Below are 57671 nucleotides of genomic sequence, written 5' to 3' on the forward strand. Positions count from 1 at the left end.
TTTCCTTGTTGTCCGACGGGTTGACCAGGGGAATCAGGAATGTTTACAGGATTGCCAGGATTGCCAGCAGGAGGATTCATCGGTTCAGGTTCAGGTTCAGGGGTGACAACATCGACTGAAACTGCATCGAATTCTAGTTTTAAAGCTTCCTGTCCGCTATCATCTACGATCAGAATGGGCTTGATGGATTGTCCTGAGGTTAAATTGACCTGATCGTTTTGTCCATTGATACTGTAGTTTCCATTGCCGTTATCAATTAGGTCGACACCGTATGCTGTTTGAATGCTGTAGGGTAAGTTGAAGTCTAGCTGCCAGTCGTTAGCGTCTGATTTTGCGGAGAGATCTAATTCTAGTTTATAGCCACCATTCCAATCTTCAGTAATTAGAGAATCAGTGTTAAAAATTTTGTTTGAATTAGCCATAATAAGTAACTTGTTAAATGTAATTGTTCTTGCAATCAGCCAAGGACTGCGTTTATGTTTGCGTTTTCTGTAACTTGATTACATTTATAAAAGCTTTACAATAGCTTTACAGTGACTTCATACTCTCTCAAAATCAGATTGTGATCACCAAGATTTGTGATCTCAAATCCATACAGGTCTTGCCTAATTAAGTGAATGAATGATGGTTGGCTGCCGTAAGCTGCTAGACGATGGGTTTAACAATGCTTCTACGAGCGATCGCTCTAGTTTCCAAGTGATGATACTGTTCTGCTTGAGTCATTTTGAACTGAAGTAATTCTGTCGGAACTAAATGAAACTGCTGTTGAGGCTTAATCGGCACTACCTCTAAAGCTTTAATAATTTCTTGAGCGATCGCCTGAGCTAGTAAAGGAGGAACAGAATTACCGATCTGACGAAAGCCATGCCATTTGGTAGCGTGAAACATAAACCAGTCAGGATAAGAATGAAGTCGTGCTGCCTCTCTAACAGTGATACAGCGAGGGGTAACGGGATGAATTGGGCGAGGAGAAGTAAAAGCACCACGATTACTGGCTGTTCCCGCTCTCAGGGTGGTACATATACCAGCAAGATCTAAACGATGAAAGTGACTAATGCGATCGCTTTTTCCAGGAACTGTCTGGGCAAATCTCATAATAGTTTGGGCTGTATGGTTAGTGCGGCGACTACAGGTTAGAAGTTCTGCTGGGTATTCGCGCTTATAAGCATAATTATCTGTAACCAGAGCAGGAGTACGCAGTTTACTGGCATACTCGCTCGGTTGTCCATAGTTCGCAACAACCCAGTCACGTAACTTTAATTCGGGATAATGATTAACCTCTGGCAAATCGCCAATCGCTTCGGCTACTGTGGGTACATTGGGTAGGTAGAGATCTCTTTTTAGCTGAGTTTGGGGAGGAGATTTTTGAGCAGAACTTTGAGCAAAACTAGTTTTCGCTTCAGGATACTCTGGTAAAGTGAAACTCCGGCGACAGCCTATGAGAAATAACCGTTGGCGATTTTGGGGGACTCCATAGTTAGCTGCATTTAGAACTTGAGGATTTTTCACCTGATAGCCATGCTGCTCAAACTCTTTCATGACTGTTTCCAACACTTGTCTTTGCCTGCCGATGGTCATACCTCGCACATTTTCCAGCACAAAATATTTAGGTTGCAAATCTAAAACAAGACGCAGAAAATCAAATACCAAAGAATTACGAGCGTCGCTTAAATCTCTTTTTCCCATCAGAGAGAAACCTTGACAGGGAGGGCCACCAAAGACTACATCCAGATCGCGATCGCCGATTGCCGATTGTTCCCTAATTTCTTGAGCGCTTGTTTGGCTGACGCTGCGACAAATGGTTTTCCAGAAAGGAAAATTATACTCATGAACGCTGGCGTGAATCGGATCTAGCTCTACCGCTGCTAGAACATCAAATCCTGCTTGCTCAAAACCAAGGGTCATTCCTCCCGCGCCAGCAAAAAGATCGACGGCGATGGGTCTCTGGTGCTGAAGGTTGTTGTTTTTACAGTAGTTCGCAGTAGGGGCAAACGGCTGTTCACCTCTACTATTTTGGTAACTAGTCGCCATCACTAACCTCAACTGGAATTCTACCAAATGTTTTGATAATCGGTTTTTGGGTAAAAGAGCAAAAATGAACTACTGCATTTACATTCAAGGTAAAATTCTAATCTGATTGGTTAACAATTGCCTAACGTTTAGGTTAATTAAAAAATTGAGTAGCAAGTATTTAGTTATTCTAATTTCATCACCAAATTTTTACGCAGAAATTAAACATTACTTTTGCCAAGTGGATTTACTGTCAGCTACGCTGGAAAATTTTCACGAGAATTGTCTAAACTCCTTATGCTAGTTCTTAATCTGTGAGATGATTAAGAGTTATTAATAGATTTTTAATTTAAATAAGGAGTTAAAGAACGTGGCAGAAATTCAATTTGCAAAAGGTATAGCAGAAGACACGATTCCTGATGTCAAAGTTACTCGTTCTAAGACAGGTAACAGCGGGACAGCAACTTTTTACTTTGAAGATCCACAAATCTTGAGTAAAGAAAGCAGTGATGAGATTACAGGAATGTATCTGATTGACGATGAGGGTGAAATTGTCAGTCGAGAAGTGAAGGGCAAGTTTATTAATGGCGAAGCCAGAGCGATTGAAGCGGTGTTAGTGATGAAATCAAGTGAAGAATTCGACCGTTTTGTCCGCTTTATGAATAAATATGCTGACGAACACGGCTTAGGTAAATCCTAGTTGAGGCACAAAATGTGGCTCAAAAAGTTAGGATAACCAGTAAACTTAGGGAAATCTTGGGATTTTTAACTGGACTTTGCCATAAGATTTCCCAATAATCTGATTTTTGTCTCATGATACTAAATCCGCATCCAGATAACTACGATTTTGCGGTTAACTGTGCTGTCATTACTGTTAGTGACACTCGTACTCTAGAAAGCGATCTCAGTGGTCAAATAATTCAGCAGCTATTGCAAAATGCAGGGCATCAAATATCAATCTACACTATTGTTAAAGATGAACCTGTGGCAATTCAGGAATTGCTAGAGTATCTAGAGCATCAGTTTGAATTAGAAGCAATTATTTTTACTGGTGGTACGGGAATTGCGCCGAGAGATACCACTTATGATGTAGTTAGTAACTGGTTAACTAAAACTATTCCTGGTTTCGGTGAAATATTTCGCTACTTGAGCTATCAAGAAATTGGCTCTAGAGCCATCGCCTCCCGCGCCGTAGCAGGGGTTAAAAATCAAACTGTAGTCTTCTCTCTACCTGGCTCTGCCAACGCCGTAGAATTGGCAGTAAGCAAACTAATTTTGCCAGAGTTAAATCACTTAATTAAGCAGGTTCAAGACAGAAAATAATTGATTGAGCGAATTTTAGTATGAAATCTAGTTAACCTTAGACATTACCAAAGATTGTGTTTAATATGTGTGAGAAATTCGATTTTGAACAAATATCAGTTTCTCGACTATGATTACTCTAAATTTGGTGAATTATGGTTTATCAACTATTTAATATTTGCAAAAACTCTGGCGCGATTGGGCGCAGCCCACGCTTTGCGATCGCCATTTTTATTCTCTTAACCACAAATGCTTTAGCAAGCTCACCGACAGAATATGTGTTTACTGCACCACCAGAAGTAGATCGCCAAATAGTCAAAAAAAATTATGCTCGCGATACTGAATATCCTCTACATGAATGCGAAGCTGAAACAGTAGAATCAGATGACGTAATAGATTCTCATAATTGTGACTGTACAGATTGTGAAAAAAAACCAGCAGAATCTCAACGCGATCGCCATCCGCCCAGAAGCTAAAATTAAGCAACCATACAACCATAAATGACAACGCAATTAATTAACTGGATGCAAATATCTGGTAATTTATTCAATCAAAGTACATCTCGGATTATTTGGAACTTATTTTTAGCTTTTATTCCTCTAGTACTAAGCTTTTATTTATTTCGTCTTCCAGCTGTTCGAAATCTATGGTGGTGGGCATTACTACTGATTTTTATGGCTTTTTTGCCCAACGCACCTTATATCTTGACTGATTCGATTCACATTATTGAACTAAGCCAGTTAGGCTATCCCCACTGGGCAATTATTTTTATTTTAATTCCTCAATATATTCTGTTTATTTGCTTAGGATTTGAAGCTTATGTCATCTCTCTAGTCAACTTAGAGCAATACTTAACAAATTTCATTGCCCCAAAGTACCTAACTATCGTCAATGCGATCGCCCATGGTTTATGTATAGTTGGAGTCTATCTAGGTAGATTGGAAAGATTTAATAGCTGGGATTTTGTGACTAAACCAGGAACAGTATTGGCAACCACGCTTCAAGATCTATTTGATGGTTGGAAACTGCTGAGTATGGCGATCGCTTTTATAGCTATTTGGCTGCTGTCCGAGTTGATTAAGCTGGTTAATCAAAAAGGTGGATTGAGTTAAATAATCAGCAATAAGCGTGAGATATTTCCAGCAAACTAATTTGATTAGAGAAAGCTTAAGAAATTTAGGACTATTTTTCGTTGAAATTTAGCGCAAAGCTTAATTTTTCGTTAAAACTTGAGAGGCAATCCCCCCCCCCAGGATGTTTTTACCCGTAAAACTACTTAAGATTGTGATGGCAGTAATTAAAAATAGAAAATACTGTCAAAATTCTGAGAGAAAAAGCAACAATTATTGTGATATCGAATATGTCTTTTAGTAGCTCCTTATTCTGGAACTGGCAGCCATCCTTGGCACTGCACATTCCAGATGGGTTTTTGAGCCTACCCATTAGTTTAATTACTTGGGTTATTGCGATCGCCCTAATTATAGTGTCTTTAAAACAAGTAGAAGCTAAATATCAAGAGCGGACAGTACCAATTATGGGAGTTTGTGCAGCTTTTATCTTTGCAGCTCAGATGATCAATTTTCCTATACCTGGAGGGACTTCTGGTCACCTACTTGGAGGGACATTAGCGGGAATTTTACTCGGTCCTTGGGCGGCTGCTTTAGTGGTAAGTGTCGTGTTTATCGTTCAAGCAGTGATCTTTCAAGACGGGGGGATTACTGTTTTGGGTGCAAATATTGTTAATATGGGACTGATCGGTACTTTTGGCGGATACTACATTTATCGGGCAATTCGCTCAACAATCGGGCGTGATAGTTGGCGAGGGATGGCGATCGCTACTGCCGTGAGTGCTTGGGCAAGCGTCTTTATCGCTTCAATTTTAACTGCTCTACAATTAGCCTTATCAGGAACTGTACCTTTGAATGTAGCCATATCAGCTATGGCATTTTGGCACTTATTAATTGGTATCGGGGAAGCGTTGATCACCCTAGCGGTAGTCAGTTTTATTTGGCGTACTCGACCAGATCTCCTTTATGGTTCTGCCAACAACCGTAAAGTGTCAGATTCTCGTCCTTTAATACAACGTTAATTAGTAATTAGTTAGATTTTAGATTTTATGAGTAACAAACTTCCAAGTCGTAATCTCGCTTTTATCATCTCTGGCTTAGGTGTTGCCTTGTTAATTGCCGTTTTCGTTTCTCCTTTTGCCAGTTCAGATCCAGATGGACTTGATCGCGTTTCCCAAGATTTAAAGTTTGAACATAAGGCCTCCGAAGATGCCCCAGCCCAAAAATTACCTTTTGCTAACATCTTTGATGAATATGCCCTCAAGGGAGTACCTGAAGCTGTAGCAACACCGATGGCAGGCTTAGTTGGTACTTTGGCGACTTTTGGTTTGGCATACGGAATTGGCAAGCTGGCGATTAAAAAATCCTCTTCATCTATCGATCACAACATTTCTTCTCATCAAGAAGAGTGACGAACAAGCAAATTAAATTAATTAAGAAGTAAGTGAATGCTATTGCTACATTTAGGAGCGTTTCATTTAGACATTGATAGCAAACAGGCTACTTTTTGGCATTCTCTTGCTCCCCGTACTCGTCTATTGTGTGCCTTACTGATGGTATTTGCGATCGCTCTTACCCCAAACGGGCGCTGGTGGACTTGGGCAATTTATGGTTTAGGAGTATTAGGAGTAGTTTTTTTTAGTCGCGTTACCAAAAAAGTACTGTTAAAAAGGATTGCCGTTGAGTTTGCCTTTATTGGTACTGTACTACTAGGAACTTTATTTCGAGACGGTGGTGAAGTTCTCTGGTCTTGGGGAATCTTACGAATTACTACCGAAGGTTTGACTGTTTTGGGGAGTGTCACCATTAAAGCTTTATTATCCTTGCTCACGCTCAATATACTCACCCTTACTACTTCAGTTCCCGCCTTGCTTAATGCTTTAACCGCTTTACGAGTTCCTCCCTTGTTAGTTGCTACCTTAGCCTCAATGTACCGCTATATAGGCGTTTTAATTAAAGAGTTTCAGGCAATGCGTAAAGCTGCTGCTTCCCGCAACCTCGCTAGAAACAATGTCTGGCAACGCTTTGTGATTGGCAATATGATGGGTACTTTATTTATTCGCACTTTTGAGCGAGGAGAACGAGTGTATCAAGCAATGTTAGCCCGTGGTTATCAGGGAGTGCCTGTAGTTGAAAAAGTTCCTTCTGGCGGACGACGGGATGTCTTTGTACTAACTTTTACTATAATTTTAGCGCTATTAGGACAGTCTATTTATTTACCCTATTGACAATAGCTAGTATAAACAATAGTTCTAGGTACATTACTATTGTTTTGTTTCCTGCTCAATACCCAATCTGCTCAATTTAATTTCGTAATTGCGATCAAAACTATGCTCTCTAGGCGCTCGTTCATCCTTTGTGGCTTTTTTGCTGGTTAAAACTTCATCGATAATCTTAGATAATCTTCAAATCTTAATGCATCACAATCCAATCATTATTGAAAATCTCACCTATGCCTACCCCGACGGAACTCAAGCTTTAAGCAAGATCAACTTGGCGATTGAAGCAGGGGAAAGAGTAGCTTTGATCGGTGCTAATGGTTCGGGTAAGTCAACTCTACAGTTACATCTCAATGGCATTATTTTGCCCCAATCAGGGAGGATTAAAATAGGAAAATGGTGGGTAGATGCTGATAATTTGCGCGATATTCGCAATTTTGTCGGTTTAGTCTTTCAAAATCCTGATAATCAGCTATTTATGCCGACAGTTTGGGATGATGTCGCTTTTGGACCAAAAAATTGCGGTTGTCAAGATGAAGAATTAGTTCAGCGAGTCCAACAAGCCATGATGATGGTTGATATCGATCCAGAACGTTACGGGGCAAGAAACACTGAAAATTTATCAGGAGGGGAGAAAAAACGAATTGCGATCGCTGGAGTTTTGGCAATGAAACCCCAGGTGTTAGTTTTAGATGAACCTTCCGCCCAGTTAGATCCTCGTTCTCGTCGTCAATTAATTGAGTTGCTCAAAAGCCTATCTCTTACTCAACTAGTGGCAACTCACGATTTAGATATGGCTTTGGAACTTTGCGATCGCACTGTCGTTTTAAGTCAAGGTCAAATTGTTTATGATGGAGCAACTGAGAAGATCATGAGCAATCCCGATTTTTTATTACAGCATTCGTTAGAATCTCCTTTATCTTACAGTCGCCCTTATTGTTTAGTGAAAGACTTTCTGATTAATTAGAGCTATTATGAGCGGAAACTGAAATAAGTATCGAACGCCAATTTTGCTTAGTACAATTAAACAGTCAGGGTAACTACAAGCTTTTACAAAGATTCTAAATCAACTAGCTAGCGAAGGTTTCCCCTGATCTTGAACTCAAATTATAGCCGAAATGATCGTCAGTAATGGAGATCTTTTGATTGTTTTTCTCTTCAAACAAAACAATCAAGTATTTTTCTGCTAAATTTCTTGACTATTGCAATTTTTTATCAATTGTGTTTTGCTCAACTCATAAACTGCGATATATCAGATAAAACGCTCAATTAAAGTCATTGCTTCCTTATTAATCGCTTAATTAAACTTTAATCTAGATTCTATAAAATCACCTTAACTTGTTAACTAGATTGGCTTGTGAATGAACTGTTTTAAGTTTTGCTTAAAGTTCTTGGCTGCTTACTGAAGTATCAACAGATTAAATCATTAATATGTTATCTACACAACAATTGGAAAACCGTAGTAGTTTTTCCAAAGAATTAGAATTAAAGCAACTTATCAAAAGCGATCGAGTTTCAATTATTTATATTCATGGTACTGCTAGAAGTGGTTCAACAATAGCTGAGATTGTTTTGAGTCAATTAGCTGATTTGACTATTCATCAACCTTTTCGTGGAGTCTTACAAAAAGCTGGAGGTCGTTTTCGAGCTACAAAGTTAGATTTTGATGTCGATATTTACGATTCAGCTTGTGGTTTGATTGTTCAACAAATTAATCAATACTTGCAAGCTAAACAAAAAATTATCGTAGTTATTAAAGAATTAGCTGGGTTTTTTAAGCCTTGTATCTGGCAAAGATGGTTAGAGATTCCCGATAAGTTTTTATTTACTATTCGAGAACCGCATATTCAATACATGTCTTGGTTATCAGCTATGACTGATAAAGTTTTTCAAGGGGAGGGGAAGTTCCAAGAAAACCGAGATTTTGTGATTAGCAAGGCACAAATTACTGAAACTTCTATTTTATCGGCTGAATGGGAAGGAACAACTATCAGCTGTAATCAAGTTGCTTGGAATTCATTGGTGAATGATTTTTATCAAATTAAAAAAGAAATATCTAGTATTCGAAATACTACAAAAAAAATAGCTATTTTAGACTTAGTATTATTTAGATATAAACCAAAAATTGTTTTCGAAAATATTCTTGCTAAATTATGTCTAGAGTCAAAAATAAATTTAACTTATTTATCAAAAATAGATTCGAATGTTTGGGATATTAGAGATAAGAATCGTCCGATGGTACGCAAAGCAAATAATAGTAACACCATACATCCTTTGACTACAGAAGAAGTAGTTAACTTAAATGTTTTCCCAATTAAATCTCAGCAACATATTAAAGAACTAATTCCTTTATATTTGGATTTATTATTTGCTCCAGAGCAAGCTTATTTACCAAGTTTGGCAGAATTAGAAACAACAGAATTGATCGCAGCAAATCCTTTTCTTGCTTGTGCGGTCGCTTTATTTCATTTAAAAAATCAAGCGCAAGTTAATAATTGGTTTCAAACCATTGCTAAAAGTAAGCCAATCAAGATTGACAATTTTCAAAGTTCTTTAGAGATCGCCAACAATTATTGGGCATAAGCTCCAAAAAATTAATTCATGAATAATATTTTAATTATTGGTGTCGGATCTATTGGCGCTTTAATGGGAGCGGCTTTAGTTAAAGCTGGTTTGAAAATTACCTTTGCTGCCAAGCCAAATAGTAATTACACTCAAACACTCAAAAGACAAGGTTTGCACCTATATTATGCTAATGGAGAAAGTTTATGGATTTCTTCTCTGCATCCTCAAGTTAGATTTGTCGATACGGCAACGGATCTAAAGCAAAAATTCGACATAATTATTATTGCTCTTAAAAGCAATTATTTAACCGAAGTCATCTCTTATATCCATGCACACTCTACTCCAGAGACAATATTAATTCATGCTCAAAATGGGATACCCTATTGGTGGTTTAATTGCGATCGCTATGTAACTTCTCTGAGCAAAAATATATTTCAAGACATAGATTCTAACCGTTACTTAAATAGTGTCGATCCCGATGGTAGGTTGTATCATAATTTGAATAAATTTAAGTCCATTGGCTGTGTAATTAAAGCACCCTGTCAAAGAACTCTAGAAGGAAAAATAATAGTCAGAAAAATACCTCAATTAATCTTAGGTTCAACCAAAAAAGATAGTAATTATCAACAGCAGGAAATAATCAAATATCTGTGTAATTTATTTTCCCAATCGGGAATTAAAGCTAGCTGCACTAATGAAATTCGCATTGCGGTATGCAATAAATTGGCTATTAATCTAACTACCAATGTTTTTTCGGCGTTGACAGGTAAGGTTATTGCTGAGTTGACTGCTAATTCTTCGATCAATAGTGTAATTAAGACGGTGATTGCTGAGATGCGTCATATTTTTAGTTGTTATGGCATCCCTTTAGCAGATTTACCAACAGAAGCAAAAATTTATGCTTATATTCAAGCTCCAGGTAGCCAGAGTCATCTTCCTTCTCTGGCTCAAGATTTTGCTCAGCATAAACTAGGAGAAGTCAGTTTAATTACTGCCCCAGTCGAAATGGCAGAAATTGCCAACTTGCAAACACCGACTCTTAAGAGTTTGAGTAGGCTATTACAGTTAGCTCAAACCTATAGTTTGAACTCTCAAGGAAAATCCCACATTCTTACTTTAGATAGCAATTCTGGTCGCTGTAGCTTAACTGAAGAAGCTCGTGAAAGTATGATTGTCAAGAATTAGATGCCTAATTTATTGAATCAGCTACTTCAAGTTAATCCATTAGCTGCTTAGTCAAAGATGTCGTGGCCAACAGATTTAAGCATCTAAGTAAATAGAAAGTTGAGAAATTGTAAGTAGTGACAAAAATTGTAACAAGTCTAAAAAACAAAAAAAAGATAAGTAGTCATCAATTGTCTGTTGTCAATTATTCATTTCAACTTAAAAAACATTCTCCAGTTAAATATTTAATCTTTATTTTACCTAGTTTGATATGGTTGACTTGTAGACAAATAGGATTAACGAAGATTGCACACAGAATTAATAGATCTTGGTTTTTGCCGTTGCTGGTGGGCAGTATCATTTGGTATTTGCCATCTCCTACAGGAGTAAATCAACAAGCGTGGCATTTGTTGGCTATTTTTTTGGCTACTGTCATTAGCTTTATCACTAAACCGATGCCTATCGGGGCTGTATCAATGATTGCTTTAACCCTCTGCGTTCTTAGCAATACTCTAACTCTTGAGCAAGGATTAAGTGGCTTTAGTGATAAAACTGTTTGGTTGACTGTTAGTTCTTATCTTGTTGCCAGAGCAATTATTAAAACTGGTTTAGGCACACGCATTGCCTATATATTTATCACTCTATTTGGCAGAAATACTCTGTTAGTGAGTTATGGTCTATTAATGACGGATGTAATCCTATCTACTGCAATGCCTAGTGGGAATTCGCGAGGTGGTGGGGTGATTTTTCCCATTGTCAAATCTTTATCGACATCTTATGGTAGCGATCCTCGGGATGGTACTGAACGTAAAATCGGTGCTTTCTTAATGACAACTTCTTTTCAAGGAACTCAAATTACAACTTCGTTATTTTTAACGGCGATGGTAGCCAACCCTTTAATGGCGGAGCTGGCTGAAAAAATTGCAGGTGTAGAATTAGATTGGCTAACTTGGGCTTTGGCCACTTCAGTACCTGGATTCCTTAGCTTGTTAGTTATGCCTTTGATAGTTTTTTGGTTCTATCCTCCAGAGCTTAAATCTACTCCAGAAGCTCCGAAACTAGCTCAAGCAAAGCTACGTGCCATGGGCAAACTCAATCAGCAAGAATGGTCAATGGTGGGAATATTTTTAGTGGTGCTGTTGCTTTGGGGATGTGGTAAACAACTTTGGGGCATAGAAAGTGTCACTACGGGTTTGCTGGGAATTGTTTTGCTGTTAATTGCTGGAGTATTAACTTGGCAAGATATTATCCAGGAACAGAAAACCTGGGATATATTTATTTGGTTTTCTATTTTGTTGATGATGGCGACTTTTTTAAGCGAGTTTGGTTTGTTTGATTGGGCAACCAATGAAGTTGGCAGTGCCATTAAACACCTATGGTGGCAAGCAGCTTTTGCCTGCTTAATCATAGTTTATTTTTACAGCGGTTACTTTTTTGCCAGTAAAGCAGCCCTTGCCAATACGACTTATCCTGCCTTCTTATCTGTGGCGATTTCTTTAGGGGTGTCACCAACTTATTCTGCCTTGGTTTTGGCTTTTCTCGTTAGCTTATCGGGATGTTTAACTCATTATGGAACTGCGGTTGCGCCAATCTATTTTGGTGCGGGATATATTGACGCTGGTACTTGGTGCAGACTGGGATTTATTCTCAGCCTGGCTTATTTATTTATTTGGACAGTGATTGGGGGATGGTGGTGGCAGTTGACGGGTTTGATTTAGTTGAAACAAGATCATTTTTGCCCAAAGGGACAAAATCATAACCTGTTCCAGACTCGTTTCCTGGCTGAATTTTAATCATAGTTCCTTTCAAATTGCGATCGCCTGAAGGTAAAAAGCTAATACTTGTAGTTGCTCCTGGGGCAGTAAATTCGGGATTAGCTAATACTTGCTGTAATTGCTCTCTTTCTTGACTAGAAGCCATTCCTGTCGAGATCGTTTTGGTAGCATCATAAGCCATCGCTGTGCGCCAATTAACTGCACCACCCCATAGTTTTTGGGCATCTTCGGTAAAGCTATTTTTTGTTTGTGGATACCAAGGTACAGTTAGCACCATACCGTTGACATCATTTTGTCCTTGTTCAAGAGTTATATAGGTATTCAAAGAATGATTCCCGAATAGAGTTAGGCGATCATCATTAACTGCTGCTATTTCTACTGCCTTGTCTACTTTTCGTACCGAAGGTGCAAGCAACAAGGCATCCGCACCACTGCTAATAGCTTGGGAGGGAATATCAGTAGCGTTGAAATCGGCAGCTGAAAGATCGCAGTTAAGAGAATTGACCTTCGCACCGTAATCGTATACGGCCCAGATAAAATTTTCTTTAAACGAAACACTAGCTTGCGCATCAGCATCGATACAAATAGCAATATTGCTCTTACCCGCTGTATTTACTGCATAATTAGCTAGGCTATCAGCCAAATCTCTGGTACTAGGAACAGTACGGAAAATATGACTACCGATTGTCGATAAAGCCTCCGCTGAACTGGTTGGAGTAATCATAACTAACCCCGCTGCTTCGTAGATGGGAGCAGCAGCAATGGAAGCATCACTGCCTACATGTCCAACTACAGCTGAAACTTGTTTGTCCTTGACAAAGACATTGGCAATTTCACGAGCAAGCTCAGGATTATTATCATCATTAGCAATTTCCACCATCAATAGTTTGCCGTTGATCCCACCATTATTGTTAATTTCCGTTTGAGCTTGAGCTACTCCCCGTAAAATCTCCTCTGCTACATCCAAATCTCCTCCAATTGGCACACTTACTCCAATTTGCTCGGGATCTTTGGTTTTGGCTGCTATAGTGTTATTCAAATAAATTCTGGCTTCGGGATCGTTGCGATCGCTTTTCAAAGCTAGGCTAAAATTTTCTTGAGCAACAACGTAATCTCCTTGGTCAAACGCATTAACTCCTTCCTTTTTAGCAATATTATCATGGGCAGTAACTAATATTTTGTCTCCTAGGCTAACTCTTCGCTCAATTGAATTTTTGCCTCCTGCATCAATGGACTTAGGTTCTCGATGAGTAAGCCAATATACTGTTGGGCCAAAAAAACATAGAATAACAACATATAAGATAAGCAACAAGTTTCTTTGAGTAATATTTATTGGCTGATTAAACATTATAAAATAGCAATATAAAGGTGAAAAACGAATGTTTGAGATTTAATTTAGATTCAAAATATTTCTCAACTGCTCAAGTTTTTACATATTACATATATTAAAAATACTTTTTGCATAGATAACATATATGTAGTTTAGCAGCAGTTTATCACTACCAAACTCAACTCAAATATCAACTAAACTTCACTTCTTTTAGCTATAAAACATAGGTAAAATTAATTACGATTCGATTAGCTTTTTAAACTTACTTTAAAATGCCCTCAAGAGACAACTGCAATTTCTCGCAAAAAAGTTTTTAATGAGCTTAATTCTAATTTGGTAATTATACGTAGATATCATTTTCATTAATTGTCAATTCTTGAGCTTAACTGATCTAAATTTTGTTTACCCAATTTTGAGTAACTAGTAATAACTAATTAAACCCACTGACCTAGTTTGAAACTGTAGTAAATCACAAATTTTTTCAGCTCAAAAACGCTATTGCTTAATATGAAAGCTCAATCTAAGCGTTATAATAGCATAGTAATACTAAAATAGTCCAGAGTTTATTATAAAATGCTCGCGCAGCTATCATTAGCTGTAGAGAAGTCCGCGCCTATTCGAAGAGAGGCGATGGGAGTACATAACTTAGTTTATTGGTTCAAAGTTCATGTCGAAGATATTTGCCAAGTAACTGAGCTAACTTTAGCCTCTGTTTTTAGCAGTCTGATAATTTCTTCGGAGTCAGATAAACCTAATTCATTACCCTGAGACAAAAAATCAACTTTGATTTCTATTTCTAGTTCTCCAGGTTCAATTTCACTAAGAACATTTTTGCTTTGCATTTTAATTAGAGTTAAGTCATGTTTTCTAGCAAAATGACTAATTACTTCCAAAACTTGAACTTCGTTTTCCGAAAAGCAAAGCAATTCACAGTAATACTGATAATTACGGGAATTGACTCCAACTGAATCAGCTAAAGGTTTTAGATTAGCTATGCTTGCCGTTATTTCAGCATCGTTAAGTTGTTTGACGTTATCTAAAGCCAACAAGTTTTTATTGCGTTGTTCGTTGCGCTGCTGTTTAAACGCTTCTTCCAAAGGTTTTGAGAGTAGATTAGCGCCGATTACTGCAAAAGTAGATAAATAAGCTGGCACTAAAAAACCCGAACCGACTAAAGCACCTATTGCTGCCGCACACCAAATTGTCGCTGCGGTATTCGTACCCTTTACACTTGCTCCTTCCCGCAAAATTACACCACCACCCAAAAAACCAACTCCAGAAACTATTTGGGCGGCAATTCTGGTGGGACTGGCATCACCAGGAGTCATAATTGAGAGCATAGTAAACATCGCCGACCCTAAGGTAACTAGTACATTTGTTTTTAAGACAGCTCTTTTTTTTAGCCACTGTCTTTCAATTCCGATACCTACCGCCAAGAAAAATCCGATGAGCAGACGAATTGAAAAAGTCGTCCAGGTTATAGTCATGTTGAGCCGCTGCGAGTAATTTTTAATCTAAGATGATGATTATTCATGAAATAAAATAAATAAGCAATTTGAATATAAGCAGTTTTTGACATAAACCAATCAATCAAATCATATTTAGTTTAATAAAAAGTTAAAATTTAGTTAAGATTAAGATAATTAATCAAGGCAATGGTGATCGGCTTAAAATTTGCATGTTATACCAATTCTCAAAAATAACGAGCGACTTAGGACAGGTTAAGCTTTTAGCTCTGACCGAAGGGAATCCTTTAGGATAGCTTTTAGCTTTGACCGAAGGGAATCCTTTAGGATAGCTTTGATGTATATTTGAGATTTTTCATTGACTCTAATAAGATTTTTTATCTTTCCAGCTACTTTTAGGAATTAGTATTACCTGGTTGAGTATAGATTAAAAAATTAGAAAATGATCTAAATTTAAATTGCCATTTAAACATGTTTAAATGACAATTTAAATATTTTCTTTGAGTAATAACAAATGAATAGGTTTTCAACCTAATTAATCAACATGCGCGTGGAATAAGCTCGGGAAACCCGAGCATTTGCGCGCATCAATTGTTCAATGTTAAATAATTGCGCCTTCATTGATAAAGCACTATAGTCATTTCAAATAGCAACCAGTGGATCTTATAACGAAGTAGCAAGTAACAAGTAACCCTTCGGGTTCGACAGTTTGCTCAACGGAGGAAACCTCCGCAACGCAACTGTCTCACAAGTAACAAGTAAAATTCACCATCATCATTAATACAAAGTAACCATAGGGAAATTAATTAAAATGACTATAATTAAATTTTCTTGGTAAGTCCTAGGGATCAACTAATTGCTTAAAGTATTCACTCGATTCATAAGAATTTTTGTTTCCGATGCTCCTGCTTGCTTGAGTTTGCGAGTCATCTGCAAACTTATGACGGTAATAGCTAACCATTGACCTAAAATAGCTACAGCGATCGCAGCAAAAGAAACATATTCAGTAGCAGTAATAGGAACAAAGCTCAACAGCCAGACTTGAGGAATTGTTCTGATGGTAAGTTCGGCCACTCCTAAACAGACTGGAGGTAAGATAATCATTGATGCCACGGCAACAATTGACCAGATGACTCTTTTACGAGTTTTGAGGGTTAAGAGAAACTGAGCAATTACGGCATAAAGTAAGATATTTGTCGTACTAAGGATTAATCCCCAAAAAATATACTGGTAGCTAGGAGGCAGAATCAGAAAAATTGAAGGAGTAATAAAAATAATGGCGATCGCTAAATTAATGGCAATGGCGACTGTTGCAGGGCTATTATCCCCCAACACTAGTTCCTTCCAGAGAGAATTGCCGTGATTTTGATGACGATACCGCGCCCAATCGTAGAGAGTTTGACGATGAGGGCTCAAAGCAAAGATTAGTCCCAAACCAAATAAGCTTAAACAAACCTGTAAGAAAATAAAGTTGTTGCTGATGAGATAGGTATCATCATGAATTGTAGCCAGGTTAGATTCAGTTTGAAGTGTAAAACCAAGAGCAATTGGCGCAAACCAAGCAGTCAGCCAATAACTATTAACTTTACTAAGTATAGTCTTCTCAGGATTATGAAAGCGGCGTTTTAAGATTGCCCAACACCAATATGTCCACAAGCTAAAATTCAAGAAAATTAAGCCGATCCCTATAGTAGTTTTAGTCCATAAAGCTTGTCCGTAAAAAGATAATTCGGCTAAATTGTCTGTAGACAGAAAGTCAATTGTGCCGAAGCGTAAATGACTAGCATCGATTAAGTAGGTTAAAAGTATTGCTGGATTAAACATTAAAGTCCAGGCTAAAAAATGAGCTAATTTCGCATGTCCATCAACCAGGATGGCAGTTGCAAACAGTAGCAAAAATCCGAGCAAACCGCTAGCAAACCACGATTTCAAGCCTGATACGCCAAAATCGAGTAAACTCCACAGCAACGCTAGACAATAAAAAAACGCACAGCTAGCCAAGACTGTCAAATCGAAAGCCAGAATTAGAGTTAAGGGAATATGAGACTGTAATCCTGCCACCAAATGTAAAGGTAATAATAAGGCGATCGCCGTATAAACTAGAATTGGTACACCCAAAATTTTGCCGAGTAAAACACTGCCAGCAGATTGAGGAGTAAGACGGATAAAGTTAAGCGTGCCTCTTTCTTCTTCTCTAACTGTGTCGGCAATCAATAGATAAGTACCGATTACTAGCAAGGCAAAAATACCAATAATACTCAGAATAATAAATAAATCCAGCCACCATAGCTGCCAGTTAATTACCCAATTACCAGCCTCATTTTGAGCATAGCAAACCTGATTACTATACTCTTGATAGATCACAGTCATGCCATAGCGACCACACTGAGTAGCTGCCAGCTTAAGATCTGGTAACTGACCTAGCAAAAAAATAACTGTAATGAACTGAACAATTGCAGCGATCGCCGCGACCATCACCATGTTTCTGGTTTTGAGCTTACCTTGAATCTCTCGAAACAACTGGGGATTACTGTCTAAAAGCTTTGACCAGAGAGAATTGGGAGTGCTAAACAGTCTGATGTTTTGTTTCATAATCTTGATTTACCTACGAAGTCTGTTGATGTCCTAGTTTTAAAAAGATCGATTCGAGATCTTCTTGGCTGTGATGAAATTCGGTTAAAGGAATATCCGCCAGGACAAGGGATCGTAATAGCTCTGCACAGTCTGATGCTCCTCCCCTAAAATCAATCTTAAGACGATTATCAGCGATGATCTCCCAAGTCTTGACCAAGGAATTTTGACTCAGTTGCTGTTGCAATATCTCCATCTTACCCAAAGTAGATAAAGTAAGTTGTTGACTAGATAACCTTTGATAAAGGTCGGTTAAAGAAGTACTTTCGACCAAAAAGCCTAATTCCATTATCCCCACAGAAGTACAAAGTTCAGCTAAATCGCTCAAAACATGGGACGAAATCAAAATGGTCATACCTGCTTCTTGTAAAACCTTAATAATCTGTCGAAACTGCTGTCTGGCGAGGGGATCTAACCCTGATACTGGCTCGTCTAATAACAGTAAGATTGGTTCATGAATAATTGTTCTAGCAAGGCTTAAACGCTGCTTCATCCCCCGTGAGAGGGTGGCAATCAGACTTTTACGCTTATTTTCTAACTGGACTAATTCCAATACCTCGTGGATGCGAAGATGACGTTTTGGCTGTTTTAAGCGATATAGTCGAGCAAAATAATCGAGATAATCCCAAACGGTTAAATCGTCGTAGAGAGGAAAATCGTCAGGAAGATAACCAATGCGTTGCTTCAATAGATGGTTAGAATCATCTCTTAACAAGCGATCGCCATGGAGATAAATTTCGCCTTTGGTGGGTTCTTCTGCCGTTGCCAGCATTCTTATTAATGTGGTTTTGCCTGCACCATTAGGACCAATTAAACCATAAACTTCGCCAGCTTTAACCTGTAGATCGATCTCATTAACTGCAATATAACCTTCAAATCTTTTAGTCAAACCGTAGGTGGCGATCGCGAATTCTTTCATCGTTTAGGTACTGGCTTTGTTTGAGTTGGCTCGCTGTTAGCTGTTAAGCATCAATAATTTCAAACTTGATGTTTTGTCTGGTGGCAAAATTATGGGTAAAGTGATCGACTATGTTGGTATCACTCAGTTCTAGATTATAAAAGTCTACTGCTGGATGGTCGAAATATGGTCCTGCGTGCCAAGTGCCTACCTCTAGTTTAATAAAACAATCTCCTGGAATCCGAAACGCACGCAAGCGATTAAGATCTGGTTCAGCTTCTGATGGTGGACATACTGCCATCAACCAGTTTTTGCCGTTTAACGAACCTAAACACTGAGTACAGCTATGATGACGAGTGATCTGGGTAAAAGTTCTGCCTCGGCGCTCTAAATGCATAAGATAAAAGCGAGGAGTGCCGTTTTGTAGCTGTAAGATTGCATCATTTTGATCGAAAACTTTACCATCAGGAGAAGGGGTAATGATTTGACCGTAAGGTTTAAAGTTAGATTTGGTAATCGGGATCGCAGTTAGCTGTTTGACAGTTAGTAATGGCATAGAGTACTGGAGTAGATAAGATACATCTTTTACTTACTTAACCTTACTCAAAACAGGAACAGAACAGAATAATTTGTAAGTTCAAGCTATCTTAAAATAGCAATTATATTTACCGTTGATTCAATAAACTATGTTTGGAAAGTCCCCTCGTGAACCTCAAAAGCCTAATCTGTCAGATTTAAAAGATATTAAGCTGTCGCCACCGACACCTACTCCAGTTGATTTGACTTCTCCCCAAGATACTCTTTTGCAGACATCAGAGATCGAAGACAAAGAACTTGTTTCTACGGTAGAAAAAATTAGTCGGATTGTCTCACCTTATTTTATTGCGATCGTTGGTTTGGCTTTATATGAAAATAATTTTTTGATCGGGACAATTTTGATCGTCGTTGGGATTCTTTCTTTACTGAAGATTTCGACTAATGATGTGGGCAACTTTTTAGAATGGCTGAAAAACTTTCTCGGCTTGAAATAATCACCACCAGATTAGTTAGATTAGTTAGATTAGTTATCTATTTTTGGGTCGAAAACAAACTAGAGCAGCGATCGCTTCTGCCAAAATACTAATCAGACGATAAAATGCTACAGCAGCAATTTCGCTGGGGAATTGGCTATTATCTAACAGTCCGTAGGCGGTAACTTCAAATATTCCTAATCCTCCTGGTGCGCCAGGGACAATCAGACCCAATAGCCAGGCAAAGCTAAAGGAGGTAAACAGTTGGGGAATCTGCTGCCAGGTTACAGTTTGCAGTGCCACAAAAGTCAACACAAAGCCAATTCCGCGCAAAATGACAAAGCCCATTTCGCCCAAAAAAGGCACTAGCGGATATTTGGTTAATTCAATTGCCTCGGCGGCAGTAGCGTCGGCTTTATTTTTGCTGCGACTTAAACGATGTAAGAGGATATTCAGAATCCGAGGCTGAATACCAATTAAGATTGCCCCCAAGCCAGCAAACTGTAGCCAGCGAAGATCCCAGTTAATTGTCTCGCTCCACATACTGCTAACTAAGCCAATTAATAAAGCTGCTGCTGCCATTAATAAAGGCTCTAACAGCACGCTCAAGGTTGCAGCACCTCTAGAGCCACCTTTTTTGCAGACGGCGCTAATTCTGCCGTAAAAGTGCCAGATATTGCCAGGGGAATACTTGGCAATGTTGGTGACCAGATAAATCCTGATACCTTCTTTAACCCCTAGTGGTTGCTTAAAGATAGCTACAATCCAAATCCAGACCCAACCAGACCATATATGAGCAACGATGGTAATAATCACAGCGATCGCCAAAATCAACCAACTATAGGCATCAACCCGAATTGCTGCAACTTCAATCCAGCGCTCTTTTACTGTTTGAACCAGAAAGAATAAAACTCCTCCCAGAATAAACCAACGTAGATAAGGCTTAATCCGAACCAGTATATCTTTCATGCACCTTTATACGGATAAGGAATTGCCTTGCTCCTAACTTGACTTACTCAAATACCTAACTTAGACTCAATTCTAGCTAAAGAACTATTTGCCGCTTCCCAACCTGGGTTTAAATCTACTGCTTTTTGATAGTATTCTCTAGCATTGTCATACTGCAAGAGATATTCAGCAACAGAACCCTTACCGTACCAAGCTTCGTAGTAGTCGGGATTAATTGTTAGCGCCTGGTCATAGGAATTTACTGCTTGGTCATATAATCTAGTCGCTTTTTGCGTATTACCCAAGCCAATCAAGGCAGGAAGATAGTCGGGTTTAATTGCCAGGGCTTCATTGTAAGCCTCGATCGCCAGTTGATATTTTTTTTGCCGATAGTATACTTTACCTAAATTGTTCCAGGGTACAAAACTACGATTGGGATCGAGACTGATCGCTTTTTTAAAATCAGCAATGGCGCGATCGTACTCCATTATGCCAGTATAAGCTTCCCCTCGGTTATTCCACAGCCAGATATTATCAGGAGCAATTTTAATTGATTGGTCATAAGCAGCGATCGCTGCACTATATTTTTTGAGGCTATAGAGAGTTAATGCTTTGCAGTTCCATAGCTGAGGGCTTTGATAGTGTTTTAAGGCAGTGCTACAGGTTTGTAATGCCCGTGGATAATCATTTAGCTGCCGTTCAGCCTTCGCTTTTTTCAACCATACCTGTTCAAAGTTTCTCACCTGTCCTCTGGTATTGGCTAACTTTCTTAGTCCATTCTCATAGTAATTAATTGCTTCTTGATACTGCTTTGCTTCTAGCTTGAGATCTCCTTTGTAAAATTCTAGAATTGCCACCCGCTGCGCCCATTGAGCCATGCCAATCAAAAGACCAAAGATGAGAATTGGAGCAATCAAAAGATATTTGTATAGACCTTTAAATCTGGACTTGTGCTTGATTTTTTTAAGGTCTTTGGTAACTCGATTAAGAGATTGATACCGCTGATTTTGATCGAGACAAATCATTTTATCCAAAATTTTGGCAAAGTTAGGACTAATTCTCGCTTTGCGATGCCAGAGAACTTCTCCAGTACGGGGATTTTTTTCTAATTTTTGCGGGGAAGTTCCTGTTAAAACATAAATCGCCGTCATGCCCAAGGCATAGATATCACTTGCACAGGTTGCTCTATCAGCAATTTGTTCTGGGGGAATATATCCCGCTTTACTATTAGGAGTTAAATTAACTGCTTGGTTGACCAAACTAAAATCAACTAGAGTAACTTTCCCGTTATCGTTGCGCCGAATTAGGCTAGAGGGTTGAATATTACCATGAATAATCTGCTGTCGATGGAAAGGTTTTAGGGCGCTGGCAGTATTAATTAAGATATCAACTACTTCGGCTTCTGAGAGGATAAACTGGTCTTCTACTGTTTGAGCTAGGTTTTTTCCCTCTATATATTCTTGAACGATAAAAATTTGCGATTCATCAACAAAATATTCAATTATCGCTGGAGTTCTTTGTTCCTTATCTATTGTTGATAAATGATTCAACCCAGTCATAATTTTTTGGGTAATCGCTGACAAGGAAACTTGAGAATTTTGTACTTTTAATATTTCCAGATAATAGCGATCGCGAAGCGTACCCGAAGGGTCATCGCTGTTTTGGGCTAAACTTGTAGCCACATAGGAGTTTACGTTTTGATTACCGCCTAAGTACTTAACCATTTGGTATTTTCCCCCAATGGTTTTGCCAATCATTTGCAACGGTTCTAAATCATGCAGTACTTCCCTCGCATTTTGATAGCGTTGGGAAGGACTCTCTGCCGTCATCCGATTGACAATTTTTAGAAAAGCCTCGCTAATGGCGATCTTTTGATTCCAGCAGATTGTCCCATCAGGTTCAGCCATTTCCCACTCTGTAGGTGACTTAGCCGTCATCCCAAAAACGACTGTTTTTCCCAAAGCATAAATATCACTGCTGTAGATTGGCTTACCATTATTTTGCTCTGGAGGCATGTATCCAGGAGTCCCAATAATCTGAGTTTGCACCGTCTGTTTACTAACGTCAAAAGCCATCGTGCCGATTTCTTTAACTGCCCCGAAGTCAATCAGGATCATCCTGCCATCTTCCTGTCGCCGAATTAAATTTGAGGGCTTAATATCACGATGAATAATACCCTGCTGATGAACCGATTTAAGAATGCCTAAAATATCTACTAAAAAATCAACTGCTTGAGTTTCATTGAGCATGTGGCGATAAACTTCTTGCTCAAACTCTTCTCCTTCAATAAACTCTAAAACTAGATAAAACTGCTGATTTTCTTCAAAATGACCGATAAATTCAGGAATTTGAGGATGTTTTCCCAGCCATTGTAGCACCATTGCTTCAGTTGCTAGGCGTTCTTTGGCACTAGCCCAAACCGAAGGACTGTTAAACTTTGGCTGTAATTGTTTGACAGCACATTTTACTCCAGACTGACGATCTAATGCTAAATAGGTGGTAGCAAACCCCCCGCTACCAAGTTCGCGAATAATCTCAAATCTTTGATTTAATACATCTCCTGTCTTGAGCGCCTTATAACCATACTCAGTAGAATGTTCAGCAGAAGAGTTTTGGGACTGGGAAATGGGAATAGTAAAGTCTGAGTCTGACATGACATATCTGGACGCAAGATTTCTAAATTTTAGCGAACATTGGGTAAGTGAATATAACTAATTTCAATTACTGCTAACGTTAACATAAAGAAAGACAATCTCTTAATTAGTCTATAGAATCTTGTAGCTTTTCTAGACAAATATTTATATATAACATACGAGTAAGCTTTGTCATAAAATTGTATCTCAGAAAACTCTGATTCACGCTAAAATTTTAGTCTGAATACTTAGGTAAAACCAACCTTAACCCTCGTCAGAGCTAAATTCTGCTTAAATAATTGATTTTATGAGCTTTTTTCGCCAATACATAGCACCTTTTATGGTACTTTTAATTTTCTTAGCAGCTTTATTTGCTGTCAGTATTCGCATTTTTCTGCCTTCAGATATGGCTGCTCCTGCCCCAATTTCTCAAATTGATTTACAGACCAACATTGCTCAAAACCCTGTGGAGAACTTTTTAGACTTAGGCGCTACTAATTAGTAATTTGAAATATTTATCCTGAAAACCGATTAGATTAATATACTCAGTGTAAATCGTAAATAAAAGATAGCCTTTGATTGTCGAACAGCAATGTATTAAGTAAATTTGGTTCAAGATGTCTTATAAAAATGTAAGTTATCTTTTACAAAAATTAATTACTCTGACTAATTTTTATTGCTGTAATGAGTCAAAAAAAAGAAAATGTAATTTTATTGTTATCACTCTTGATTACAACTAGTGTTATCAGTGCGGGTTTATGGTGGTTACTTGGTAGAAGAGATCCAAAGATTGCCGACGGTGATTCGCCCACAATTGTTGCTTCTAGGGTTGTTGATAATGCTCCCAGCACAGGAGAGGAGATTTTATTTCAGCGAGATATTAATCCAGAAAAACAGGCTGCGGCTAAAGCGATCGCCGAACAAAATTATCCAGCAGCTGAATCTTTATTCAAGCAGTCGTTAAATAAGCAGCGCAACGATCCTGAAGCTTTAATCTATCTAAATAATGCTCAGATTGGCAAGAACGAAGCCTATAGTATTGCTGTTGCTGTTCCTATCGGTACTGAAGAGACTAGCTCTAAGGAAATTTTGCGGGGTGTGGCTCAAGCACAATTACAGATTAATCAGCAGGGAGGGATTAATGATGTTCCTCTTAAGGTGCTAATTGTTAATGATAATAACGATCCCCAAACTGCCAAACAAATAGCCCAGGAATTAGCTAAGAATAAGGATGTTTTAGGAGTAGTGGGACATTTTTCCAGTGGGGTGACTTTAGCTGCTGCACCAATCTATGAACAAAATAAGTTAGTGGTAATTTCCCCTAGCAGCACTTCGGTTGCTATCTCTAATGCAGGTGAATATATCTTTCGTACTGTGCCGAGCGATCGCTTTACTAGTAGTGCCTTAGCTGAATATTTTTTAGATCGGCTTGAGTTGCGTCAGGCTGCCATTATTTATAACTCTCAAAGTGCCTACAGTAAATCCCTCCAGGAAACTTTTACCACAGATGTCGTGAGCAATGGCGGTGAAATTGTCATGGAAGTAGATTTATCTGACAACAATTTTAATCCCGCGGAAACTCTCAAAACAGTAGAAAACCTAAATGCAGAAGCGCTAGTTTTTCTCAATGATTCGGTAACTATAGATAAAGCTTATCTATTGATGCAGTTGAACAACGGTAAGCTACCCTTGTTGGGAGGAGACAGTCTTTACAAACCCCAAACTCTACAGATCGCAGGAGAGAAAGCTAAAGGCTTAGTTCTAGGCGTACCCTGGCATGCTTTAGCAAGCCCAAATATCGAATTTACTGCTGCTGCCTACCGTCTGTGGGGAGGAGATGTTAACTGGCGTACGGCAATGGCTTATGATGCCACTCAAGCCTTAGCAAAGGGACTAGCACAAAACCCTAGCCGTTCAGGAATCCAAGCGATCCTATCAGACTCAGGCTTTAATATCTTGGAAGCATCAGGCAACCTGAAATTTTTGCAATCAGGCGATCGCAATGCTGCCGTTCAGTTGGTTGAAGTGCAGCCAGGCGATCGCTCTTCCTTTGGTTATGATTTTGTTCCTCTTAAGTAGACTGAGTTCGGGTTAAATTCAGTTTTGGGAACTCTTAACTTGCTCAAATTATCAAATGCTCAATGCTATTTGGCGTAACCAACAGAAACAGTTAATTGAAATACAGGTTTAACTATAGCAATACTAGACAATGAATGTTAGGACGTTTTTTTATTACTACCTACTACCTACTACCTACTACCTACTACCTATTTGCGAAGCTTATCCTTTAGGACTACCTACTACTTTATGACTGCCTCATGGTCGACTGATTGTCGCTCTAAAATTAGATTTACTTTAGTGGCGCGAAACATTCCAAAACGACACAACCCAGCACCAAAAGCCAACCGCATCAGTAACAGAGTAGGAACTTCTCGCAAAGACTTAATTAAGCCCGAAAAGCCAAATAAAATTAGTCCTTTTGGTTTAACAACACCCTGCCAAATAGAATCGATCCAGGAAGGAAGAGTTGCTTGAGTCCAATCATCAGTAATGACTTCTCCCTCAACTAAACCTGTCTCTATTAATAGTTCAGAAAAGCCTTCAATACTCGCAAAAGCTGGATGCGACCACTGATCTAATAATTGTCTCATTACGGGTTTTTCCCAGAAATTTAGCGGTATAGTGCGATCGTCCCGTTGATTCCAGTCTGCAACCACTAAAATACCTCCAGGCTTTAATACCCGTAATAATTCCCTGGCAAAAACTGCTTTATCGGGCATATGAGGCCCAGCTTCCACTGACCACACTACGTCAAAACTAGCATCAGGAAAAGAAAGAGCCATAGCATCATCTACCTGAAATTGAGCGTTAACTCCTGGGGGAGTTAATTCTTGGGCGCGTTTAACCTGTTGAGGACTAATCGTAACTCCCGTAACGTCAAAGTTATAGTCTTTTGCCAGAATACGACTACTGCCACCAATACCGCAACCCACATCTAATAAAGTTGTGCCAGCAGGTAGATTTGCTAAACCACCCCAACGCACCATTTCATGGACAAAATCATATTTAGCCTGGTTAAAGTTTCTAGACTTAGGCGGTGTGCCGTAATGTCCTAAGTGAATATGTTCACCCCAGTAGAATTCTAAGATCCCGTCTTCTGTCCACTCATCATAGGAATTGGCGACAGAATCGGCAGATTCGTAGTTACGAGGGGTCAGTAGATAGATGATAATGCCTACTACTAAAGCAAGGGCTATCAACGCAAGAATGTAAAATAAGCTCATTAAAAATGAATATTGAATACTTAATATATCGTTACAGGTTTTTAATATAGCAATATTTTACTAGTCTCAAACGAGAGTAGAAGTTAGAAATATTCTTCAAGACTGAAGCATATTTGCCGATTATTACTCACAATAATAATCACAATGTAGATAGATAGATCAAGTAAATAAGGGAGAGGGGCAAGATGGTATCTAATTCAGACAAGATTTTAGTTGCTGGTGCTACTGGGGGAGTGGGGCAATTAGTAGTTGCGAAGCTGCTGGCAAAAGATCTCAGTGTTCGAGCTTTAAGTAGAACAAAATCGAAAGCAGAATCGATGTTCGATCGACGAGTTGAAATTATCGAAGGGGATATTCGTCATGCTAATACTTTGGCAAGGGTTACCAATGGTGTTAGCTATATTATTTGCTGTACGGGGACAACTGCATTTCCTTCCCTCAGATGGGATTTTGCTAATCTGTTTCAACCTGCCAATAGTCCCGCAGCGGTAGATGCAGAAGGAGTTAAAAACTTAGTCGCTGCTGCACCTCAAGATTTAAAACGGTTTGTGTTTGTTTCTTCCTGTGGCGTATTGCGTAAAGATGAGTTTCCCTATAACATCCTCAATGCTTTCGGTGTTTTGGATGCCAAATTAAAAGGAGAAGAAGCGATCGCTTCTGCTGGTTTACCCTACACGATTATCCGCCCTGCCAGACTCATTGATGGCCCTTATACTTCCTATGACCTAAATACTCTCTTACGAGCTAAAACCGATGGACAAAAAGCCGTGAAAATTGCTTCAGGCGATCGCTTTAATGGCGAAACTAGTCGTATCGATGTCGCTAATGCCTGTGTTGAAGCTTTGTTTAACGACAGGACTATTAACAGGGATTTCTCAATTATTAATTCAGGAGATAGAGAGCATCCAACTCAATGGTCGGAGCTTTTTGCCATACTTTAAACTGATCCCAAATTTGGTTGGCAGTTTACCTAGAAAACTCTTGAAGTAGCATGATTGCTTCAGAAGTACGTGCGACGGGGATAAACAAATGATCGTGATAATAAGCTGAAATAGGATTAACACTGATATCGTGTTCGGCTAATTTACTAGTAATAGCAGCGAGAAAACCAACTGCTTCTAAACTGGAGTGGATCGAAAGAGTAATCATCGAAAAGATTGAGGAATAAGACAAATTGGCTGCATCAGCCTGTTCTCGTTCCAGAATTAGCGTTATTCCCTCACTTTCTCGAAATTGACCTAGAGGATTAAGTTGAGAATAACGATTGTCTTGATCGCCTAGGCAGGAAAAAACATATTCCCCTGGGGAAAGGATTGGCTGCATACATTGCAACAATTTACTGAGGCTGGTTTCTCCTGACATTGGTCTAGTTTCTAATTTAATTCTTACCTAATTTTTTTATTTTATTTTAGACGATCGCCACCCAGGTAATTTTGTTTACAGGGCGATCGTTTATTTTTTAGGCTTTTTTTTGCTTTCATCAGAAAAAACATTTTAAAATGTATTGCAATTCATTTTAAATTCAATTAAGATTGAAGTTCAAATAAAGGAAGTTGTAAATTAATGCTTAAAAGTAAACATTTTATCGGTTGGATGATAGCAGGATTTATCGCTAGTGGCGCGATCGCTAGTTGTTCTAACCAAGGTGAAGCTAGTAAAAATAGCCAGGCACAAGCCCAGCAACCAAAAGAAGTCCAGCTAACTTTAGTTTCTTATGCAGTTACTCAAAGTGCTTATGAAAAAATTATTCCTAAGTTTACCGAACAGTGGAAAGCTAAAACTGGACAAGATGTAATTTTCGAGCAGAGTTATGGCGGTTCTGGTTCGCAAACTCGTGCTGTTATTGATGGTTTAGAAGCAGATGTCGTTGCCTTGGCATTAGCTTTAGATACCAAGCAAATTGAAGAAGCAGGATTAATCGAACCAAACTGGGAACAAGAATTACCTAATGAATCGATCGTGCATAAATCGGTAGCAGCTCTAGTCAAACGCGACGATAGCGTTAAAGTAGCCAAATGGTCGGATTTAACCGATGAAAATATCGAAGTAATTACCGCTAACCCGAAAACTTCAGGTGGTGCGAGATGGAATTATTTAGCTCTCTGGGGTGCTATGACCCAGGCAGGCAACAGCGAACAAGAGGCACAAGCCTATGTCGAAAAAGTATTTGCCAACGTTCCTATCTTACCCAAAGATGCTCGCGAATCGAGTGATGTTTTTTATCAACAAGGGCAGGGTGATGTCTTAATTAATTACGAAAACGAAGTTTTACTAGCTAAACAACAAGGGGAAGATATTCCTTACGTAGTTCCTACTGATTACAACATCTCGATTGATAATCCAGTAGCGGTAGTGGATGCCAATGTTGACAAACGCGGTACGAGAGAAGTTGCCGAAGCTTTTACGAAATTTCTGTTTACTCCAGAAGCCCAACGGGAATTTGCCCAAGCTGGTTTTCGTCCTGTCGATTCGACTGTTAGCCAAGAATTTGCCGAACAATATCCCACCATTAAAAACCTCTTTACTGTCAAAGATTTGGGTGGTTGGACTGAAATTCAAGCAAAATTTTTTGATAGTGGTGCAGAGTTCGACAAAATGATGACCAAAATCAGCCAAAAATAATTCTCAGCAAGCTCTTAGCTTTTGGCCTTGATCTATACAAAATATTTAGGTGTAACTAATGGCACAAAAATTGACGCTACAAGACTACCGTAACCAAATCAAACTTTTCAAAATCAAATTAGCTTTGAAAACGCCTCAGAATTTTGCGCCGATCGCGTTGTCAAATATAGCCAAGGTTATGACTGTAGATTTAAAGATTATTTCCAAACTGCCAGGAATTAATTGCGATCGCGAAGCGTACCCAGAGGGCTTGCACTCGAATGGGTGTAATCGCTTTGACTGGTATTTGGTGGAAGCTTTCGGAACATTTGACGATTTATCTTTGACTATTGCTTGCTGGCAAGATCTTGGAGTCAAAAAATATTTGGCAATCTCATCTCAGTAAACGAGCTTCGCTCAAAACGCGACTCTATGAAGCTTTATATTTAAAAGCCACCCTAGCTATAAGCGCTTCAGCAAAGCTTTTCAAGGTAATTTTGTAGATCGATCACACAATGACTAGTTTTATTTCTCATCTCGAAACACAATTAAGACGCAAGCCTCAGCAAACTAACTCAACCAGAATTTCCCTTCCTTGGGTAATAACCATTGGCTATTTAAGTTTAATCTTACTCTTGCCTTTGGCAGCTTTAATTACCAAGTCTTTAACTCTTGGTATGGGGGAGTTCTGGCAAGCTGCCACTGCTCCAATTGCCCTGTCTGCTTATGAAGTTACCTTTGTCACTGCTTTAGCTGCGGGGATCATTAACGGTATTATGGGCACTCTGGTTGCCTGGATTTTGGTTCGCTACCAGTTTCCTGGTAAAAAAATTGTCGATGCGGTGATCGATATTCCCTTTGCCGTACCTACTTCTGTAGCAGGTTTGGTTTTAGCAACTATCTATAGTGATAATGGCTGGATTGGTCAACTATTTACACCTTTTGGCATCAAAATTGCTTTTACCAGACTGGGGGTGTTTGTGGCAATGCTGTTTATTTCTTTACCTTTTATTGTCCGAACCGTGCAGCCAGTATTACTAGAACTCGAACCAGAAATCGAACAAGCAGCTTGGTCTTTAGGTGCTTCAGAATCCCAGACGTTTTGGCGCGTTATTTTACCGCCAGTAATTCCAGCAATTTTAACGGGAGTGGCCTTGGGTTTTTCTAGAGCGGTAGGGGAATATGGTTCGGTAGTCATAGTGGCATCGAGCATTCCTTTTCGAGACTTAATTGCTCCTGTTTTAGTGTTCCAAAAATTAGAACAATATGACTACAACGGAGCAACGGTAATTGGTACGGTGCTGCTATTAGTTTCATTAGTACTTTTGCTGCTCATCAATTTTTTACAACAGTGGAGTCGTCGTTATGCTGACTAAACCAAAAATATCAGCAATCTTATTGTTGATCGCCTTAATTTATTTATCACTGTTGTTATTCTTGCCAGCGATCGCCATTTTTTATGAAGCTTTTCATCAGGGTATTAATGTCTTTTTGACCTCGATCGATCAACGAAATTTCTGGCAAGCTACTATATTGACTCTAATCGTTACGGCGATTACCGTTCCCCTCAATACTATTTTTGGTCTTTGTGCTGCCTGGGTAATTGGTCGCAATCAGTTTCGCGGTCGTACTTTATTACTTAGTATTATCGATCTGCCATTTTCGATTTCTCCCGTTGTCGCTGGTTTAGCCATCGTTTTGCTTTATGGTAAAAATGGCTGGTTGGGTGGTTTACTGGCAAGTTTAAATATTCAAATCTTGTTCGCTACCCCAGCAATTGTCTTGGCGACTGCTTTTGTGACCATGCCTTTTGTTGCTCGCGAAGTCATTCCCGTCCTCGAAGAAATTGGCGAAGAACAAGAAACCGCAGCCCGCACTTTGGGGGCGAATGATTGGCAGGTTTTTTACCGCGTTACTTTACCCAATATTCGCTGGGGTTTACTGTACGGCATTTTGCTAACTAATGCCAGAGCATTGGGTGAATTTGGCGCAGTGGCAGTAGTATCTGGCAGTATTGTGGGCAGAACAGCTACTCTACCGATTTTTGTTGAACAAGCTTATAAAAACTATCAGGCAGAAGCTGCTTTTGGTTCAGCAGCAATTTTAGCTTCAATAGCTGCCTTAACCTTAATTTTCAAAGAAATACTCGAACAGAAAACCCGCCATTAACATTTATCACTCAGCAACTAATTATTATGAGTATCACAATCTCTCAAGTATCCAAAAAATTCGGTAACTTTCAGGCTTTAGATAACATCGATTTAGATGTCCAACCTGGAACTTTGGTTGCTTTACTCGGTCCTTCTGGTTCAGGCAAATCTACTTTACTCCGAACTGTCGCTGGCTTAGAAACTCCCGATCAAGGCAGAGTTAGGATTAATAATCGCGACACTACTAATCTGGATATCCGCAAACGCAATATTGGTTTTGTTTTTCAGCACTATGCTTTATTTAAACATCTCACAGTTAGAGAAAATATTTCCTTTGGGCTAGATATTCGTAAAAAACCGCGTCAAGTAATCAAGCAAAGAGTCAAAGAACTATTAGAATTAATTCAGCTTGAAGGTTTTGGCGATCGCTATCCGAATCAGCTTTCTGGTGGACAAAGACAGCGAGTTGCCCTTGCCCGTGCTTTAGCAGTTCAGCCAGAAGTTTTACTCCTCGATGAACCTTTTGGGGCATTAGATGCCAAAGTTAGACAAGAATTACGCGACTGGCTGCGTCGTCTCCACGATGAGGTACATTTAACCAGTATTTTTGTCACCCACGATCGCGAAGAAGCAATGGCTGTAGCCGACAAAATTGTGGTAATGAACCAGGGCAAAATCGAGCAAGTTGGCACGCCCGCAGAAGTCTATGAGCATCCTGCAAATCCCTTTGTGATGAGCTTTGTCGGCGAAGTAAATGTTCTACTACACACTAGCCCAATCTTCGATCATGCTCATCGAGCTAATCCTGCCACACGCTTTTTTGTTCGTCCTCACGATTTTGAAGTTTTTACAACTCCCCAAGGAGATAGTGTCTTGGCAAAAGTTAAACGAATCATTCATTTAGGTTGGCAAGTTCAATTAGAATTAACTTTAGGCGATCGCTCTTCCCTCATAGTTCATTTAAACCGAGAAGAATTTGTCCGCCTTGACTTGAAAACAGAACAAAATGTGTATCTCGAACCTCGTCAAATTAAATGCTTTGAGCAAGTTAAGCAAGATTTATTTAACTCGCCAGCTGATCATCATCAATTAGCGAGTTAGCTTTTTAAGTATGAAAGAGTGGGTGGCGTGAATTTTAAAAAATCCCAACGAAGAAGTTCTTCTCGTGTTAGAGATCATTTAGCCAATGAGCGTACTTATTTAGCATGGATGCGAACAGCAATAGCTTTAATGGGCTTTGGTGTCGTTATTGTCCGCCTCCGCCTGTTAAATCCACCTACAACTAATACTCCTGGCAGCAGTTGGAAATTGGGCTTAATCTTTTCTTTAGTCGGACTTGCGACAGTAATACTTTCAACTTATCACTACTTTGCCCTTCGCCAAGATATAGACGAAGAACGTAGCAGAAATTGCGCGAAGATTTGATGGCCATGAACAGACAGTAAGAGCGACAATTCAAAGGTGGTCAAATAAAGGTTTAGTCGGGCTTTGGTCAGATCGAGGAAGAGGCGCAAAACCCAAGTGGAAAAACGAAGATCTTGTGAATACATAGAAGCTTGTTTAATTGAAGAGGAGCAAACATATAATAGTGTTCAACTAGCGCGAAAACTTAAACAAGAACGGGCGGTAAATTTGAGTAGCGATCGCCTTTCATCTGATATGTTACAAAAAAGCGATCGCTTTATGCTTAATTTTTTAATTCTGCTTTTCACGCATAAAATAATAGATAAAGGTTGTTAAATAAAACAAACTAAGGAATGGAAAAAATTATTAATTTGCACATCGAGAAACTTCCAGAAGGTTATTATTTAGCAACGACAGATGACCTTCAAGGACTTGTTGTTCAGGGTAAAACCATTGCCGAAACTCTAGAAATTGCTCGCGACGTTGCTCACAAGCTAATTGAATCCCAGGTAAATATAACCCTTAATCCTGTTGCAGATTCTTTTGACTATCCCTTGGTGATTGGTCAGTGATTAGTTATGGGAATGATTATCACTATCTTAGGAATTTCAAGTTCCTAAAAACCCAATTTTTTTGTAATCAGATTGAATTTTGCTCAATTTTTGCTCTTTGCAAGTTGCTTTTCTTGCAGTAATAATATTGATGCGATCGCCTTGATCGGTATGGGCAAGACTAAAATACCGATAATTCTACTTATTCGGCGTTCATCCTCTGGGACAAATCGCCTATAATTTTTAATATTGCAAATTCTCCCAAAGTATTTGGACTATGGACAATTCACAAGACCGTATTATTATTTTCGACACCACCTTAAGGGATGGAGAACAGTCTCCTGGCGCGACTCTAAACGTTGAAGAAAAACTGGAAATTGCCCATTCTCTATCCCGTCTAGGAGTTGATGTAATTGAAGCGGGATTTGCTTTTGCTAGTCCTGGAGATTTTGAAGCAGTGCAAAAAATTGCTACTCAAGTCGGCACTAAAGATGGGCCTGTGATCTGTAGTTTAGCCAGGGCAATTAAAGCAGATATCAAAGCTGCGGCCGAAGCACTACAACCTGCTGCTAATGGTAGAATTCATACTTTTATTTCGACTTCTGATATCCATTTGGAGTATCAGCTTAAAAAATCCCGTGGGGAAGTTTTAGATATTGCTCAAGAGATGGTGGCTTACGCTAAATCCTTTATGGATGATGTTGAGTTTTCGCCTATGGATGCGGTAAGAACTGATTCTGAATATCTCTATCAAGTCTTAGAAGCAGCGATCGCTGCTGGAGCAACTACGGTTAATATTCCTGATACTGTGGGCTATACGACCCCGACAGAATTTGGGGACTTGATTAAAGGTATCTGTGAAAATGTACCAAATATAGACCAAGCAGTTGTTTCTGTTCATGGTCATAATGACCTGGGTTTGGCTGTCGCGAACTTTCTCGAAGCAATTAAAAACGGTGCTAGACAATTAGAATGCACCATTAACGGGATCGGCGAAAGAGCAGGAAATGCTGCTTTAGAAGAGTTAGTGATGGCACTTCATGTACGCCGTCAATATTTTAATCCTTTCTTAGGTAGACCCGCAGAATCTGCTGCACCGTTGACCAAAATTGACACTCAACAGATTTATAAAACTTCTCGTTTAGTTTCCAATCGTACAGGGGTGATCGTCCAGCCTAATAAAGCAATTGTCGGGGCGAATGCATTTGCCCACGAGTCTGGTATTCATCAAGATGGAGTCTTGAAAAATCGGCTGACCTACGAAATTATGGATGCCAAGTCCATTGGCTTGAATGATAATCAGCAAATTGTCTTGGGTAAACATTCTGGGCGTAACGCCTTCCGCACTCGCCTAGCTGAGTTGGGCTTTGAACTTTCCGAAACAGACCTCAATAAAGCCTTTATCCGCTTTAAAGATGTTGCTGACAAGAAAAAAGAAATCAGCGACTGGGATATTGAAGCCATTGTTAATGATGAGATCAGACAGCCTCCTGAGTTATTTCGTTTGGAACTAGTCCAAATCTCCTGTGGCGATCGCTCTCAACCAACTGCGACTGTAACTATTCGCACTCCTGATGGTCAAGAACTAACCGATGCAGCTATTGGTACAGGCCCTGTGGATGCGATCTACAAGGCAATTAATCGCGTGACCAATATTCCTAATGAGCTAATTGAATTCTCTGTCCAGTCTGTTACCGCAGGGATTGATGCGATTGGGGAAGTGACCATCCGCTTACGCCATCAAGATCGGGTCTATTCTGGGCGTGCGGCTAATACCGATATTATCGTTGCTTCCGCCAAGGCTTATATTAAAGCCTTAAACCGTCTCTATGCTGCTCAACAAGAATCGGCAAAAGTAGCTTCTCAAGTAGCTATTTAGGGGTTGAATATTTTGCCTATGGCGATCGCGATTTCATTTTTGTTGCTGTAAAGTTTTTTAAGATGCAGTTTTCCTGAGAAAATTAAAGCAGAGTAATATTTGTTTTGAGCAAGATGAAAATTTTTCGCCCTATTCTTTCACTAATATTGGTACTGGCTACAACTTTGTTAGTTAGCTGTGGTGGTGGTGCTGTTTCCGCACCGCCAACCTATACCCCCGAAAAGTTACAAAAAATTAGTACGTACCGCATTCCCCTAGACATCGCTCGTGAGAGAATTCCCGAACTTGGTCAGTCAATTGCCAAAGAAGATTGGGTTAATGCTGATTCCTTTCTTCATGGGCCCCTCGGCTCAATTAGAAGAGACTTAACTTACCTATCTAATACTTTGCTTCCCGAGGAACAAGAGCCAGCTTTAAATGTAGCCAAAGATATTTTTAGACACTTGGAAAATATTGATGCTGCGGTCAGCGAAAAAAACTACACTGTAGCCATCAATCAGTATAAAGAAGCTGTATCCGACCTGGATATCTATGCTAGTCTAATTCCTCAGACCAAACAACCCGAAAATCCTGCTAAACAAGCGATGAAAGAAGCAGAAAATACGTTTGCAGGCGTAAAAGCAGAAGTAGAAGAAACTATCGAACAAATTGTTCCTAATTTTGACGAGAAGGACAACGCCTAATTTATTTCTCGTTATATACGCAATATACAAATTATCTGGGCTTGGCGCTGCCGAGCCTTTTTTGATTAATAATTAATAGATGAGCAAAATTGTCGTCATTGGCTGTGGCATTGTGGGTGCAGCGATCGCTTATGAACTCAGCTTAATTCCAGGATTAGACATTACCGTCATCGACAAGAATACTCCTGCTCACGGGGCAACAGGAGCAGCTTTAGGGGTATTGATGGGAGCAATTAGCCACAAGAAAAAAGGTCGTGCTTGGCGCTTTCGTAGCAATAGTCTTAAACGCTATCAAACCCTAATTCCTGAACTTGAAGCTCAAACAGGATTGAAGATCCCTGTAAATCAGCAAGGCATTTTAAAACTTTTATTTGCTGGAGAGAATCTTGAAAAATGGCAAGAATTGCAAAAATTTCGTGCTGTTGAAGGCTGGACTTTAGAAATTGGCGATCGCGCTTTTATTACCCAACATTGTCCTAAGATCCTGCACGAAGATATCATCGGCGCTGTCTATTCTCCTCAAGATAGACAAATCAATCCTGTGGAACTGACTAAAGCTCTAGTCGCGGGGGCTAGGGCTAACGGTGTTAAGTTTATGTTTGGGGTAGAGGTGCAAGATTTTGTAACTCAGACTAGATTGTGTTTAGGTGAGCAAGATGATGATTTCGCGCCAAGTCGCCAAGTCGCTAAGAAGAGCGCCAAGCAAAATATAGTAAGCTGTGAATATTTGGTGACCAGCATCGGTCAAATATCAGTCGAGGAGTTGATTATTTCCGCAGGGTTGGGTTCAACTCCCCTGACTCAATCTCTACAGCAAGAAATTCCCATTCGTCCCGTCCTCGGACAGGCAATTAAATTACAGCTAGATCGGGCTTTGGGTAATGCTGATTTTCAACCTGTAATCACAGGCAATGATATCCATCTTGTCCCACTAGGTAATAATCAATATTGGTTGGGGGCAACGGTAGAATTTCCCACGGAAACTGAGGCAAGTATTGCTAATCAGGATTTATTGGCTGAATTAATGGCAGGAGCGATCGCTTTTTGCCCAGAATTAAAATCAGCAACAATTCTAGAAACCTGGTCAGGTAAACGTCCTCGCCCCGAAGGTAGAGCTGCACCTATCATTGAAAAACTCTCAGGCTATAGTAATGTCTTGCTAGCTACGGCACATTATCGCAACGGTGTTTTACTCGCCCCCGCAACAGCTTTAGAAGTAGTGCAGATGTTAACGTTAACCCCCCGATCTTAATACGTTGGGGCTAATTTGAAGTATTCGTTTGAGCATATTGCACTATGCAAAGCCACCATTTAGTCACTAAACAGCTAACAACTTTATTTTTTTTGAGGATAGGATGGAGGATGAAATTAATCTAATTTTTAAAATTTTGAATCTTTTGGCTTGTCATTAATGAGTGATAAATTTACCGCTTTCCCAATGTTTAAGTCCTGGTTTAAACAGGGAAAACAGCACTTTCAAAGTATCCCCGTTCTAATTTGGTCAAATGCTCTAGCAATTGTCTTTTTAAGCCTGTTAAGCATCTATGCCAAAATTAAAAGTAAGGGTTCGGGTATCGAAAATTTGTTTAGCGATCCTTTTTATTTCAATATTTTTTATGCAGGTTGGTTGACTAGCATTTCAGAAATTCTTTGGTGTACTGCTATCTCTATCTGCCTGTTTACCTCTTTTCTCTTGCCTAAGTCAAATCGATTTTTTCAGTTGTTTCTTTGGGGTAGCTCGATAGTGATGCTACTACTTTTTTTTGACGATCGCTTTCGGGTTACTTTACTTTTATGTGCCTTTTTTGGGGCTTGTAAGGTCGTTAAATTAAGCGTTTACAGTATTTATGGCTTGATCCTGATCAGCTATGCTGTTGTCTTTCGGCGGACAATTCGCCAGACTCCCTATGTTCCTCTCCTAGTATCCTTTTTCTTGTTTGGATTTTCTAGTGCGATCGATATCGCTCCCCTTGGTGGTCGTGGTATTCGGGCTATGCTGGAAGATGGAACTAAACTGATTGGTTTGATTAATTTAACTATTTACTTCTGGTGGATTTGTCAGCAAGAAATAAAAAAAATAAAAATATAGCGCAGAAATAATTGCCTTACTTAGCTATATATTCCTGCACTATTTAATTAAACATTAAACTATTTGAACTTATCAACCGATGCTGCAAGAATTACGGTAGAAAAGACGTAATAAGAAGGCAGCACTGACTAATTTAGCTATTTCCAAGCTCCAGTAGGCAATATGCATTGAAGCCATAGAAGTAGGCATAACTTTAGCAGTAGCAAATAAATCTAACGGCATCCCCAAGCTGCTCATCTGTGGAGTCAAAATATAAGTATATGTCAGAGCAATAATTAGTAAACCACTAGCTAACAAAACTGACTTAGCATCTACATTGCTAGCTCTATTGCTGCCATAACGATAGACTAAACAACCTGCTAAAACCGTGGCAGCACAAAGCAATTCTAAATGATTAAACGTACCAAAAATAACGTACCCAGCACTAGCAAATCCAGGCTCATTCATCATGCCAGTTGTTAACATTCCAGGCACAACTAAAAAGTCAAAAACTAAGCTACCACTGAGCCAAAATCCTAAAGCAAACATAATCATTGTAGACCAGTTTGCTGAGATAGAATTACGAGGAGAAAATGCTTGCATAAGAATATAAAAAAAATTATTACTCTCACAGCTTAACCAATAACTTAACCGTCTCGTATAACGAAAAGTAAAGTCTTTTGAAGAAGCTCTAAGGCTTTACAATTAGTAATGAACAGCGATCGATGAACAGTCAAAAAATAAGTTTGATTTGCAGTCAACAGTTTAAATTAAAATAGTCATAAATACTTAGTTTTTTTGAGCATATTGCTGTTGTATTTCTTGAATGGAAAATAGAGTCTGAAATACAATTCCTTGAGATTTATATAGTTCTTTTCCCCCCTGTTCTCGATCTACTAAAGCCAATATTTGTGTCACCTCATATCCCGCAGCTTGCAGTCTTTCAACGGCGGTTAATGCTGATCCACCAGTAGTTACCACATCTTCTAGGACAATTACTTTAGCTCCCTCGGCTAAAGAAGGACCTTCGATATAAGCCTTTGTACCATGTCCTTTAGGCTGTTTACGGATAATTAAAGCGGGAATCGGCTGGTTTTCATAGGCAGAAACAACGCTTACTGCTGATACCATTGGGTCTGCACCCAGAGTTAAACCAGCAACGGCTGAAGTATCTTGGGGTAATTTTTGCCATAATAAGCGACCAAGAGCTAATGCGCCGATTGCGTTTAAAGTTACCTGTTTGCAATTAATATAGTAAGAACTTTTAGCTCCCGAAGAAAGGGTAAAATCTCCTTCGACATAGGCATCTTTAACAATTAAATCTAAAAGAACCTGGCGTAAAGTATCTGTATTAGCTGTAGCTAGAGAAGAATGGGTTTGTTCCGTGTTCATAAGTTGAGTGCAGGAGAAAAGATATATATGGACTGTTCTTTCATTAGATCTTCAGCTAGGATTGAGCAGAAGTTACAGTAGCTTTGTCGCCCTAATCAGCAGGGAAATAATAACACGACCGAGTAATCTGTAGCCGTTAGTTTATTCACAAATATTAAGTAAAGTAATGTCTATTAAATTTATTAAACTAAGTCAAGTCTTAGTAGTAGCAGCTATTGCTAGTCTATTTGCAGTTGAAGCTCAAGCAGAAATGAAGCCTTTAGATGATGCGTTTAAAGACGCCTATCACAAAAGAGGTAAAGATGCTTTTAAACAAAGCAATATTTTTGGTCAAATTAACACTATTGTTGGTTTGACAGGATACCCTGAGCAGCATATTTCTATCGATGGAAAAGCGGTAGACCAACTTTATCAGCAAAGTTTATCTAAGCAAACATCTTCAGGAGAGTATTTAGTTACTAGAGATTTGGAGAATCCCTATGATACCTCTTTGCGTGAAAATCCTAACTATATTGCATTTTAATAAGCTTAGTAAGTTTAAGGCATCAAACGCGATCGCTGTCAGTAATTTTTTGACAAAATCTAATTAAGAATAACAGAACTGAGAAGAGGTAAGACTTACTTTTTTGTTTTCCTGGCTTTTCTCAATCTGCTTTGTTGTTTAATCTAAGTCCAGGGTGCAGGAGTTGAACCTGCCTTGCACAAATTATGAGTTTGTTGCCTAAACCGCTCGGCCAACCCTGGATGTTTATTTTTTCTCCAGTAGACCATTATATTAGATAAGTCGGTTATCTTTGACAAGATCAATAAAAATAAAAGAAAATTGCGATCGCATGAAAATTAGAGTTAAGTTGTGGCTCACTATATTCTTATTCTTGATGATGCTGTTGGCTAGCGTGGCTAGCTCTTACATTGGCTACTTTATGGGTAGTCAGGCTTTGAAAGTAGTAACTCAACCAGATATTAATTCTGATAACCAAGATCCTAATCAAAAGCCTTTAGGTGGAGAACATAAAGGTTTAGAAATTATTAAAGAAGAAGAAATTTTGCAACAAGTGTCTGAGGTAATGAATCAAAATAAATAATGACTCAACAAGCTAGTTTTGTGATGCAGGCTTATACTCTTTGTTTCTTGTTAGTGGGTTGATGGCTGAACAACATTTGTGGTTGACTCTAGTTGGTGTTTTGCTTTTAATTGCGATTAATGCTTTTTTCGTTACCGCAGAGTTTTCGATTGTTTCGGTTCGTCGTTCTCGCATCAGTCAGTTAGTTAGAGATGGAGATGTTCAGGCTCAAACTGTACAGTCTCTGCAAAGAAGTATTAACCGTTTATTATCTACTACTCAACTAGGGATTACTCTTTCTAGTTTAGCGTTAGGCTGGGTTGGCGAAAAAACGATCGCTGTGTCAATTATTGTTTTAATTGAGGGGATTAATTTACCGAGTTATATCTCTAAATCTCTGGCTCATTCTCTAGCTTTGCCTTTGTCATTTATTATTTTGGCATACTTGCAAATTGTTTTAGGCGAACTATGTCCTAAGTCGGTGGCTTTGATGTATCCTGAGCAGCTAGCTCGGTTTTTTGGGCCTCCTAGTGTTGCCATTGCCCGTATTTTCAGACCTTTTGTCGCAATTTTGAATTTATCCACTCGTCTTTTGCTCAAGCTGATAGGAGTTGAATATAGCGGTGATGGCTGGTATGAAAAAGTCACCTCCGAAGAACTACAGTTGATAATTGCTACAGAAAAAGAATCGATTGGTTTGGAAGCAGAACAAAGGCAACTGCTTAAAAATGTGTTTGAATTTCGGGATGATACTGCCGAAGAAGTAATGATTCCCCGCACCGATATCAAATTTTTGACCCTAGATACTACTTTTGGTGAATTATTACAGGCGATCGCTGAATATGGCTATTCTGGGTATCCTGTAGTTGGGGAGTCTCTCGATGATATCCGCGGAATTATTCACTATAAGAAACTAGCAGAGCCTCTAGCACAGGGCAATATCGACTGTAATTCTACTCTAGAGTCATGGATAGAACCTGTGAGTTTTATTCCTGAATCCACATCCCTAAATGAACTTTTACCTTCCATGCAGCGATCGCAACAAAAAATGTTGGTAGTGATCGATGAATTCGGCGGGACATCGGGTTTAATTACTCTCCATGACTTAATTGCCGAGATCGTTGGTGATGCTGGTAGCGATCCTGAAACAGGAATTGAAGCAGTCCAAAAGATAGACGAAAATACATTTTTGGTTTCGGCACAGATCAACCTGGAGGAAGTAAACGAGCAGCTAGATTTAACTCTGCCTCTAGCCGACGAATACAACACTTTAGGCGGCTTCTTGTTGGAAAAATGGCAAAAGATCCCCCATCAAGGAGAAAAGCTGGAATATGAGAACCTGGCTTTCACTGTCACCATTGCCGATAGCAACCGACTCTATCAAATCTTGATTACCCGTTAGCCGACTATTCTTAAGCTGGGGTAATCAGATTAAGGATGATTCATAATTTAGATTGTAATAGATAAATACAATTAATCAGAATTATGGATGGAAGCTGGCTGATTTTAGCTGGAGTTGGTTTGTTTGCAGGGGTTATGGCTGGCATCTTGGGCATTGGCGGCGGATTTATCATTGTGTCTTTATTAGTTGCCTTGAACTATCCTTTTCCCCAGGCGGTTGCCACTAGTAGTCTGGTGATCATCATGAATTCTAGTGCTGGTAGTTTTTATAATTGGAAAATGGGTTACCTGAATCTACAGAGGGTGATCTATCTAGCAATACCAGCGATTATTTTTGCTCCTTTGGGAGCATATTTAACAGGAGAAATATCAGAGTATATTTTGCTAATTGTCTTTGCCTCTTTTATGCTCATTAATATTGCCTTGATTCAGCTTAAACAGAGCATTGCGGCGAAGCAACATCAATCAACTCAGGCGTTTAACCCCGTAGCTGCTAGAGCGATTACGGGAGGACTTGCTGGTTTTTTGGCTGGCCTTTTGGGGATTGGTGGCGGTGTAATTATGGTTCCTCTACAAATGTTGCTATTGAACGAAGACATTAAAACAGCAGTTCGCACCAGCTTAGGGGTGATTGTGACAGCAACGATTTCATCTTGTGTCTATCATTTATCTCAAGGCAATGTTCTGTTTATTCCAGGTCTAATTTTAGGAATTAGTGGGATGGTGGGTTCTCAACTGGGGACGAGGCTACTGCCCAAAATGTCTAATTCTTTGGTGAGCAAAGTTTTTAATTTGTTTTTAGTATCGATGGCACTATTCAACTTTTGGAAAGCCTGGATCAGCTATCAAAATCTCAGCTAAATACAGATCATCAAAAAATTTATAGCTTATAGCTAGTAGATGAAAGCTTAAGTAAAGATACCATTTTGTTAACCTTAAACCCTAATTAAGTACCTGGGTGGAATTAAATATAAAATAACGGATTCTTATTTTTCTCCCCTACTCCCCTATCTCCACTACTCCACCACCTCATATCAGTCTTTAAATTAATTATGCCTAGCTACTTATATCTAACTTGCTACTTGTTACTTAAGCGAAGCGTTACTAGAAGTAAAGTCCCTTTATTTCATCTTAATTCCTAATACCTGAGTATGAGCGCCTCTGGCTTGGGTGACACCGATGGTTCTTTCTGAGGCTTCGATCATCGGACGACGCAGACTAACTACAATAAACTGTGCTTCCTGTGCCTGTTGTTTGACCATCCGAGAGAGCTTTTCGACATTAGCACCGTCGAGGAACATATCTACTTCATCAAAGGCATAGAAAGGAGATGGACGGTATTTTTGTAGAGAAAAAATAAAGCCTAATGCAGTTAAGGATTTTTCGCCTCCAGACATGGAACTAAGTTTTTGTACTGGTTTACCTTTGGGGTGAGCAACTAAGTTTAAACCACCGTTGAAAGGATCGTTTTCGTCTTCTAACTGTAGATGTCCATCACCATCGGATAGTTCGGCATAGATTTTTTGGAAGTTCTCATTTACCGCATCGTAAGATTCTTTAAATGCTCGTAAACGGAGAGTGGTAAATTTCTCTACCCGTAACAATAATTCAGTTCTTTCTGCTTCAATCGTATCTAGTTTGTGGGAAAGTTCCTGTAGTCTCGCTTCGGTTTTTTCGTATTCTTCTAACGCCAACATGTTGACAGGTTCCATGGCTTCAAGACGTTTTTCGCCATTGCGAATCTGCTTTTGTAGCTGCTCTACCTGTTCCTGAAGATTGGCAAAAGTAATTGATTCTCCCGCTTCAATACCATCATCATTAACTAACTGAGGAATTTCAGGAATAGGATCGGGTAGTTCTTGTTCTTGTTCGGCTATTTGCTGTTGTAAGGTTTGTAAAGTTGCTTGCCTTTCTTGCTGTGTTGCTTGGAGTTTTTCTAATGTCCAGGTTTGTTTTTGATGGCGATCGCGCAATTCTTTTAACTTAGTTTCTAGGCGATCGCGTTCTTGTTTGGTTACTCCTAATTTTTCTGATAATTTAGCTAATTTTATTTCTGTAGTCGCAATCTTTTCGGTAATTTCTTTTAGCTGTTTATTTATTTCTGCTTGTTGCTCTTTAATTCTTAATCGTTCATTGGTTATTTGAACAATATTCTGTTCTGCTTCGGTGAATTTCTCTCTGGCTCTTTGATGTTTATTAGTTAATTCTAATAGTTGAGTTTCTGCCTGTCTTAAAGCTTGTTCGTGTTGTCTTAGCTGTTCTTCTTGACTGGCAATTATAGAACGTACCTGTTGCCATTCACTTTGAGCATACGAGTCTTCTAATATTTTTAGCTGCTGCTGTAATTCGTTTAAGCTTGCTTCTTGTTGAGGAATTTCGCGATTTAAACTTTCTAAACGAGACTGAATCTCATCTCTTTCTTGACGGTTGGTGTGTAGTTGATTAATTAATAATTCTCTTTGTCCAGTTAAACGTTTTAAATCTTTTTCTAACTGTTCCGACAGCATTTTGCTATCTCGACCAAGCTGTCTGGCTGCGGTTAATTCTGACTCTAAATCCTTGATCTGTGCTAACTGATCTGCTATTGTTTGGTCATAGTTGTTTAGGATGCGGGCTATTTCTGCCAGACGCTCTTTTAACGCTTCAACTTCAGGTTCGCGGTTGGCTGTTGCCCCAAAATGAAGGCTGGAACGACTAGATTGGCTTCCACCTGTCATTGCTCCACTAGCTTCGAGAATTTCCCCTTCTAAAGTCACAATACGGTGCTTGCCTAACTGAGAACGGGCATTATCAAGATTGTCAAACACAATCGTTCCGCCAAATACATAGGCAAAAATCTCCTCATAGCGCGGATCGCAGTCGACTAAATTGACAGCCAAGTCGATAAAACCACGACCAAAACGCATCGTGGCAACATTACCTAAAGATGGTGCTTGAATCTTATTCAAAGGTAAAAAAGTTGCTCTCCCTCCCCGCTCTCGTTTAAGCAATTCAATCCCTTGGGCAGCAACGCGATCGCTTTCGACGACAATAAAGCCTAATCTTCCTCCCGCAGCAGTCTCTAAAGCCAGGCGATAACGCTGTTCTACTTGCCCTAGCTGGACAACCAACCCCTCTATCCCTGAAAGATTGGAGTTGAGGATAATTTTACTGGCATAAGTTCCCTGTACTTCCTGCTGTGCCTGTTTCTTTGCTTCTAGTTTATCTAGCTCTCGCTGTTTGTCTCGCTGTTCTTTTAACAGACGTGCTTGGGTTTCCTGCTGTAAAGCGCGATCGCTTTCGGCTTCTGCTAACTGTTGGGCAATTGACTGGACATGACCTTGTTCTGTCGCCACCTGACTTGACAAGGTATCATATTCAGCTTGTTTAACTTTTAATTCTGCGTCAACTGCTTCTAATGACTCAGTTTGTTCCTTAATCGTTTGATCTAGCTGATTGTATCTCTCACTAATTCTGGCTTGTTCAGTACGCTGAGGATTAAGGGTTTCCTGGATTGCCGATACCTGACGAGATAAGTTTGCCTGTTCCTGCACCCAAGCTTCAGAAGCTTCAGCGATCGCATTGGCATTATTTTTACTCTGGGTAACAGCTTCTCTAGATGTCGCCGTATTACTTGTGAGAGTAGGAATAATCTCCTGTTCCAGCCTGGATTGCTCTTGAGCAAGCTGTTTGATCTCCCGCTGATATTGTTCTAAACTCTGTTCTGTCTGAACTAACGTTAGCTGCTGCTGCTGGCTCGTATTATTTAATTCCCCTAATTTTTGCTCTTGAGTAAGCTGTTTAGCTTTTTGAGTAGCTAAATCCGAGGCGACGGATAACTGTTCATCTTCTCCCAAAGCCTTGACTTGAGCATTGAGAGTTTCTAACTTAGCACTCTCTTCCATTATTTCTGTATTTAGTTTGCCAATACTTTCATTTAGCTGTAAGGCTTCTGTATCCCCGGCAGCCACCTGAACCTGTAACTCTTCTTGCTGTTGAGTCAGCGATCGCCAAACTAAAACCTGCTCATGGATTTTCTTTGCCTGTACCTGCTCTTTTAACTTACGATATTTTTCCGCTTTGACTCGATCTGCGGCAAGGCGATCGCGATTAGCAATCAGTTCTTGAGCAATAATATGGCATTTTTCTTCTTTTTCCCGTACTTTTTCTAGCGTATTACGGGTTTGCTGAATTTTACGATCAAATGCGCCAACTCCCGCCAACTCATCGATAATTTCCCGTCTTTCCTTAGAATTCATTGTAATGATGCTGGTAACATCCCCCTGCAACACCACGTTATACCCTTCAGGATAAATCCTTAACTTCTGTAGCTGTTCATGAACTTCCGTCGCGCTAGACACTTCCCCGTTAATATAAAACGTTGAAGTATAATTACCCTTCTTCCCTACCCGTAACCTACGAGTAATTTTCCATTCCAGACTATCACCATTGGTGATCGCAATTATTTTTTTATCATCTTGATCTACCGAGGCTGTTTCTACTTCTGCTAACTCTTCTAATTGTTCCTCTTCTGCACCATTACTATTTTCATTCTCGTTGCTGCTATTTCCCGAAACCTCTGGCAATTCTTCGGCAGCAGAAATCAAAGCTTTCGCATCAGTCACCGTTGTCACCACATCGGACAAATCACCCAGATCGGTCAAGTCAAAAGTAACAGAAACCACCGCTTCTGCGGCTTTGCCATTAGCAATATGCTTATTATTGACCAAATCTGGCAGGCGATCGGCGCGCATTCCCTTAGAACTCGCCAAATTTAAACAAAACAGCAAGGCATCTAAAATATTTGACTTTCCCGAGCCATTTGGTCCCGAAACTACGGTAAAACCAGGTAATATAGGAACTTTTGTTGTACCACCAAAGGATTTAAAGTGAGACAGTTCAACACGCTTAATATGAACCATGAACTATAGTTTCGACTCGGTAAAATAAAATAGTATTTTTGTACTAATTGACGGTCACGTTATTGGGAACACTACTGGTTGTACCTGTAATTAAGCAATATGGGTGGAAAAAACTAGTTTTCTTAACACTTGGTAATATTTCTCAGACAAGCTTCAAAAGGCAATAAGGAAAATTAACCAACAGAAAATACCAATGATTTTTACATCTGCGCTCAGATCTCTTTTTCATATTCTTCACAGTTTTGCTGTATTTTCAGCTACGTGGTAGCAAATAATTAATTGAAATATTTATTGTTGCCAGATGCAAACTTTCTAGCTCATTATTTGGTTTATGTACGAAGCACAAGACAACTATCAAAATTCTCATGATGCAGACTACGATTTTGCCAATCAAGAGGAAAATTATCAAGACTTAGGGTTAGAACAATCTGATACAGGGTCAGAAATGACCGAAAGCTCTGATACTTCCGTAAATATGGAGGAGAAAAATGATCTAGAGAAATCTGAACCAAACGATGCAGATTCATTAGAGACGAATCAAGAGCAAAACGGTGAAGCTGACACTCTGGACAGCCCAGGTAATGCTGGTACACCGATTGAAAGCTCTAATACTTCCGTAAATATGGAGGAGAAAAATGATCTAGAAAAATCTGAACCAAACGATGCAGATTCATTAGAGACAAATCAAGACCAAAGCGGTGAAGTTGCCACATTGGGCAGCTCTAGTAATGCTGGCACACCAATTGAAAACTCTAATATTCCCGTAAATGTTGATGATGGCAATGACATCGAGAAACTGGACTTTAGTTCCCAATATACAAATCCCAACGGAACTGGTGATGATTTATTGACTGGTACTGAAGGAGCCAACACCTTTGACATTACCGCATTATTAAATGCCAAACCCGAAATTTACCAACAACATGTTGATGGTGAAGGCAAAATTGATTGGGCAGGTGTAACAGGAGAAAATAATAATTATCACGATCACTGGCTAGACAATATCGGTCAAGATACTATCATGGACTTCAGTGGTAGTGGTGGTGATGGAGACAAGGTTAACATTGCTGGTCATACTGTCGCGGTTACTGTCCTTGAAGAGTCAGATAACCAAATTAAATTAGGTTTATATAGCGATCAGGGTGCTGATGGTTCTCGCGGTAGCGATGCTCATGATTTTGATGTGACAGGTACTCTTACCATTAATCATGATGGAAATTTTAATTACGGTAGTGATGTAACCGTCGATCCTCATGCTGTTGACGGGGCTTTTGAATTTGCCTAAATTGAACTTTTAATCAATTAGCAGATATATTGAGGTGAACATTAATTACCTCATATATCTGCTGTCTGCTAACTGCTAACTGATGTTACGCACGTCAGGTCTTAAACCCTTGAGATTTCGTTCTCAACAATTACTGAAACTATTGAAATCTCGTTTAACTGCGTAACATCAGCTGCTAATTTAAAAAGTGATCGATAGACTCAGTGTGAACGAGAGAATTTTGATCGGCTAAATAAAATTAGGAATAGAGATACAGGCGATCGCGCAACACTGGGCTTGTGCCAAATTCAGCTAATTAAGGATTTGCTGCCTTGTGATATACATTACTAGGTGGGATACCTTCCATATTAATAATGCTCTGAATCACCGAGCCAACTATCGGTGCAGCAACGGTAGAGCCGAAGGTATATTTTCCATGAGGTTCGTCCACTACCGCTAAAACTGCATATCGAGGTGCTTCTACAGGAAATATCCCCACAAAGCTGGTGATTTTGGCTTTGTCATCGTATCCTCCTTGACCAACTGCTTTTTGAGAAGTCCCAGTTTTACCCGCAATACGATAGCCTTTAATTTTGGCAGCATAGCCACTTCCATCTTCAACCACTTCTTCCATCATTTCTAAAACCGTTTTAGCAGTTTTGGGTGAGAAGATTTGCTTGCTATTTGGTGGTTGGGAATAGTGAAGATAGCCTTTATAGTCTGATAAACCTCTAACTACATGGGGCGTGATTAATTTCCCTTGATTAGCTATGGCTGCATGAAGCTGAATTAACTTCAGGGGAGTCAAAGAAAAACCCTGACCAAAAGAGGTAGTGGCAGGTTCAATTTCTCTGACAGTAAATTCCACCTCATTTTTTAATCTGCCTGGAGTATAACCAGGAATATCAAAATCGATTTGATCCTCAATTCCTAACTTTTGCAGATCATGATAGTAATCTAAAGGTTTCATGCGTTGTATAATCTTGATCATGCCGACATTGCTAGAATACTTAAGAATTTCAGCCAGAGTTAATTTTCCTCTTGCGCCTTCTGTGGCAAAATCGTGATTACGCACCAATGCATCCTTAATTTTAATTTCTCCCGTATCATTAAAAGTATCGTCAGGATCGATAACCCCTGCATCCAAAGCCAGGGCAAGATTAATCGGCTTAAAAGTTGAACCAGGCTCATAAAGATCGGTGATTGCCCAGTTTTTAAATAGTTCAATCTTAGATTTATAGTAAGTATTCGGATTGTAAGTAGGTTCTGATACCAAAGCAGCGATCGCTCCATCACGAACATCCATGACAATCACCGCACCCTTCCTTGCCTTATATTTATCCATCTGTACTTTGAGGGCATTGCGGGCAATCTGCTGTAATCTCAGGTCAATAGTTAGCTGTAGTCGCAGATCGTCGAAGTTAAATAGCTGTTGCGATCGCTCTAAATTTCCTGGATGAAAGATCGATTTTGAGTTTTCAAAGCTGCGAGTCATCTTCCAGCTAATCGGCTTGCGTTCTAAAAGCTTATTTTGAGTGTATTCTACTCCTGCTTGGGGAGTACGAGTGCTGTCTAAATTAACATAGCCTGTGACCTCTGCCGCCATATCTTGATGAGGATAAAAACGAGTGTAGTTTTGCTTGAGATCCAAACCATCAATTTGCATCCCGACAATTTTCTCTTTGACAGATTCGGGCAGATCTTTTGACAAAAGAATACCCCAGTCTTGTTTGGCAAAGATGGCTAATAGTTCGGCGGGAGTTTGCTTACCCAATATTGCTGATAGTTGTTCGGCAATTTCTGCTGCGGGTACTGCTTGGGAATTACGCCTAAATAGATGAGGATGGACGTAAAGAGTATAGGTAATACGGTCGGTGGCTAAAACATTTTGCTGGCGATCTACAATTTGACGACGAGGAATATAAAAATTTAGCTTGGTTGTTTGCTGATCTGTGGCGATCTGGCTTAATTTTTTCCCTTGAGGTGCTTGCTCGTATTTAATTGCCGGATCGATGACCTGGAGATAATACAGTTTAGCTCCCAAAGCAAATGCTCCAATAACTAGAATACCCCAAATGATAAATAGTCTAGCGATCGCCGTATTCGCAGTTGGCATTGTTCTCTCCCAATCGCTGTTGCGACCATTGCGGGACGAAGGGCGACGTTGTGGCTGCTGTCGTTTAGTTGGCTTTAAGGAATTTCTGCTATTTGACTTGAAAGGAAGTTTAAACTTAGATTTGGACATAGTTGAGCTTCTAAGCTGTCTAACATTTAAGATGAGTTATGGGTATTTTTTTGCTATCTACATAAATTTACCTAGATTGCTCAACTCAGTAATTTCATGCAAAGATAACTGTATCAATTAAAGTTATTTTGACTTTTATTTAGAGAACAATTAGTAAATAAAAAGCAGCAAAAATTGATACTAACTAATAACCATGAAAATCTCAATTTTTTTTAGCTTAATATCCCAAACTTTCATATTTTAACTTGGCTATTTCTTGCTGGCTGGGCTGACGATCTACTGGTTTTCTCGCCTGAACTTGAGCGGGACTAACAAAAATTGCCGATTCTGGCTCTGGGATTGTCAATCTTTTGTCTTGCCCTGCTGCTTGAGCAAGCTGATATTTAATTGTTTCGTTAACTGCTACTAACTGGCGTTCCTGTAACTGCAAATTTTCTAAATGTTGATACTCCTGACTCCATAAATCGGGAATTTTTACTGTAGAAACATAGAGACTGATGCTGGCAGTCATAGTGGCGATCGCCAAACCAAAAGAACTTTTTTGGATTAAGGAAAGGGTTTGTAGCTTTTTAGGCAGATTGTTGGTACGGAAAGCCTTCGGCTTAACAAGTTTTGTCGGTTGTTCTGGCGATCGCTGAACTATGTTCGGCTGATTAACAACCTCGTGAGGTTGAGCTTGAGGATAATAGTAATCAGTCGAAAAATCAGGTTTTCTAAGAGCCGACATTGATCAATCTCCATGTTTTTTGTTAAGCCATTGGGCGAATTTTAGCTTACATTCAAAAAAATGATAAGAGCAAAATTATTAAAAATTAATAGTTGATCTTGAAGTCAATAAAGATAAGATGAAGCTTAGATAAAGATTGAATAAAAGAAAATTTTGGTTTAATTTTTTTTCATTTTTAAGCAAAATTAACATCGCTAATTATTTTTTTGATTGTTTATTATGCCCAAAATTGCCTCACTATTTTCAAACCTTTACTCTTATTAAGTAAGAATTTAATTACAGCTATAAATAAAACTATGCAGGTAATAATTGTTGGCGCGGGTCCTACAGGTGCAGGACTGGCATTAATGCTAGTCAAAAAAGGGATTAAAGTAAAACTAATCGAAGCATCTCGCGATTTTAAGCGACAATTTCGGGGAGAAGGGTTAATGCCCAGTGGCTTAGATGCCCTCGAACAGATGGACTTGCTCAAACTATTATCAGATATTCCGCATCGAACTATCGATGCTTGGGAATTTTTGTTATCTCACCGTAGTTTATTTAAAGTGAATGAGCCGATAGAAGCAACAGGAAAACGCTGCACCACAGTAGTTTCACAACCTCATTTGTTATCAGCAATTATTCAGCAGGCCAAAACTCATTCTCAATTTGAATTTATTCAAGGAGAAGCTGTCCAGGATCTTTTATCGGTCAATAATCGTATTTGTGGGGTTAAATTAGGTTCTGGAACAGAAATTAATGCCGATCTAGTGATTGCTGCTGATGGACGTAATTCGATAATTCGCCAAAAAGCAGGAATTGATTTAACTAAGCTGCAAAGTAGTATGAATATTCTTTGGTTTAAACTTGATTCTGGAGCTTTATCTCAATCAAGCAATATTTTTTATTCCATTATTCAAGGCAAAAATGCCTTCGGTATGTTCAGAGGTTCATCTGGTCAATTACATTTTGGCTGGGGACTTCATGCAGACGATAACTACAATTGGAAAACCGTTAATTGGGTAGAAAAACTGGTTGCTACCTCTCCTCCATGGTTAGCAGAACATATCCTGAAACATCAAACTAGCCTAACTCAACCGCTACTTTTATCAGTTGTCGTCGGTAGATGCGATCGTTGGTCAATTCCTGGACTACTGTTACTGGGGGATGCAGTCCATCCCATGTCCCCAATCCGCGCTCAGGGGATTAACATGGCATTTCGTGATGCGATCGTCGCTGCTAATCACTTAGTTCCAATTTTAAGCAATTCAGCAGCCAATCTAAGTCAAATTGACGCAGTATTACCCTTGATTCAACAGGAAAGAGAACCAGAAATTATCCGTATTCAACAACTACAGGCAGAGGAAATGGGTCAGGCAGAACTACTACACAACAGCGCCTTGGTTCGCTGGGGTGCTAAAACCTTTGCGCCGATAATTCGTCCAGGGATTAAGTATTCTTGGTTAAAAAGACAAAAGCAACTACGCCAGGGAGTAACCAAAGTTACTTTAAAAGCTGATAGCTTATAGCTACGAACTAATAGGTTTGAAACAAAGATAATTCACATCAGGCGTATTGCATGTAAACTACGCTTAGATTTAAATATTCAAAGGTCAGGTTTCCTGCCGTAAAGACATGACTTGCCTGACCATTGGTTTAGAGAAAATAGAAAAAGCACGTTATACCATTTCTCTAAACTAGTTAGATAGATGAGCGTTTAAATATAGGTTGGCATAGATTGGCTTTAGGCACGAAACCTAACATCTCATAAGCTTTTGTTGGGTTGCACGCTTAGTTTAACCCAACCTACCAAGTCTGCAATGAATGCCAGAGAATTGGTATTATCTAGATTTTTTCCCTTTTCTCAATCTCAATGAATGCACGAAAATTGGGAGGGTTAAAAAATGCTAGACAGCTTCTAGATTCTTCTCTCCCGTCCGAATACGTACAACTTGATCTACAGGGTAAACAAAGATTTTGCCGTCGCCAATCTCCCCAGTGCGAGCAGCAGCGATGATTTTGTCTACTACCATATTGACCTGATCATCTTCAATAACAATTTCAATTTTGAGCTTTTGTAAAAACTCAACCGTATATTCAGAACCGCGATAACGCTCAGTTTGACCTTTTTGACGACCAAATCCCCGAACCTCAGAAACAGTCATGCCAACTACTCCAGCGTTAACCAGAGCTATTTTGACTTCATCTAATTTAAAAGGTCTGATAATAGCTTCTATTTTTTTCAATTTCCTATCTCCTATCTTTAATTATGAAAGATTGACTTTCACTATTTTACGTGTATTTATCTAGAAAGCTAGTCCAAAAAGATCGAGAATGTAATGGTTTAATTATCTGGTAAACAAAAAAGCATCGCTTATTGATATTTATTTTAAGACTTGTTTAATCGTTTTTTTAATCATCAATAATTGCATCGCGATCTAGCAGCAAGAGATTACGCAGACTACCTGTATCAAGATCCGTTAACCACTGTTCCCCTGCACCAACAGTTTGTTCGGCTAGTTCTTTTTTGCTTTCAATGATGTCGTTAATTCGTTCTTCTAAAGTACCCGTGCAGACAAACTTATGTACCTGCACATTGCGCTGTTGTCCGATGCGAAATGCCCGATCTGTCGCCTGATTCTCTACCGCAGGATTCCACCAGCGATCAACGTGGAAGACATGATTTGCTCTGGTGAGATTGAGTCCAGTTCCTCCTGCTTTAAGGGATAAGATGAAAATTTTGGGTCCATTGGGTTCATTTTGGAAGCGGTCTACCATTTCTTGTCTGGTTTCGCGGGGAGTTGCACCGTATAAGAACATCACTTCTTCTTTGAGCTTTTGGGACAGATAGGGTTTAAGTATCTTACCCCACTCGGCAAACTGGGTAAAAATTAAAGAGCGATCGCCTTCATCGACAATTTCTTCGAGCATCTCTTCTAAACGCAATAATTTACCAGAGCGATCCCCGAAATGTTCTGTTCCCACAATTGCTTGTTGAGCTTGATTTTTATCTAGTAATGCGGGATGGTTGCAAAGCTGTTTAAGACGCAATAATAAGGTCAGAATTAAGCCACGGCGTTTAATCCCGTCAGCATCTTCAATCTCTTCAAGAGAGTTGTCTACTAGCTGTTGATAGAGTTCTGCCTGTTCTGCTGATAGCCCGCAAAATACGTTCATCTCCTGCTTTTCGGGCAAATCTTGAATAATATTTTGATCGGTTTTTAACCGACGCAGAATAAATGGTTGGGTAAGAGATCTAAGAATGTTTAAAGATTCGCGATCGCCATATTTTTCAATTGGGGCAGCAAATCTTTTTTGAAAGAAGTTACGATTACCCAAAAATCCTGGGTTGAGAAAGTCAAGAATTGACCATAATTCAGTCAAGCGATTTTCTACTGGTGTACCAGTTAAAGCAATGCGAAATCCTGCGGGAATCTCTCTTACTGCCTGAGACTGTTTTGCCGAGGGGTTTTTAATATTTTGAGCTTCATCTAAAACTATTCCTTGCCAGTCTATACTTGATAAGGTTTTTTGATCGCGATGCACGAGGGAATAGCTGGTAATTACTAGCTGTTGATCTTTGACTGTTTTGGCAAATGACTTTCCTTGTTCTCTTTGATTGCCGTGATGAATCATTGTTTTCAACTTAGGAGCAAATTTTTTAACTTCTCGTTCCCAGTTATTAATTACAGAGGTAGGACAAACTAATAGTGTGGGTTTTTTTAACAGCTTTTGCTGTTTAAGATTAAGCAAGAAGCCAATTAACTGTATAGTTTTGCCCAAGCCCATATCGTCTGCTAAACAAGCGCCTAATCCCCAAGTATTTAAAAAGGATAGCCAGCCCACACCCTTTGCCTGATAAGGACGTAATTCGCCTTGAAAATCCTTGATCTTATTTACGGGTTCAACGGATTTATCATCAGAAAGATTATCCAATAAGCCTGCTAAAACTCCTGTTGGTTCAAACTTCACTACGGGCAACTTGGCTAAAGTTTTGGTATCTCCTGTAGATAAACGCAACGCATCTTCAACTGAAAGATCTAGCTGATCGTTAGATTGATCTAATACCGCTTGGGCAGCCCTCACATCGGCTGGTTGTAGGGCAATCCACTGTCCATCAATTTCCACAATTGGCGACTTCTGCGCCAGCAGCTTTTTAAAGTCTGTTTTAGAAACAGTGCGATCGCCCACCGCAATTTCTAATTTATACTTGAGCATACTTTGCAGACTTAGACGTTCTCCTTGTCTCTGGGAGACGCTAGCAGTCATTTTGATGCCCAATCTTTGCCCACTATTGTCATTAGTTAAGCCAGGAGGTAGAATTACCCCCAAACCATTGTCTCTTAATTGCCAAACCTTTGCCCGAATAAACTCATACACCTGAATCGGATCAAGAGTACAGCTAATCGGTTGACTCTGATTTAAACTCTCTCGCACAGGTTCATAAATACGGGTTGCCAATCCTAAACCTTTAAGCAAAGTTTCTTGGGGGTTTTCAATGGTGCGATCGCCAATTTTGAGAAATTCAGCAGAACATTGCCAGATTGTCCCTGCATCCACAATAAAATCGAGATTATCTAAAGCTTGTAAATAATAGTTTAATGACCAGTCTGGCTGTTGCCCATCTTCTTGTGTTGCTATCGGTGGTGTTAGCACAAAACAAACTCGATAACGATTTAAGCCTAGTTCGTTTTGTCGATTAACTATATACTCGCTGACGGGTAGCGTCCAGCTATATAAGGCATGAGTTAGACGGTTAACATTGCTTTGATTTGTTTCTAATACAGAAGATGCCGACAGCGATCGCAACCAGGGTTCAATACTGATATCTTTATAGCTATGGGGATTATAATCAATCCAAGAACGTAACCGCGCATCTAAAAGTAGGGAAAGCGATCGCAATAATAATCCTTCCTCGGTGGTATTGGCTTGAGATTCTTCTGCATCTAAATATGCTAAACAAGCTTCTGGTAGTGCTTGGGTAAATTTTGCTAACCGTACTCGATCAACTTCACTATCGATTAAAGGTTGCCAAACACCTCTATAGCTAGTTTTGCGAGATTTTTTTGCTTCAATTCCTGGCAAAAACTTTTGTCTGACAATTAAATCTAACGCCCACCGATATATATGCGACCAATAACGGAGATCCCCCGCTAAATAGTCTGTTCCAGACTGTAGCGCACTGAGGGATAACATCTGCAATAAACTAATGGTTTCCTCGATAGTCAAACGAAATCCTTTTACTTCCCACAGATAAAGATCTAGTTTTGATTCATTTTCAACTGCGTTTCTCGCAAATACAGGCTGTACTTTCTTGCTTTGTGCCGACTCGGTAATGATTGTCGGCATCCCTACCAGCTGAGTATGCCACTTACTTTGATTCAATAAATCGCCAACTTCTAATTCATGGCTTGGGAATCGATCCAGCAATTCTGAACGTTGCAAGCTAAAGGGATGAATAAAATCCCCTGACTTATTGAGAGAAAAGGTTTCGTTAACCAAAGAACGCCAAGCTTGTCCCCAGACAAAGAAATAATCTTGACCCGCATTAACGATCCAACTGCCGTGAATAATTGACATAATTATCTTAATTGAGACTAGACAAGCCAAGCGTAAGGAGCGTAACTTTGTTACTACACCTCAAACTTATAAATTACGAACTACATCCTTCCCAATCCCATAGCTGATTCGTTGAAAGAAGAAACATCGTAATGTATTGATTAGTTTAGCAAGTTTACTCGATCACCTATAATTTATTACTTATTACTTATTAATTACTTCATAAATATTTGATCGTCTGCACCTGATGACTTTAACGATCAATTGAAATTTGCTACCAGGATCTATTATCTAGTTTAATTAAGGGATCGCAAATGAATTTACTCATGGCGATCGCATTTTCTGGCTTAATTGTCAGATAATTGACTTGAAAATATTTAAAAAAGCTCAAAACTCTAATCATATTTGTAGCTAACAAGTACTGTTCTCTAGCTTTGCTAATTAAATAATTTGAACTTAAAACGACAATATTTGCACTATTTACACTGTTTAGCATTTTCAATTACGATCATTACCCTGATCTTGAACACCTTGGCGACACCTCAAATTATGGCTGAGTCTATATCACCAGAACAGATCCAAGCAATAATCGTCAGACAGGCTCAAGCTTGGGAAGAGCAAAATGCTCAGGCGATTGTCAATGATTTTGCTGAAGAGGCGATCTTTATAGCCGCAGGGTTTAAATTTACAGGTAAGCAGCAAATTAAACAAGCAGCCCAAGATTACTTTAAACAGTTTTATCATACCTCTGTAAAAATTAAACGCACTATTGTTGACGGCGATCTCGGTGCAGTGGAATGGGACTGGCGCGACCAGAACCGTAAAACTGGCAAAGAAAGTTTTGCAGAAGATGCAATTATCTTTGAATTGGCAAACGGAAAAATTTTGTACTGGCGTGAATATATTGAAAAGAAAAAATAAATATAAGCTGAATTTATCATTTACATTAATAATAACAATGTAATCAACCTTGATTAAAGTATAAATACTCAGCTATTGTAATTACAAGAGTCAAGCCTAATCATAAATAAGCTTAATGACTCATCTAGTTTAGAACCTAGACAAATAAATAACTAGCAATTATAAGCAAAATGACCACAACTTTACAACAGCGCGAAACACGCGGTGCTTGGGAGAACTTCTGTCAGTGGGTAACAAGCACAAACAACCGCATCTATGTAGGTTGGTTTGGAGTCTTGATGATTCCTACATTATTGGCAGCAACAACTTGTTTCCTAATCGCCTTCGTAGCAGCACCACCAGTAGACATCGACGGAATCCGTGAACCAGTAGCAGGCTCATTGATCTACGGCAACAACATCATCTCAGGAGCAGTAGTACCAAGCTCAAACGCAATCGGACTACACTTCTACCCAATTTGGGAAGCAGCATCCTTAGATGAATGGTTATACAACGGTGGCCCTTACCAACTGATCATTTTCCACTTCTTAATCGGCGTATTTTCTTACCTCGGTCGTCAGTGGGAACTATCATTCCGTTT

General features: G+C 39.3%; 53 protein-coding genes, 1 tRNA gene and 2 pseudogenes (1 of these 56 running past the window's edge). 36 read left to right on the forward strand and 20 right to left on the reverse strand.

The window, feature by feature from the left end:
• A pseudogene (locus C7B62_RS02650) lies at positions 1–422 on the reverse strand (hypothetical protein); the annotation flags it as partial.
• Positions 423–645: 223 nt separating this feature from the next.
• Positions 646–2031: a DNA cytosine methyltransferase gene (locus C7B62_RS02655; protein ID WP_106233063.1), complete on the reverse strand. Its 1386-nt coding sequence runs from the start codon at positions 2029–2031 to the stop codon at positions 646–648.
• Positions 2032–2380: 349 nt separating this feature from the next.
• Here C7B62_RS02655 and psb28 point away from each other — a divergent pair, with 349 nt between their 5' ends.
• The 11 genes from psb28 (at position 2381) to C7B62_RS02710 (ending at position 12045) form a co-directional block, all read left to right on the forward strand.
• Positions 2381–2710 (forward strand): photosystem II reaction center protein Psb28, encoded by a 330-nt coding sequence (psb28, locus tag C7B62_RS02660; RefSeq protein WP_106233064.1) that lies wholly within the window; start codon positions 2381–2383, stop codon positions 2708–2710.
• A 113-nt stretch (positions 2711–2823) separates the two neighbouring features.
• A complete protein-coding gene (locus C7B62_RS02665; protein ID WP_106233065.1) occupies positions 2824–3333 on the forward strand; it encodes a molybdenum cofactor biosynthesis protein B in 510 nt (169 codons plus the stop codon).
• A gap of 134 nt (positions 3334–3467) precedes the next feature.
• Positions 3468–3788 carry a hypothetical protein gene (locus tag C7B62_RS02670; RefSeq protein WP_106233066.1) on the forward strand — a complete coding sequence of 107 codons (321 nt, stop codon included), beginning with the start codon at positions 3468–3470 and terminating at the stop codon, positions 3786–3788.
• Positions 3789–3812: 24 nt separating this feature from the next.
• A complete protein-coding gene (locus C7B62_RS02675) occupies positions 3813–4424 on the forward strand; it encodes a DUF1361 domain-containing protein (protein ID WP_106233067.1) in 612 nt (203 codons plus the stop codon).
• Between the two features lie 248 nt (positions 4425–4672).
• Positions 4673–5401 (forward strand): cobalt transporter CbiM, encoded by a 729-nt coding sequence (gene cbiM / locus C7B62_RS02680; protein WP_106233068.1) that lies wholly within the window; start codon positions 4673–4675, stop codon positions 5399–5401.
• Positions 5402–5428: 27 nt separating this feature from the next.
• Positions 5429–5791, forward strand: coding sequence for a PDGLE domain-containing protein (locus C7B62_RS02685; RefSeq protein WP_106233069.1), 363 nt, complete (start codon positions 5429–5431; stop codon positions 5789–5791).
• Positions 5792–5827: 36 nt separating this feature from the next.
• Positions 5828–6607 (forward strand): cobalt ECF transporter T component CbiQ, encoded by a 780-nt coding sequence (gene cbiQ, locus C7B62_RS02690; protein WP_106233070.1) that lies wholly within the window; start codon positions 5828–5830, stop codon positions 6605–6607.
• 187 nt (positions 6608–6794) lie between these two features.
• The gene (locus C7B62_RS02695) at positions 6795–7565 is read left to right on the forward strand and encodes an energy-coupling factor ABC transporter ATP-binding protein (RefSeq protein ID WP_106233137.1); all 771 of its coding nucleotides are present in this window, start codon (positions 6795–6797) and stop codon (positions 7563–7565) included.
• A gap of 605 nt (positions 7566–8170) precedes the next feature.
• Positions 8171–9181, forward strand: a complete 1011-nt coding sequence (locus C7B62_RS02700) for a hypothetical protein (RefSeq protein WP_146132037.1) — start codon at positions 8171–8173, stop codon at positions 9179–9181.
• An 18-nt stretch (positions 9182–9199) separates the two neighbouring features.
• Positions 9200–10348 carry a ketopantoate reductase family protein gene (locus C7B62_RS02705; protein WP_106233072.1) on the forward strand — a complete coding sequence of 383 codons (1149 nt, stop codon included), beginning with the start codon at positions 9200–9202 and terminating at the stop codon, positions 10346–10348.
• 326 nt (positions 10349–10674) lie between these two features.
• Positions 10675–12045, forward strand: coding sequence for a DASS family sodium-coupled anion symporter (locus C7B62_RS02710; RefSeq protein WP_233219782.1), 1371 nt, complete (start codon positions 10675–10677; stop codon positions 12043–12045).
• On the opposite strand, the gene C7B62_RS02715 is transcribed toward C7B62_RS02710, so the two are convergent.
• The 5 genes from C7B62_RS02715 to C7B62_RS02735 form a co-directional block, all read right to left on the reverse strand.
• Positions 11993–13450: an ABC transporter substrate-binding protein gene (locus tag C7B62_RS02715; protein ID WP_106233074.1), complete on the reverse strand. Its 1458-nt coding sequence runs from the start codon at positions 13448–13450 to the stop codon at positions 11993–11995. The genes C7B62_RS02710 and C7B62_RS02715 overlap by 53 nt on opposite strands.
• Before the next feature lie 647 nt (positions 13451–14097).
• Positions 14098–14919 (reverse strand): MgtC/SapB family protein, encoded by an 822-nt coding sequence (locus C7B62_RS02720; RefSeq protein ID WP_233219783.1) that lies wholly within the window; start codon positions 14917–14919, stop codon positions 14098–14100.
• An 831-nt stretch (positions 14920–15750) separates the two neighbouring features.
• Positions 15751–17490, reverse strand: coding sequence for a hypothetical protein (locus C7B62_RS02725; protein ID WP_106233075.1), 1740 nt, complete (start codon positions 17488–17490; stop codon positions 15751–15753).
• A 13-nt stretch (positions 17491–17503) separates the two neighbouring features.
• The gene (locus C7B62_RS02730) at positions 17504–18448 is read right to left on the reverse strand and encodes an ABC transporter ATP-binding protein (protein WP_106233076.1); all 945 of its coding nucleotides are present in this window, start codon (positions 18446–18448) and stop codon (positions 17504–17506) included.
• Positions 18449–18491: 43 nt separating this feature from the next.
• Positions 18492–18983, reverse strand: a complete 492-nt coding sequence (locus C7B62_RS02735) for an ureidoglycolate lyase (RefSeq protein WP_106233077.1) — start codon at positions 18981–18983, stop codon at positions 18492–18494.
• 130 nt (positions 18984–19113) lie between these two features.
• Here C7B62_RS02735 and C7B62_RS02740 point away from each other — a divergent pair, with 130 nt between their 5' ends.
• A complete protein-coding gene (locus C7B62_RS02740; protein ID WP_106233078.1) occupies positions 19114–19458 on the forward strand; it encodes a hypothetical protein in 345 nt (114 codons plus the stop codon).
• A 33-nt stretch (positions 19459–19491) separates the two neighbouring features.
• Here the strand turns inward: C7B62_RS02740 and C7B62_RS02745 are convergent, their stop codons facing one another.
• Positions 19492–20406 (reverse strand): lysylphosphatidylglycerol synthase domain-containing protein, encoded by a 915-nt coding sequence (locus C7B62_RS02745; RefSeq protein WP_106233079.1) that lies wholly within the window; start codon positions 20404–20406, stop codon positions 19492–19494.
• A 47-nt stretch (positions 20407–20453) separates the two neighbouring features.
• The gene (locus C7B62_RS02750; protein WP_106233080.1) at positions 20454–23039 is read right to left on the reverse strand and encodes a tetratricopeptide repeat protein; all 2586 of its coding nucleotides are present in this window, start codon (positions 23037–23039) and stop codon (positions 20454–20456) included.
• A gap of 286 nt (positions 23040–23325) precedes the next feature.
• Here C7B62_RS02750 and C7B62_RS02755 point away from each other — a divergent pair, with 286 nt between their 5' ends.
• Both C7B62_RS02755 and C7B62_RS02760 read left to right on the forward strand, forming a co-directional pair.
• Complete coding sequence (locus C7B62_RS02755; protein ID WP_106233081.1) at positions 23326–23520, forward strand: hypothetical protein; 195 nt, start codon at positions 23326–23328, stop codon at positions 23518–23520.
• 182 nt (positions 23521–23702) lie between these two features.
• Positions 23703–25097 (forward strand): ABC transporter substrate-binding protein, encoded by a 1395-nt coding sequence (locus C7B62_RS02760; protein WP_106233082.1) that lies wholly within the window; start codon positions 23703–23705, stop codon positions 25095–25097.
• Positions 25098–25318: 221 nt separating this feature from the next.
• On the opposite strand, the gene C7B62_RS02765 is transcribed toward C7B62_RS02760, so the two are convergent.
• Positions 25319–26302: a methyltransferase domain-containing protein gene (locus tag C7B62_RS02765; RefSeq protein ID WP_106233083.1), complete on the reverse strand. Its 984-nt coding sequence runs from the start codon at positions 26300–26302 to the stop codon at positions 25319–25321.
• 185 nt (positions 26303–26487) lie between these two features.
• On the opposite strand from C7B62_RS02765, the gene C7B62_RS02770 reads away from it, so the two are divergent.
• The gene (locus tag C7B62_RS02770; protein ID WP_106233084.1) at positions 26488–27243 is read left to right on the forward strand and encodes an SDR family oxidoreductase; all 756 of its coding nucleotides are present in this window, start codon (positions 26488–26490) and stop codon (positions 27241–27243) included.
• A 25-nt stretch (positions 27244–27268) separates the two neighbouring features.
• Here the strand turns inward: C7B62_RS02770 and C7B62_RS02775 are convergent, their stop codons facing one another.
• On the reverse strand, positions 27269–27664 hold the full coding sequence (locus tag C7B62_RS02775; protein WP_106233085.1) for an ACT domain-containing protein: 396 nt from the start codon (positions 27662–27664) through the stop codon (positions 27269–27271).
• 201 nt (positions 27665–27865) lie between these two features.
• On the opposite strand from C7B62_RS02775, the gene C7B62_RS02780 reads away from it, so the two are divergent.
• From C7B62_RS02780 to C7B62_RS02830, 13 genes and pseudogenes are all read left to right on the forward strand, one after another.
• Positions 27866–28924, forward strand: coding sequence for a sulfate ABC transporter substrate-binding protein (locus tag C7B62_RS02780; RefSeq protein ID WP_106233086.1), 1059 nt, complete (start codon positions 27866–27868; stop codon positions 28922–28924).
• Between the two features lie 58 nt (positions 28925–28982).
• Positions 28983–29309, forward strand: a complete 327-nt coding sequence (locus C7B62_RS02785) for a hypothetical protein (protein ID WP_106233087.1) — start codon at positions 28983–28985, stop codon at positions 29307–29309.
• Positions 29310–29418: 109 nt separating this feature from the next.
• Entirely contained in the window at positions 29419–30279 is an 861-nt protein-coding gene (gene cysT, locus C7B62_RS02790) for a sulfate ABC transporter permease subunit CysT (protein WP_106233088.1), read from the forward strand.
• Entirely contained in the window at positions 30269–31072 is an 804-nt protein-coding gene (gene cysW, locus C7B62_RS02795) for a sulfate ABC transporter permease subunit CysW (protein WP_106233089.1), read from the forward strand. Before cysT ends, cysW begins: the two co-directional genes overlap by 11 nt.
• Positions 31073–31098: 26 nt before the next feature.
• Positions 31099–32154, forward strand: a complete 1056-nt coding sequence (locus C7B62_RS02800) for a sulfate/molybdate ABC transporter ATP-binding protein (protein WP_106233090.1) — start codon at positions 31099–31101, stop codon at positions 32152–32154.
• 18 nt (positions 32155–32172) lie between these two features.
• A pseudogene (locus C7B62_RS02805) lies at positions 32173–32451 on the forward strand (YidH family protein); the annotation flags it as partial.
• A 10-nt stretch (positions 32452–32461) separates the two neighbouring features.
• On the forward strand, positions 32462–32605 hold the full coding sequence (locus C7B62_RS27045; protein ID WP_370303744.1) for a hypothetical protein: 144 nt from the start codon (positions 32462–32464) through the stop codon (positions 32603–32605).
• Positions 32575–32793 (forward strand): hypothetical protein, encoded by a 219-nt coding sequence (locus C7B62_RS25310; protein WP_146132038.1) that lies wholly within the window; start codon positions 32575–32577, stop codon positions 32791–32793. Before C7B62_RS27045 ends, C7B62_RS25310 begins: the two co-directional genes overlap by 31 nt.
• 17 nt (positions 32794–32810) lie before the next feature.
• The gene (locus C7B62_RS02810) at positions 32811–33029 is read left to right on the forward strand and encodes a type II toxin-antitoxin system HicB family antitoxin (protein ID WP_106233092.1); all 219 of its coding nucleotides are present in this window, start codon (positions 32811–32813) and stop codon (positions 33027–33029) included.
• A gap of 256 nt (positions 33030–33285) precedes the next feature.
• A complete protein-coding gene (locus tag C7B62_RS02815) occupies positions 33286–34887 on the forward strand; it encodes a 2-isopropylmalate synthase (protein WP_106233093.1) in 1602 nt (533 codons plus the stop codon).
• A gap of 113 nt (positions 34888–35000) precedes the next feature.
• On the forward strand, positions 35001–35570 hold the full coding sequence (gene psbQ / locus C7B62_RS02820; protein ID WP_106233094.1) for a photosystem II protein PsbQ: 570 nt from the start codon (positions 35001–35003) through the stop codon (positions 35568–35570).
• A gap of 79 nt (positions 35571–35649) precedes the next feature.
• Complete coding sequence (locus C7B62_RS02825; protein WP_106233095.1) at positions 35650–36822, forward strand: FAD-binding oxidoreductase; 1173 nt, start codon at positions 35650–35652, stop codon at positions 36820–36822.
• Between the two features lie 159 nt (positions 36823–36981).
• Entirely contained in the window at positions 36982–37659 is a 678-nt protein-coding gene (locus tag C7B62_RS02830; RefSeq protein WP_106233096.1) for a hypothetical protein, read from the forward strand.
• A gap of 72 nt (positions 37660–37731) precedes the next feature.
• On the opposite strand, the gene C7B62_RS02835 is transcribed toward C7B62_RS02830, so the two are convergent.
• Together C7B62_RS02835 and pyrE are read right to left on the reverse strand one after the other, a co-directional pair.
• Positions 37732–38241, reverse strand: a complete 510-nt coding sequence (locus C7B62_RS02835) for a DUF4149 domain-containing protein (protein ID WP_106233097.1) — start codon at positions 38239–38241, stop codon at positions 37732–37734.
• Positions 38242–38427: 186 nt separating this feature from the next.
• On the reverse strand, positions 38428–39030 hold the full coding sequence (pyrE, locus tag C7B62_RS02840) for an orotate phosphoribosyltransferase (protein ID WP_106233098.1): 603 nt from the start codon (positions 39028–39030) through the stop codon (positions 38428–38430).
• 166 nt (positions 39031–39196) lie between these two features.
• Between pyrE and C7B62_RS02845 the strand changes: the two genes are divergently transcribed.
• Complete coding sequence (locus tag C7B62_RS02845; protein WP_106233099.1) at positions 39197–39553, forward strand: serine/threonine protein kinase; 357 nt, start codon at positions 39197–39199, stop codon at positions 39551–39553.
• A 148-nt stretch (positions 39554–39701) separates the two neighbouring features.
• Here C7B62_RS02845 and C7B62_RS02850 read toward each other — a convergent pair.
• Positions 39702–39774, reverse strand: a tRNA-Ile gene (locus C7B62_RS02850).
• A 50-nt stretch (positions 39775–39824) separates the two neighbouring features.
• Here C7B62_RS02850 and C7B62_RS02855 point away from each other — a divergent pair.
• From C7B62_RS02855 to C7B62_RS02865, 3 genes are all read left to right on the forward strand, one after another.
• The gene (locus C7B62_RS02855) at positions 39825–40115 is read left to right on the forward strand and encodes a hypothetical protein (protein WP_146132039.1); all 291 of its coding nucleotides are present in this window, start codon (positions 39825–39827) and stop codon (positions 40113–40115) included.
• Positions 40116–40176: 61 nt separating this feature from the next.
• A complete protein-coding gene (locus C7B62_RS02860; protein ID WP_106233101.1) occupies positions 40177–41496 on the forward strand; it encodes a hemolysin family protein in 1320 nt (439 codons plus the stop codon).
• Between the two features lie 83 nt (positions 41497–41579).
• Positions 41580–42356, forward strand: coding sequence for a sulfite exporter TauE/SafE family protein (locus C7B62_RS02865; RefSeq protein WP_106233102.1), 777 nt, complete (start codon positions 41580–41582; stop codon positions 42354–42356).
• Between the two features lie 260 nt (positions 42357–42616).
• Here C7B62_RS02865 and smc read toward each other — a convergent pair whose 3' ends face one another.
• Positions 42617–46396 carry a chromosome segregation protein SMC gene (gene smc / locus C7B62_RS02870; RefSeq protein ID WP_106233103.1) on the reverse strand — a complete coding sequence of 1260 codons (3780 nt, stop codon included), beginning with the start codon at positions 46394–46396 and terminating at the stop codon, positions 42617–42619.
• A gap of 331 nt (positions 46397–46727) precedes the next feature.
• On the opposite strand from smc, the gene C7B62_RS02875 reads away from it, so the two are divergent.
• Positions 46728–47681 (forward strand): hypothetical protein, encoded by a 954-nt coding sequence (locus tag C7B62_RS02875; protein ID WP_106233104.1) that lies wholly within the window; start codon positions 46728–46730, stop codon positions 47679–47681.
• A 295-nt stretch (positions 47682–47976) separates the two neighbouring features.
• Here the strand turns inward: C7B62_RS02875 and C7B62_RS02880 are convergent, their stop codons facing one another.
• Positions 47977–49905, reverse strand: a complete 1929-nt coding sequence (locus C7B62_RS02880) for a penicillin-binding protein 2 (protein ID WP_106233105.1) — start codon at positions 49903–49905, stop codon at positions 47977–47979.
• 217 nt (positions 49906–50122) lie between these two features.
• Entirely contained in the window at positions 50123–50632 is a 510-nt protein-coding gene (locus tag C7B62_RS02885) for a hypothetical protein (protein ID WP_106233106.1), read from the reverse strand.
• A gap of 296 nt (positions 50633–50928) precedes the next feature.
• On the opposite strand from C7B62_RS02885, the gene C7B62_RS02890 reads away from it, so the two are divergent.
• The gene (locus C7B62_RS02890) at positions 50929–52140 is read left to right on the forward strand and encodes an FAD-dependent monooxygenase (protein ID WP_106233139.1); all 1212 of its coding nucleotides are present in this window, start codon (positions 50929–50931) and stop codon (positions 52138–52140) included.
• A 378-nt stretch (positions 52141–52518) separates the two neighbouring features.
• Here the strand turns inward: C7B62_RS02890 and C7B62_RS02895 are convergent, their stop codons facing one another.
• The 3 genes from C7B62_RS02895 to C7B62_RS26775 all read right to left on the reverse strand — a co-directional run bounded on the left by C7B62_RS02895 (position 52519) and on the right by C7B62_RS26775 (position 56573).
• Positions 52519–52857: a P-II family nitrogen regulator gene (locus tag C7B62_RS02895; protein ID WP_106233107.1), complete on the reverse strand. Its 339-nt coding sequence runs from the start codon at positions 52855–52857 to the stop codon at positions 52519–52521.
• Positions 52858–53023: 166 nt separating this feature from the next.
• Positions 53024–56191, reverse strand: coding sequence for a DEAD/DEAH box helicase (locus tag C7B62_RS02900; RefSeq protein ID WP_106233108.1), 3168 nt, complete (start codon positions 56189–56191; stop codon positions 53024–53026).
• 253 nt (positions 56192–56444) lie between these two features.
• Positions 56445–56573, reverse strand: coding sequence for a hypothetical protein (locus C7B62_RS26775; RefSeq protein WP_255413980.1), 129 nt, complete (start codon positions 56571–56573; stop codon positions 56445–56447).
• Between the two features lie 146 nt (positions 56574–56719).
• Here C7B62_RS26775 and C7B62_RS02910 point away from each other — a divergent pair, with 146 nt between their 5' ends.
• Both C7B62_RS02910 and psbA read left to right on the forward strand, forming a co-directional pair.
• A complete protein-coding gene (locus C7B62_RS02910) occupies positions 56720–57091 on the forward strand; it encodes a nuclear transport factor 2 family protein (RefSeq protein WP_106233110.1) in 372 nt (123 codons plus the stop codon).
• 170 nt (positions 57092–57261) lie between these two features.
• Positions 57262–57671, forward strand: the 5' end (the start) of a protein-coding gene (gene psbA, locus C7B62_RS02915) for a photosystem II q(b) protein (RefSeq protein WP_106233111.1). Its footprint extends 673 nt past the window's final position; only the first 410 of its 1083 coding nucleotides appear in the window; it begins with the start codon at positions 57262–57264; its stop codon lies off the right edge, out of view.

The organism is Pleurocapsa sp. CCALA 161 (assembly GCF_003003995.1).
Taxonomy (GTDB): domain Bacteria; phylum Cyanobacteriota; class Cyanobacteriia; order Cyanobacteriales; family Xenococcaceae; genus Waterburya.

Bases quoted from the DNA above. Each gene is read 5' to 3' on its own strand.
- C7B62_RS02900 (WP_106233108.1), bottom strand. From the start codon at position 56,191: ATGTCAATTATTCACGGCAGTTGGATCGTTAATGCGGGTCAAGATTAT.
- C7B62_RS02875 (WP_106233104.1), top strand. From the start codon at position 46,728: ATGTACGAAGCACAAGACAACTATCAAAATTCTCATGATGCAGACTAC.
- C7B62_RS02730 (WP_106233076.1), bottom strand. From the start codon at position 18,448: ATGAAAGAATTCGCGATCGCCACCTACGGTTTGACTAAAAGATTTGAA.
- C7B62_RS02715 (WP_106233074.1), bottom strand. From the start codon at position 13,450: ATGTTTAATCAGCCAATAAATATTACTCAAAGAAACTTGTTGCTTATC.
- C7B62_RS02685 (WP_106233069.1), top strand. From the start codon at position 5,429: ATGAGTAACAAACTTCCAAGTCGTAATCTCGCTTTTATCATCTCTGGC.
- C7B62_RS02720 (WP_233219783.1), bottom strand. From the start codon at position 14,919: ATGACTATAACCTGGACGACTTTTTCAATTCGTCTGCTCATCGGATTT.
- C7B62_RS02810 (WP_106233092.1), top strand. From the start codon at position 32,811: ATGGAAAAAATTATTAATTTGCACATCGAGAAACTTCCAGAAGGTTAT.
- C7B62_RS02655 (WP_106233063.1), bottom strand. From the start codon at position 2,031: ATGGCGACTAGTTACCAAAATAGTAGAGGTGAACAGCCGTTTGCCCCT.
- C7B62_RS02770 (WP_106233084.1), top strand. From the start codon at position 26,488: ATGGTATCTAATTCAGACAAGATTTTAGTTGCTGGTGCTACTGGGGGA.
- C7B62_RS02880 (WP_106233105.1), bottom strand. From the start codon at position 49,905: ATGTCCAAATCTAAGTTTAAACTTCCTTTCAAGTCAAATAGCAGAAAT.
- C7B62_RS02740 (WP_106233078.1), top strand. From the start codon at position 19,114: ATGTTTGGAAAGTCCCCTCGTGAACCTCAAAAGCCTAATCTGTCAGAT.
- C7B62_RS02675 (WP_106233067.1), top strand. From the start codon at position 3,813: ATGACAACGCAATTAATTAACTGGATGCAAATATCTGGTAATTTATTC.
- C7B62_RS02835 (WP_106233097.1), bottom strand. From the start codon at position 38,241: ATGCAAGCATTTTCTCCTCGTAATTCTATCTCAGCAAACTGGTCTACA.
- C7B62_RS02725 (WP_106233075.1), bottom strand. From the start codon at position 17,490: ATGAAACAAAACATCAGACTGTTTAGCACTCCCAATTCTCTCTGGTCA.
- cysW (WP_106233089.1), top strand. From the start codon at position 30,269: ATGCTGACTAAACCAAAAATATCAGCAATCTTATTGTTGATCGCCTTA.
- smc (WP_106233103.1), bottom strand. From the start codon at position 46,396: ATGGTTCATATTAAGCGTGTTGAACTGTCTCACTTTAAATCCTTTGGT.
- C7B62_RS02695 (WP_106233137.1), top strand. From the start codon at position 6,795: ATGCATCACAATCCAATCATTATTGAAAATCTCACCTATGCCTACCCC.
- C7B62_RS02830 (WP_106233096.1), top strand. From the start codon at position 36,982: ATGAGTGATAAATTTACCGCTTTCCCAATGTTTAAGTCCTGGTTTAAA.
- C7B62_RS02745 (WP_106233079.1), bottom strand. From the start codon at position 20,406: ATGAAAGATATACTGGTTCGGATTAAGCCTTATCTACGTTGGTTTATT.
- C7B62_RS02670 (WP_106233066.1), top strand. From the start codon at position 3,468: ATGGTTTATCAACTATTTAATATTTGCAAAAACTCTGGCGCGATTGGG.
- cbiQ (WP_106233070.1), top strand. From the start codon at position 5,828: ATGCTATTGCTACATTTAGGAGCGTTTCATTTAGACATTGATAGCAAA.
- C7B62_RS02735 (WP_106233077.1), bottom strand. From the start codon at position 18,983: ATGCCATTACTAACTGTCAAACAGCTAACTGCGATCCCGATTACCAAA.
- C7B62_RS02800 (WP_106233090.1), top strand. From the start codon at position 31,099: ATGAGTATCACAATCTCTCAAGTATCCAAAAAATTCGGTAACTTTCAG.
- C7B62_RS02765 (WP_106233083.1), bottom strand. From the start codon at position 26,302: ATGAGCTTATTTTACATTCTTGCGTTGATAGCCCTTGCTTTAGTAGTA.
- C7B62_RS02860 (WP_106233101.1), top strand. From the start codon at position 40,177: ATGGCTGAACAACATTTGTGGTTGACTCTAGTTGGTGTTTTGCTTTTA.
- C7B62_RS02885 (WP_106233106.1), bottom strand. From the start codon at position 50,632: ATGTCGGCTCTTAGAAAACCTGATTTTTCGACTGATTACTATTATCCT.
- C7B62_RS02815 (WP_106233093.1), top strand. From the start codon at position 33,286: ATGGACAATTCACAAGACCGTATTATTATTTTCGACACCACCTTAAGG.
- C7B62_RS02890 (WP_106233139.1), top strand. From the start codon at position 50,929: ATGCAGGTAATAATTGTTGGCGCGGGTCCTACAGGTGCAGGACTGGCA.
- cbiM (WP_106233068.1), top strand. From the start codon at position 4,673: ATGTCTTTTAGTAGCTCCTTATTCTGGAACTGGCAGCCATCCTTGGCA.
- pyrE (WP_106233098.1), bottom strand. From the start codon at position 39,030: ATGAACACGGAACAAACCCATTCTTCTCTAGCTACAGCTAATACAGAT.
- C7B62_RS02750 (WP_106233080.1), bottom strand. From the start codon at position 23,039: ATGTCAGACTCAGACTTTACTATTCCCATTTCCCAGTCCCAAAACTCT.
- C7B62_RS02825 (WP_106233095.1), top strand. From the start codon at position 35,650: ATGAGCAAAATTGTCGTCATTGGCTGTGGCATTGTGGGTGCAGCGATC.
- C7B62_RS02910 (WP_106233110.1), top strand. From the start codon at position 56,720: ATGGCTGAGTCTATATCACCAGAACAGATCCAAGCAATAATCGTCAGA.
- C7B62_RS02865 (WP_106233102.1), top strand. From the start codon at position 41,580: ATGGATGGAAGCTGGCTGATTTTAGCTGGAGTTGGTTTGTTTGCAGGG.
- C7B62_RS02705 (WP_106233072.1), top strand. From the start codon at position 9,200: ATGAATAATATTTTAATTATTGGTGTCGGATCTATTGGCGCTTTAATG.
- psbQ (WP_106233094.1), top strand. From the start codon at position 35,001: ATGAAAATTTTTCGCCCTATTCTTTCACTAATATTGGTACTGGCTACA.
- cysT (WP_106233088.1), top strand. From the start codon at position 29,419: ATGACTAGTTTTATTTCTCATCTCGAAACACAATTAAGACGCAAGCCT.
- C7B62_RS02760 (WP_106233082.1), top strand. From the start codon at position 23,703: ATGAGTCAAAAAAAAGAAAATGTAATTTTATTGTTATCACTCTTGATT.
- C7B62_RS02755 (WP_106233081.1), top strand. From the start codon at position 23,326: ATGAGCTTTTTTCGCCAATACATAGCACCTTTTATGGTACTTTTAATT.
- C7B62_RS02775 (WP_106233085.1), bottom strand. From the start codon at position 27,664: ATGTCAGGAGAAACCAGCCTCAGTAAATTGTTGCAATGTATGCAGCCA.
- C7B62_RS02780 (WP_106233086.1), top strand. From the start codon at position 27,866: ATGCTTAAAAGTAAACATTTTATCGGTTGGATGATAGCAGGATTTATC.
- C7B62_RS02785 (WP_106233087.1), top strand. From the start codon at position 28,983: ATGGCACAAAAATTGACGCTACAAGACTACCGTAACCAAATCAAACTT.
- C7B62_RS02665 (WP_106233065.1), top strand. From the start codon at position 2,824: ATGATACTAAATCCGCATCCAGATAACTACGATTTTGCGGTTAACTGT.
- C7B62_RS02845 (WP_106233099.1), top strand. From the start codon at position 39,197: ATGTCTATTAAATTTATTAAACTAAGTCAAGTCTTAGTAGTAGCAGCT.
- C7B62_RS26775 (WP_255413980.1), bottom strand. From the start codon at position 56,573: ATGATTAGAGTTTTGAGCTTTTTTAAATATTTTCAAGTCAATTATCTG.